We start from the raw sequence: 52,329 nt of genomic DNA on the forward strand, positions 1-52,329 counted from the left end.
AATCGGTGAGCACGCGTGTGTCCTCAGGGGTGGGATGTCACAGGAACTACAGGGGCCGGCCAGCAGCGGTGTCTTCGAGGTTCCACTCCTCAGGAGCAGAGACCGCGTAGTCGATGCCGATTGCGGCAAAGTGCTTGCTGGCAGCTGCGATCTTGGCGTTCTCCTTTGCCCGTCGCTGGCGAGCATCGTGCGTGGACTTTGTTTCGCGCACCATGTAGATGCGGTCTTCACCGTCAACGCGTTTGATGATCGCCCAGTCAGGGTTGTAGTTGCCAAGGGGCGTGGGGATGAGGAACTTGGGGGGAAGCTTCATGAAGAAGCGGATGTCTTCGCGCCCGTCCAGCTCGCGCGCGAAGGATTCTTCGACGCTGGAGTCGTAGACGAGGTAGTCGAAGTCTGTCTTGTCGGAGTTGCGGACGCGGTAGAGCTGGTCAGTGAAGTAGCTCTTTTCTTCACGACCATCCTGCTGCAGTTCACGCAGCTCGTAGATGGAGCCGCCGATTTCCTCGTACTGAATGCCTTCAATGAGCAGGTGGGCGAGCTCAGTGGTGATGGCGTGGCGGATCATGCGCGTGTATTCAGCCGGGTTAGCGAGGAAGTCAGTGAGGCGCCCGGAGCGCCGCATAATGTCGATGATGGTCCGGCGGGTTAGCGAGGTTTCTTGAGAGAGTTCTGTGACGATATCGGGTAGGGGGTAGTTGGCATCAACTTCCGCATGCCGTTCACTGGTTTTCTGAGTGGAGAAGCCTCCTCGCTGCGCTGTGAGTTCTGCGCGGGAGGTGACGATTTCGATCGGGCGGATGCTTGGCGCGGACGTGATGGCGTCGACGGAACGTTGGATGAGGGTTTCGCGGTCGATGCCCACGCGGTAGGTGGTTCGCCGCGAGATTGCTTCCCAGAAGGCCTCGAACTCGGGTGAAAGGTAGAGCTCCTTGTTGAGGGTGCGTGTTTGGCGTTTGCGGATTGGCTTGACGGTGTGGTCAATGCGGCACTTCTTGACGATCTCGATCATCTCAGGCTCTGCCCACTTGTAGGCGCCGTCAATGTAGAGACTAAAGCCTTCTATATCAGGGGTGAATAGTGGCTGGACTGTGCCCTTGTCGTCAAGGAAACCTTTATCGACGAGGCTCTGCCAGAGTCGACGCGAGATGTCTGAGCCGAGGTGTTCCTCAACGCCCGTGTCGGAGGGGATGACAATGCGGGCGAACTCTTCTGGTCGGACCACGCCGAGGGAAACACCGGCTTCGCGGTACTCGCTCTGGAGCGCGTCTGCGAATGCTCGGTAGGACTCGTTGGCGATGACGGTGAGCTGAGCGATGGAGCGATCTTGGAGGCGTTCGCCCTCTTGGTTGACGGGCAGGCGCAGGCCTCGCCCAATGGTTTGGCGGCGCTCGGTCTCTCCGGCCATGTCGCGCAGGGTGCAGATCTGGAAGACGTTGGGGTTGTCCCATCCTTCACGCAGCGCGGAGTGAGAGAAGATGAAGCGCACGGGCTCCTCCAGGGAGAGTAGGCGTGCCTTGTCTTTCATAATGAGGGAGTACGCCTCATCATCACTCTTTGTCTTACCTGAGGAGTCAACGAAGGTAACGGTCTTGTCGGCCTTCTTTCCTGAGCTTTTCTGTGCAAAGTAGGCGCTGCGCAGCATGGCAGATGGGTGGGGGAGTACCTCACTCCATTGGGGGTTCTTGCGGCGTTCTTCGTCGAGGATCTGATCGAACCATTGGACGAAGGGGCCATTGGCGTCGGTGGAGTTGTGCCCGTCGCCCAGGTAGTTGGCGACCTTGTCGATGAAGAACAGGGAGATGACTTTAATGCCGCGGCCGCGCAGTTGGTGTTCTTTACGCAGGTGCTCGCGGATGGTTTCGCGAATCATCTCGCGGTAGATGTCATCCCTTTTGCCGCCGGTTTCTTCACCGATATGGAGAGGCGTGGGGAGGTTGGTGAGTTCAATATAGCTGCGATCGTCGTTGGGCGAGTAGTAGATATCGGTGATCCGCCAGTTGCCGTCATAGGCGGCATTTTTAGTGACTTGCTGGAGGTCTTGGGTGGATTTCACCCACTTTTTCTTCTTCACGAGGGCGCCCGCCGGGGTGCGGACAATGAGTTCAAGCTGGGCTTGGAGGGTGGGCGTGTTTTTAACGGCGCAGAGCCTGATGTAGGGGACAGGGGCTTCGCCTTCTGTCTCTGTGCCTGCGACGACGATCTGTTTGACCAGGCCGAGTTCGTGGGCGTCAATGGGGTCGAGGCGGTAGATGAGGTTGCGGCCCTTGCGGTGTGTCGCCGAATAGCGCAGCGTGCACAGGGGATTGAGTTCGGTGATAGCCCGCTGGGAGAGTTCGCTTTCCATATTCTGCGGCTCGTCCATGATGACGACGGGTTGGGTCGCCTGGAGGAAGTCGATGGGGCGTGCTCCCAGGGTGTCGCGCTCCTGGTGGATAATGCGGCTTTCTTTATCCCCTCGGATGGAATCGATGGTCATCACCATGATTTGAACGCCGGTGGAGGTGGCGAAGGCGCGCACATCCTCAGGAGTTTTGCCCGAGTACACCATGGCGTCGAAGGGTTGACCGGGGTAGAGCTGGCGGAAGTGCTCGCGCATGAGGGCAATGGAGGTATTCACGCCCTCGCGGATGGCCACCGATGGGACGAGGATAATGAACTTCCTGAAGGCATAGCGTTTGGCAAGCTCGAAGGCCGTGCGCAGATAGACGTAGGTCTTACCTGTGCCCGTCTCCATTTCAATATCGAATTGGAGGCCGTCAACGAGGGCGTCGCTGAGGGGTAGGGCATTGCGGTCTTGCACAGTGCGCAGGTTGGTGAGAATGGCGTCCTCGTCAAGAGCCAGGGCATTGCCAACGGCGCCGATCTCAATGTCGAGGGTGTCTGCGCTCGCGGCTAAAGATCCAGGCTGTGACGAAGCAGGGAGCTGCCCGGCATCTTGAGGCTGACCATTGAAGAGGTCAACGACGGACTCAATGGCCTGGAGCTGGTAGGGCTGGTGGGCGTCGAAAGTGAAGCGCATGGTGGGGGTCCTTAGGCGATCACAAGTTCAACGCCGCGCGAGCTGCACAGCTGGGCGAGGTTCGCCTTGAGCTCATCGTTACCGGCGAAGACGTCTTCAAGCATGAAGAGCTGGCCAGGGTGAGTATCGATCACTTCACGGAGCTGTTCAAGGGTGGGCGTGACATGCTCATTGAAGTAGCCCAGGATGAGCCCCTCTTCAATCGAGAACATCTCAAGGCCAGCAATGGTCGTGGTCTTGTAGGACTCAGTCAGCGACAATCCATGCTTGAGGGCGACTTCGCTAAAGAGTTGCTCGGGGGTTGCCGCATCTTCTGCCGAGTCGTAGGCGAGGGTGAGTTGGGCATCAAGTTCTTCGGCGCTGACGTCGGAGTTGAGGGCCCACTTGCGGAAGTGTGTGTCGCTGAGGCGGTAGGCGCGGAAACCGACGTCAAGGGGAGTACTACGGGTTGCCAGTTGCGCGGACTGATCGCTGAGGATCTTGTCGCCAGCACGCCGAATGCGCTCCCGCGTAATCTGCGAGATTGTGTCGAAACCTGCTTCGCGGGCGGGGCTATCTAGTGGCGTGGGCTCAGGGAGCTGTACGGAAATACACCGGCGGTTGCCACCATCTTCGGCATTGAGTTGCATGACGGCATGGGCAGTCGTGCCAGAGCCTGCAAAGAAGTCGAGGATGAGGTCTTTGTCGGAAGTCGCCATCTTGAGTAGCGTGCCGATAACGTTCTCATCCTTGGGGAAATCAAAGACCCCCTTACCCAATAGAGTGGCAAGACGCTTAGTCGATGCTCTGCCGTCCTGATAGAAGACCGAGTAGGGAGTCTCGTATTCTGTCTCAGAAAGATAGCGTTTTACTGTGGGCACAGAGGATTCTGTTGGGCCGAAATGGATGCGTCCTTGTTGGATAAGCTCTGCCATGCGATCTTCCTGGAATCTCCAGCCGCCGCTTGGAATCTTGACAGGCATCCCAGTGACGGGATGGAGGACCTCATATCGAGGGCCGCCACCACCGGGCCATGAAATGTTGTCGGCGAAATACACGCCTCTCCTATCGATGTGGTGATAGTGGCTCTGTCGTTTAGCGGGGTGGGAGTCTGGCAGGTTCTTGTACCACTGTGTCAGAAGCCTTGAAGCGGCTGAAAAATCGCCTTCTGCCTCGCGTAAACATTTCTTTGCTGCAGAGTAGATCTCCTGAAGACCGGCCTTTTTGATTTTCCACGAAATGCCCCTAGCATCGATTAGGGGGCGATTCTTTGAAAAGCAAATGATGTATTCGTGTGATGTCGAGATGTATCTAGAGTCATTCTTTCTGCCAGCTGCCCAAATCATGGTTCCGACGAGGTTGGATTCTCCAAAAATCTCAGTTGCGAGGGATAGAAGTCGAGGAAACTCAGAGTCATCGATGCTGATGAAGATGACACCGTCCTCGCTGAGCAAATTGCGGGCCAGCTTGAGGCGTGGATACATCATATTGAGCCAGTTTGAGTGGAATCGCCCCTCGGTCTCGCTATTGGGGCGAGTCTTTCCTTTTTTCGTCACCTGCTCGGTCCACTCCAGGTAATGACCCACGCTATCGCGGTAATCGTCGCTGTAGACGAAGTCCTTACCCGTGTTGTAGGGCGGGTCAATGTAGATCATTTTGATCTGGCCAAAGTAGTGGCGCTGTAAGACCTTGAGGACTTCCAGGTTGTCGCCCTCAATCACCACATTCTGAGTAGTGTCCCAGTCGCGGGAGCTCTCCCGATCGGGTTCAAGGGTTGCCGTGGTGGGAGTCTGTGCCAAGCGTTGCGCCTCGCGCTTACCTGGCCATACCAGGCCAAAGCGCTCCATCGGGCCAGCAGCATCGTCGTCAAGCAGGGCGCGCAGCTTCTCGCAATCAATTGTGCCGTCGGCTATCACCTCAGGTGCAATCGCAGCAATCTGCGCGGCAAGCGCAGTTCGGAAATTCGGGGAGGCAGGATGAACTCGCACGGTGCCGTCCGCGTCAACGGCGGGAGCCTCGCCAATGAGGGAAGAACGGTCCCCCTGAACGTCAATCAGGTCAAGCGGGGGGGGGGTGCTGTTTTCGCGATTATCCTGCACGGAAGGCTCCTTGCGCTCCGAGATGATGAAGTTCGACGCTCCCTAGCCTACAACTCCCTACGGGGTTTACTTAAAATCGTGCCCCCTTCGCCATGCGGGCGGGGCTTTCGAAGTGCCAGAGAGATCTGAGTGCTGCGAGTCATAAGGACAGAAATCATGGTACTTGTTACCATATTGGTAACCCCAAGAATGGAGGGGAGGGTGAGTGGACGTCCGATACGCGACCAAGAAGCTGGAACAGCAGTGCACGGATGAGCGCGCGATGAAGAAGGCGTTCGACATGCGCGTTGTGAAAGCTCTCAAACTGCGTATTAACGAGCTTCACGCCGTTGAGTCTTTTGCTGACCTGCCCCATGTTACGGGTCGCTGGGAACAACTCAGTGGGAACCTAGCAGGAAAATGGTCTGCTCGACTCACAGCAAATTACCGGCTGATTGTTGAGCCCATCGGAGAAGGAAGTGACCCAACGGCGCTTCGGATTGTTGAAGTGCTCGAGATTCATGACTACCACTAACTCGGTGCTATGCAACTTGGTGACGAGAGGAGGAAAGATGGCTGTTGAACCAGATTACATCGTGACAACTGGTGACTACCTGGCCGAATGGCTCGAAGAAGAAGGTATGAATCAGAGCGAGCTTGCCCGGCGGGCTGGAGTGTCAAAGAAGCACATCAGTGAGCTTGTTGCGGGAAACTCTGCCCTCAGTCAAGCGGTGGCACTGAATCTTGAAATGGCGACGGGTATTCCTGCACGCATATGGATGGCATACGAAACTCGCTACCAGCAGCTCTGTGCTCGAAAGCGTAAAGAGCAGGAACTCGCAGCAGAGATTGACATGCTTGATGCTTACCCGCTCGCCTATATGCGCAAGCATGGCATCGTGACAACCACCAAGCGGCAAGCTAGTGCTCTTGTTGGCCAGGTCGCTGCATTCTTTCGAACGAGCAGCTTGCGCGCGCATCGAAATACTTGGGAAGCGGAGGCTCTTGCCTTCCGGAAGAGCGCCCACGCTGACAAGAAGCCAATGGGCTTGGCTGTCTGGCTTCGAGTTGGCGAGATACAGCATGAGCAGGCAGGTCCTCTCCCTCCCTTCGACCGTGAATGCCTTATGGAAATTCTGCCGCGTATCAGGTCCTACACGCTCGAAGCTCCTGAAGAAGGGATCAAGAAAGCCATCATGGATTGTGAGCGTGTAGGCGTGCGGGTGTGTCTCACCCCGGCAGTCTCCGGTGTTGGCGTTCATGGGGTGACGCGCTGGGTGAATGGGACGCCTCTGGTACAGCTGTCTCTGCTGTGGAAAACCGAAGACCAGATGTGGTTTACCCTCATGCATGAACTGGCTCATGTGCTCCTTCATAAGACCACTACGGTCTACCTCGAAGGCAGCAACGATAAATGTGAAGCGGAGGCCAATCGCTTCGCGGCAGAGTTCTTCGTGCCCAAAGAGATGAGAGGGCACCTGCCCTCAGGCAGGAATACTGCCGCTATTGCTGAACTTGCTGAGCAACTGGAAGTGTCGCCGAGCATCGTGCTGGGGCAGGCGCAGCGTGTCACCAAAGACTACGCATGGGGTAGTGGGCTCAAGCGACAACTTCCAGAGATAGCGCCGATTCCCCCAATTCCAGGGCTTGCCTAGCAGCCAGCTTCACTTTGGTCGCACCTGGTGGTAAACAGGGCCCGAAAAAGCGCCGTTTTTTACCACTAGGTGCGACCAAACTGCTGTGCGGCCGATCCGGGCGGCTACTTGTGGGCGTAGAGGCGGAAACGCTTCTGGGTGATGGTCACTTCTCCGCGCTGGCTAAGCTCCAGCAGTCGCTCTCCGTGGGTGTAGACGTCGAAGTCGGGCACCTCCCAGGGGACGAGCGCCAAGTATGTCACCAGAGCCTCCACGTCGGCGAAGGTCGTGGGCCCTGCCCACTCCTGCGCGCAGGTGACAGTCAAGCCCGCAGCCTCACAGTGGCTGACATAGGAGTCCAGCGTGACATTGGGGTAGGCGAAGTCAACCTCAAACCAGTCGTGTAGCTCTGGGGCGTTGAAACCATCGACCTGCTGAGTGAGCAGCACCCCGTTCTCCGTCAGGATCCTGGCAGTATCCGCAAAGTCAATCGCCTCGTGGGAGGACATGACGCAGTCGACGCTCGCGTCTGTGAAAGGGCTGCGTGGGTCAGACTCGGGATCGTATTCGTCAACCCGAATCCCCCACGGGGCGAGGTTCGCGCGGGCAACGGGAACGTTGGGAGCCCATCCTTCCGTCGCAATAATCTCATTACCCTCAGCTTGCGGGCCAAGGGTAGAGAGCAGTTCAATGAGGCGTTCACCTCCACCTGTCCCCAGATCGACAATTCTTTTCCCCGATCGCATGGCGGCAAGACAGTCGGCCCGGAAATCCCAGGTCGGCTCAGACTCGTGGATACGCCCTCGCAGGACGGAAAAATCCCAGCCCTCCATCTGGGTTGAAGCATGAAGTACGGCAAGTGCCTGAAGGGTGGGTGATTGCTGCATGGTTACTCCTCGTAGTCGGGCGCTCTCGGACGGAGCCTTGCGTGAATATAGCCTACGAAGGGTGCCTCATGCGAGTAGAGCGGCAGATGAAATACGCACCAGACGCTTAAAATCCGCAATAAAACCACCTATTTGAATGGGTAAAAGTGCATCATTAGAAATAGATGAATTTGTTTCATTGATACCCCATGGGTTTAATATGGGAATATCCCCAAATAATACACAGTGTGGCGCCCTCGTGGCGCCAGCGAAAGGAACCGGCATGCGTGCCACAGTCCTCTCCCGCAGAAAGCGCCTCGCAGCATTTAGTGCAACATGCGCGATCGCCCTATCAGGCGCGATCATCACACAAAGCGCACACGCAGACGCAGGAACACCCGACGTCGGAAATATCGACACCAACACCAAGGGCACCTTCACCCTCCACAAACGTGAATCAGGCTCCATGTCCGGCCCCGGACAACTCGGAAACATCGCACAAGCCTCCACGGGAGGCACCCCCGTCCCCGGCGTCACCTTCACCTACTATCCGATCACCGGACTCGACCTCAAAACCTCCGAAGCCTGGCAACACCTCGACAACCTCGCTGACATTCGGACCGGCTGTGCCGCAGCACAAGCAGAGGAGCAAAACCTCCGCCAGGTCGGAGGCCACGCCCTCGGCCCAGGCCACGAAATGACACCAACCGGCCCCGAAGGCGACACCGTCTCACCCCAACTCCCTGTCGGCGCCTACCTCGTGTGCGAAACGGGCACGCCCACCAGCGTCAAGCGCGCCGCTCAGCCCTTCGTCGTGACCATCCCAACCCCACTGCCGAAGAACCAAGGCTGGACCTACAACGTCCACGCCTACCCCAAGAACACCGTCATCCAAACGCCCACCAAAACCGCTGCCCTGGATGTGACGAAGTCGGGCGTGGGTACGAAGCACCAGGTGACCTTCACTATCGCAGCGAAGATCCCCCAGCTCGCCCGGGCAGTCCCCAAGGTCAGTAACGAACAAGAACTCTTCACCTACTTCGTCATCGGTGATTCCCTCATCAAGGAATACAGCGACGGCGTCATTGAAAAGGTCGAGTTCGCCGACGACGCCAATGGCCTCAATGCCACAGCCATTGAAAACCCTGCGAGGAACTACACCATCCAGGATTCGACCAATCAGCCGCAGGAATTCAAGCACTGGCTGAACGTCACCTTCACTTTCCCCGGTAGGGAACTCCTGCTCAAGAAGGCCAATAAGTACGTCATCGTCACGATCAAAGCCACCGCCAACGCCGTGGGCGACACAGGTCACCTGGACAACACCGGGTACCTGATCGTCGACACCGACATGCAAAGCACGGACGGTCCGCCGATGGAGCCCCGCAATCCTGAATACTTCCCGCCACAACACCCTGGCGAAGCTCCAACGCGCAAGAATCAGAACGGTCCTAGCCCCATCACGCCCACCAATAAGGCCGTCACCACGTGGGGACAGGCGAAGCTGAAGAAGCACTCCACTGATCCGTCTGAGACTCCGCTCAAGGACGCCGTCTTCCAGATCCACCTGGCAGAAAAGCAGGATGATCCCACCTGCCCCTCCAACGAGATCTCAACTGCGCACCCGGATGCGATCAGCGTCAACGGCAAGACGGAGTTCACCTCGAATAACGAGGGCGTCGTCACCGTGCCAGGCCTCGCTGTCGGCGCAGGTCAGGGCGTGGGTGACGCTCAGCCAACGGCGGAGCCCGCCTACCGCTGCTACGTCTTCGTAGAAAAGACCCCGCCCCTGGGCTACGTCCTACCTGAGGGGAAGAAACGGCAGGTCGCCGTGTCCGTCACCCCCGGCCAGGTTGCTGCCCCAACCGTTACCATGCCGAATGCGCCGGTGTCAGTACCTGAGCTGCCTATCACCGGTGCTTCAGGGACCGTGCTCGCGACGATTCTGGGCTCCTCGCTGCTGCTCGCAGCTGTAGGATCGGCTCTGCTTCGCCGACGTGAGGCGGCGGTCAATGAGTGAGTGAGCGTGTCCCTTCAGGAAGTTGGCTCACCGAGGTCGCACCTGGTGGTAAAAGAGCGCGAAAAGCCTCGATTTTCCCACCAGGTGCGACCATTTTTCCACCAGCTGTCACAGCACGCGCTGGCCGCGCAATACCGACACCCCAACGGCCTATTTGTCCACATCACGAAACCCGCTCACATCAGGACTGTGACCTGGCCTACGGTAAACAGCATGCATTCGCGGACACTGCTTAGCTGCCGCGGCGAGGCCTGACCAGGCTGACCCCCTCGCCGCGGAGTTCCTGCTGCGCACCTGAACGCAGCACACGTCAAGCCCTCCGCACCGTCCTAAGCGACAATCCACGCAGACACCGCTGGCGCCCCTTCCGCCCAGGTACCACGCTCCGACCGGCCCGCACCGCTCCGACTGGACCCAACCAGCCGCCACACACGGCCCGCAGTGCAGCACCCGAAGCGCAGGACTACAGGTAGAAGGCCCGCACGAGATGAGGATTCCAATGCAGACCACCTCCCACATCCCCACGCCCCCAGCCTCAGGCATGCCCGTCGGCAAATACCGCGCCTTCCTCGACACCAACCCCGTCGACCTGCCCGACCGCACCTGGCCCACCCGCCGCATCACCCGGGCGCCTCGCTGGATGAGCACCGACCTGCGTGACGGCAACCAATCCCTTATCGAACCCATGGACCCGACGCGCAAACGCCGCATGTTCGACCTGCTGGTGAGCATGGGATATAAGGAAATTGAGATCGGCTTCCCCGCCGCCTCCCAAACCGACTACGACTTCGTGCGCTCCCTCGTCGATGACGACGCTGTCCCTGAGGATGTCACCCTCTCTGTCCTCACTCAGTCGCGCCCCGAACTCATCGAACGCACTGTGGACGCTCTCGTTGGCCTGCCGCGCGCCACCGTCCACCTCTACAACGCGACCTCACCCCTCTTCCGCCAACTCGTCTTCCGCAACGACAAGCCCCAAACCGTTGAACTCGCGGTGTCCGGAACCCGCGAGGTCATCGCCCAGGCAGAAAAACGACTGCCCGAAGACACGATCTTCGGCTTCGAATACTCCCCGGAGATTTTCGTCGACACCGAACTTGATTTCGCCCTGGAAGTCTGCGAATCCGTCATGGACATCTGGCAGCCCGAGGACGGCCGCGAAATCATCCTCAACCTGCCAGCCACCATCGAACGCGCCACCCCGAATGTGTACGCCGACCAGATCGAGTACATGAGCCGTAACCTCTCACGGCGCGAACACATTGCCCTGTCCGTCCACCCTCACAACGATCGTGGAACGGGTGTGGCCGCAGCAGAGCTGGCCCTCCTCGCAGGCGCCGACCGTGTTGAGGGCTGCCTGCTGGGCCAAGGCGAACGCACCGGCAATGTCGACCTCGTCACCCTGGGCCTGAATCTCTTCACCCAGGGTGTCGACCCGGGCATCGACTTTTCCAACCTCGACGAGGTGCGCCGCGTCGTCGAATACTGCACCTCTATGCCCACCCCGCCGCGCGCACCCTACGTTGGTGAGCTCGTCTACACCTCCTTCTCCGGCTCCCACCAGGACGCCATCAAGAAGGGATTTAGCGCGCGCAAGGCCAAGGTCGCCGAGGCTGGCAGTGAAGACGCCGTCGTGTGGGAACTGCCCTACCTGCCCATCGACCCTCACGACGTGGGCCGCTCCTACGAGGCCGTCGTGCGCGTCAATTCCCAGTCGGGCAAGGGTGGTATCGCCTACCTCATGTCCTCGTGCCACAACCTCGAATTGCCGCGGCGCCTACAGATCGAATTCTCCCGCGTGGTGCAGCGCCACACCGACACCTACGGTGGGGAAATCGACGCCGACTCCCTGTGGGCGATCTTCGCCGCAGAATACCTGCCCACCGCAGCCCTCAACGCCAGCGGCGACATGGCCCCCTGGGGCCGCTTTGAGCTGGTCAAGGCCAAGATCACCTCGGGTGAGGACGACCGGGTATTCCTCGAAGCAACTCTGCTGGACAACGGCCAAGAATGCGTCATCACCGGCGAGGGCGGCGGCCCCATCGAAGCCTTCGTCAACGGCCTGCGCAGCCTGGATGTTGACCTGCGGATCCTTGACTACTCCGAGCACGCCATGAGCCAAGGCGGCGACGCCCACGCAGCTGCCTACGTCGAGGCCGCCGTGGAAGGCCAGGTCGTGTGGGGTGTGGGCATGTCCTCGTCCATTACGCGCGCCACCTACCGGGCGGTCCTCTCGGCCGTCAATCGTGCTCTGCGCTAGGGACCTGCGCTAGATTAAGGGGCGTGACCCGTTCCTACCGTGACGAAGCGATCGTCCTCCAAACCCACAAGCTGGGGGAGGCCGATCGCATCATCACACTTCTCACCCGAGAACACGGGCAGGTGCGCGCCGTCGCCAAGGGCGTGCGCAAGACAACCTCGCGTTTTGGCGCCCACCTGGAGCCCTTCGGCGTGGTCGACGTCCTGCTGCACAAGGGGCGCAGCCTGGACATTGTCACCCAGGTGAGCACGATCGCCGCCCACGGGCGGGCCTTGGCAGTCGACTACGAGCTTTTCACCAATGCCTCCGTGATGGTGGAAAGCGCCCAGCGTCTCACCGCCGACTCCCAGGACGGCGCCCACGCCCAATACCTGCTGCTCATGGGCGCCCTGCATGCCCTGGCACACCGCCGCCACGACCCGACGTTGACCCTCAACTCCTACCTGCTGCGCGCCCTCGCGATCGCGGGGTGGGCGCCCTCGTGCTTCGATTGCGCCTCCTGCGGCGCGGAGGGCCCCCACAGTGCCTTTTCGATTCCCGAGGGCGGCGCCGTGTGCGATATCTGCCGACCGGCGGGGGCGGCCGCGCCCTCCCCGGATGCGATGAAGCTCCTGGGGGACCTGCTCTCGGGCGACTGGGCGGGCGCCGACGCCGCTGAAGGCTACGCGCGCGGCGAGGTCGCCCAACTCGTCACCGCCTACACCCAATGGCACCTGGAGCGGCGCCTGCGCTCCCTGCAACTCCTGGAGAGGACCCGATTCGCATGACACACCTGACCCCCATGGATCGCGCCCCCCAAGACCGCAGCGCACCCGTTGCAGGGCCGGGGCAGTGGCACGCGCCCTGCCCAAGCTTTAGTGCCGGCGAGGTGCCTGCCCACGTCGCCCTCGTCATGGATGGCAATGGCCGCTGGGCGAACTCCCGTGGCCTGACCCGCACGGAAGGCCACCGGGCGGGGGAGTATGCGCTGATGGACACCATTGCCGGTGCTATTGACGCAGGCGTGCGCTACCTGTCCGTCTACACCTTCTCCACGGAAAACTGGAAGCGCTCGCCGGCTGAAATCAGCTTCATTATGAACTACGCCTCCGACGTCCTGGCCCGCCGCACCGGCCAGCTCAACGAGTGGGGCGTGCGCGTGCGCTGGTCGGGACGTGAGCCGCGACTGTGGAAGAGCGTCATCCGCGCCCTTGGCGAGGCCGGTGAGGTCACGAAGAACAACACCACCTTGGACCTGGTCATGTGCGTGAACTACGGGGGGCGGGCAGAGATTGCCGACGCCGCCCGCAAGATTGCCGCCGAGGCCGCCGCCGGGCGCCTCTCACCCCGAGGCGTGACGGAAAAATCCTTCGCCCGCCACCTGTACCTGCCAGACGTGCCCGACGTGGACCTCATGATCCGCACCTCCGGGGAACAACGGATCTCCAACTACCTGCTGTGGCAGTTGGCCTACGCGGAAATGATGTTCGTTGACACTCCCTGGCCTGCTTTCGACCGTGAGGCCCTGTGGGATTGCCTGCTGGCCTACGCGGGGCGTGACCGCCGCTTTGGCGGGGCGATCGACAAGATCTAAAACGCGCGGAAACGTTGCAGCGAACCTTAGCCGACCAGCACCTCGTCCTCGACAGTGACAGTCTCTCCGTCACGAACGTTCATCGGGCACTTGGACTGCTCGCGGCGGCGACGCAGGTAGTAGGTCAGGCCAGCGACCACGAACAATCCCGCCATGGCCAGCCAGGCAATGGGGTTACCAGCGATGGTGCCAATGGCCGCCAGCCACAGGGCCAGCAGGCCCAGAGCGTACAGGCCAGCCCACACGATGCAACCGGGAATCATCGCCAGGGTGTAGGTGCGCCACTTCATGCGCACCAGGCCAGCACCAGCATTGACAGCGGTCTGCACGCCAACGGTGAGGAAGCACAGGGGAATGATGATGAGACCCCACTTTTCGAGCATGCGGGCGCCTCGGCGGGGGACAGGCCCGTCGAACCAGCGGGCAAGGGCGCCGCGGAGGCCGTCAGCGTTCTCCCCAGCCAGCACGCCAGCGGCGGCAGCACGGCCCAACCAGTAGGTGCCCTGAGCGCGGCAGAAGATGACGAATAGAAGGAAGGCGTACAGCAGGGGGCCTGAGGAGGCCCATTCGGGGATTCCACTCATGCGTTAAAGTCCTGACCGAGTTCTTCAGCCTCACGGGTGCAATCAGCGCACAATCCGAAAAGCTCCATGGAGTGCTCCACGGCGGTGTAACCGTAGGCGGAGGCCACCTCATTGACCCAGGATTCAATATCCGTCTGCGCGATCTCGACAGCCTGCCCGCAGTTGCGGCACACCAGGTGATGATGGTGCCCGTGGTTGTCGCACAGGCGGTAGAGGGCTTCCCCATCGGCTGAACGCAGCACGTCAACTTCGCCCGCATCCGCGAGGGACTGCAGGTTGCGGTAGACGGTTGCCAGGCCGACGCGCTGCCCCTGCGTGTGCAGGTGCTCGAAGATCTGCTGAGCCGAGCGGAAATCATTGACGCGTTCGAGTTCCTCAAACACCGCTTGGCGTTGTTTGGTCATTCTCTGCACGAGATCTCCTTCGGTGTGGGCTGCGGGGGCGGTGCCGCCTGGGTGCTGGGGTTCCTAGTGGGGTGGGTGGCGTGGGCTTAGGGGTTTTGCACCGTGCACGTGGCTCCGGACTGAGCAGAAGCTGCTGCTGCCTGCCGGTGGCGTTGCGCGCGACGCTGGCGGTCTACGAGGGTCCGTCCGGTGAAAGACAGGGCGTAGAGGCCGATGGCCAACATGACGATCATCGCGCCTGGGGACAGGTCAATGAAGTAGGTAATGATAAGGCCACTAAGGCATACCATAGCCCCAATTGATGCTGAGTACACCATGGTGCTCATGAAGGACTTTGCCCACAATTGGGCGATCGCGACGGGGATCACCATAATGGCCGACACGAGGAGCGCTCCCACCACCCTCATGGACACGGCGACCGTCAGGGCCGACATGACGGCGATCAGCATCGACAATGTGCGCACGGGCAGACCCGTAGAGCGGGCGAACTCCTCGTCATTGGAGACCGAGTACAGCGCAGGGGCAAGGCCCGCACCCACGGCGAGGATGCCTACCGCCAGGACGCTGGTGATCGTGATATCAGACCATGTCACCGTTGAGATGGAGCCAAAAAGGTAGGAGGTCAACTGCGCGGATGTGCCCCCGGCTAGGCCGATGAGGAGCACGCCCCCGGCAATACCTCCGTAGAAGAGCATCGCGAGGGCGACGTCGGCGGAGGTGCGTCCCGAGGAGCGGACGACCTCGATGGACACGGCCCCCAGGAGGGAGACAAGGAGGGCGCCGGGGATGGCGTATTGGTCGGCAGAAGCCGCGTTTGCTGCCGTGCCCGCCAGCCACCCCAGGGCAACGCCGGTGAGGGCAATGTGTCCAATGCCATCACCGAGCATCGCGAGGCGACGGTGGACGAGGTAGGTGCCGACAATCGGCGCGCTCAGACCCACCAGGAGGGCGATCAGGAGGGAGCGCTGCATGAGGGAGGAGGAAAAGAGAAGTGTCAACTGCTCACTCATGGCCACCTCCACGCATATCGTCGCCGCCCCGAAGGTCACTGCGCCCAATGATGTCGCTCAGCGTTGCCGCCGAGTAGGAGTGTCCGGGTTCCTTTTCGCCGCGGTGATGGTGGGCGAGGGCGTGAGCGCCCTCTGTGCTTTCGAGGTGGGCGGGCCCGTCGTAGGAAATATGCCCCGAGGCGAGATGCAGTTCTCGATCAAGCAGGGGGCCGAGTTCCCCGAGTTCATGGAGGACGAGGAGGATGGTCGTTCCCTGGGCTTTGGCCTCGCTAACGACCTCGGCTAGGCGCTCACGCGAGTGTGCGTCAATACCGGCCAGGGGCTCATCCATGACGAGCAGGTCCGGGTTGCGCACGAGGGCGCGGGCAATGAGTGCGCGCTGCTGTTGGCCGCCCGAGAGGATCGGCATGGGGTCCTTCGCGCGATGGGTGAGGCCGACACGCTCCAGGGCCTCAAGAGCGCGGGTGCGGTCACCGGGGCGCGCCCACCAGCGGCGCGGTCCAAGCAAGCCTGAGCACACCACTTCCTCCACTGACGAGGCAATCCCGCCTCCCGAGTTGAAGCGTTGCGGGACGTAGCCCACGCGATGCCAGGGCACGGAACGGGGTTGGCTGACGTCAGCGCCAAACAGGTAGGCGGCTCCGCCGGTAATGGGGGCCGTTCCCATGAGGGTACGCATGAGGGTGGATTTTCCTGAGCCATTCGCGCCGGTGACGGCGATTGCTTGACCGGCGGGAATCTGCGTGCTGACTCCGTGGAGGATCAGCTGGGTATCCCATGCGACGTGGAGGTCCTCGCAACGCACGACGGCCGCAGCGGGCGAGATGGTGCCCGCTGCGGCCTGAGTGTGATCAGTGTGTGTGCTGCTCACTTGCAGGTCAAAGCCTTGCGCAGTGCCGCAATGTTCTCGCGCATGACGTCCATGTAGTCCTTCGAGTCATCCGCCTGGCTTTCCAGGGGGTCGAGGACGGCGGTGGTGATGCCCAGATCGGCAGCGAGAGTCTCAGAGACCTTGGGGTCAATGAGGGTTTCGGTGAAGATGGTGGTCAGGCCCTGATCCTTGACGACCTTGGCGACCTCAGCCAGACGCGCGGGGGAGGGGGAGGAGTCAGGATCCAGGCCTGAGATACCCACCTGGGTCAGGCCGGTGCGGTCAGCGAGGTAGCCGAAGGCATCGTGGGCGGTGACGAAGGTGGTGTGTTCGCAGCTCTTGGTGCCCTCGACGAGTTCGGTTGCGAGCTCATTCATCGACTTAGCGACAGTGGCGGCATTCGTCGTGTAGGTCTGGGCGTTCTCCGGGTCTGCCTTGGCGAAGGCCTGGCCGATAGCGGTGGCTGCCTGAGCCATGCGCTGGGGGTCGAGCCAGAAGTGGGGATCTTGGTCGCCGTGGTCGTGGCCGTGGTCATGGTCGGCGTGGTCGTGATCATCGTGGGCACCAGAGGCTGCCTGATCGCTATGATCGCGGCTCTCATGAGCGTGGTCGTGGTCATCGTGGCCGGACTGGCCGTGATCGTGATTGTGCCCATCGTGATTGTGCCCATCGTGGCCGGACTGCCCATGGTCATGGTCGTCGTGACTGTGGTCATGCGCGTGGTCGTGGTCATGTTCGCCTGCGATGAGTTGCACGGCGGGGGCAACGTCGATGATGTGCTCGGGGCCATTGTGGGCGACGGCCTTGTCAACGGCGCTTTGGAAGCCGGAGAGGAAGACGACGGCGTCGGCTTGCTCCAGCTGGGCGACCTTTGCGGGGGAGAGCTCAAGGTCGTGGGGTTCAGCGCCTGGGGGAGTCAGGGATTCAACGCTGACCATGTCGCCGCCGATCTGCTCGGACAGGTACTGCAATGGGTAGAAGGAGGCGTAGACGCTCATTTTGCCTTCGGTAACGGGAGCGTCAGTACCTGAGCTCTGGGCAGTGGTGTCGCTTGCGCACGAGGCCAAGGCCAGGGCGGTTGCGGCGAGAAAAGCGGGGAAAATACGTCGCTGAGTCATGCTTCCATCGTCACGTTAATGAGAACCGTTGTCAATCGGAAGTGGGGTATCTCCCCAAGGGGAGGCGCACTAGCGCGGACAGGCGCCCGTGGAGGCACGCACAATGAGGTCAGGCGTGTAAATAAAAGCACCCCGATGCACCGTTGAATTATGCAGCTGAGCAAAGAGAGCCTGAACAGCGGCATTCGTAATCGCAGCGACGGGCTGACGGACGGTCGTCAACGGCGGATCCAGATGCGCCATCAGCATCGAATCATCGAAGCCGACCACAGAAATGTCTCCCGGCACATCCAAACCGCGATTCTTAATCGTGCGAATCGCGCCGAGTGCCTGTAGGTCTGAGCCGGTGACGATAGCGGTGACGCCTTGGTTGATGAGGTCCTCGGTGGCGGTGGCGGCGGCCTCGTAGGTGTAGAAGGTCTCGACGATGACGGGGTGAACCTCACCAAAGAGTTGCTTCATCACATGCCGGAAGGCCTCTACCTTCCGAGCTGCGGGCACCATGTGGGTCTGACCGGTGAGCAGGGCAATGCGCGTGTGGCCGAGCTCGCGAAGGTGGTGGACGGCGGCCTCGATACCCATGCCATCCCCGGTGGAAAAGTCGGGGGCGGGGACCTCGTCACGGGCGCCGTTAATGGTGACGAAGGGGATGCCCTTGTCGTGGAGGCGCTGGTAGCGGCTCAGGTCACCGCGATAGTCAGCGTGGCGGCCAGAAAGGAAAATAATGCCCGAAACTCCCTGGTCAAGAAGTTTTTCGACATGGTCGCCTTCGGATGTGGCGCCCGGGGTCTGGGAGCAGATGACGGGCAGGGCGTCGGCGCGGGCGACCTCGCTTTGGATGGCGTGCGCGTAGGTGGCGAAGATGGGGTTGATGAGTTCGGGGGTGATGATGCCGATGAGCATGGCGGCCCCGGAGCGTTCGCTGGCGGGTCGTTCGTAGCCGAGCCGATCAATGGCGGTGAGGACGCGGTGGCGAGTGTCGGACGATACCGGACCTGTGCGGTTAATAACGCGTGACACGGTGGCAGTAGAGACGCCCGCGTGTTGGGCAATGTCCATTAGTCGGGTGCGTGGTTTCGCCATTGAAGTGTCCTCATGTCGTGGGAGGGTCGTGGGAACCGTGTCAGCGCCTGCGTGACGTATATCAAATGTAACAAAATAATGACGTTGCAGAAAGTTCTTGCAGAAACAATTGTTCGCGTTTACAGTGTCCTTACAAGGCCGCAAGCACTATCCGCAGGCGGCAACGATATACAGGAGTTGTAACATGCGACGTGGCATTGCAGCGCTGGGCGCTATCGCCCTGACCGCTACCCTTGCAGCTTGCGGCGGTAACACCGCTCCCGCAGCACAGTCCGCTGACGCGGCAGCCTCTGCAGGCGCCGCAGCTGAAACCGAAGCCAAGGTTGGTGCCCTCACCATCTGGGCAGACGACACCCGCTACAGCCAGATCCAGGAACTGTCTGAGAACTTCACCGCAGCAACCCAGGTTGAGGTCAACGTTGTGCAGAAGTCCGTTGACGACATGGTCGACGAGTTCATCGCCCAGGTTCCCACCGGCAAGGGCCCGGACATCATCATCACCGCACACGACAAGCTCGGCCAGATGGTCTCCAACGGTGTCGTCGGCCCCGCTGACATCTCCGGCATCAAGGGCAAGCTCGCCCCCTCCGCAGTCCAGGCTGTCACCTACGAAGGCCAGACCTACGGCGTTCCCTACGCCCTCGAGTCCATCGCCCTCATCCGCAACAACGCCCTGACCACCGCAGAGCCCAAGACCTTCGACGAAATGATCGAAGCTGGCAAGGCTGCCGGTAAGGAATACCCCTTCATCATGCAGGTTGCTGAAGAGGGCGATCCCTACCACATGTACCCCTTCCAGACCTCCTTCGGCGCTCCCGTCTTCAAGCAGGAAGCTGACGGCTCCTACACCTCCGAGCTCGGCTTCGCCGGCGAAGAGGGCACCAAGTTCGCCGAGTGGCTCAAGGCCCAGGGTGAAGCCAAGGTCTTCGACACCGCCATCACCGGTGACATTGCCAAGCAGTCCTTCATCGACGGCAAGGCCGCCTTCACCGTGACCGGCCCCTGGAACGTTGGCCCCTTCCGTGAGGCAGGCATGGATGTCTCCATCCTCCCCGTCCCCTCCGCTGGTGGCCAGCCCGCACAGCCCTTCGTTGGCGTCCAGGCATTCTTCGCTTCCGCCAAGACCCAGAACCAGCTCCTCGTGAACAAGTACTTCGAGTTCCTCGGTTCCGAAGAGGCTCAGACCAAGCTCTACGAGCTCGGCAAGCGTATCCCCGCCATGCCCTCCGTCGCCGCTAAGGTCGACGACGCCGACATCAAGGCCTTCGCTGAGGTTGCAGGCTCTGGCGTCCCCATGCCCGCCATCCCCGCCATGGACGCTGTCTGGGGCTTCTGGGGCGTGACCGAAGCCAACATCATCACCGGCAAGGAAGCTCCCGCTGACGGCTGGATGAAGATGGCTGAAAACATCACCAACGCCATCAAGAAGTGATCGCGTAACCATGTGAATAGGGAGGCCCTGGACACCCTCGGGGTGTCCAGGGCCTCCCCTTCGCATGGACTACCCTATTAAAGACGGCCTCGACAGTCACTCAAAGATGAGACGACCAGTTCAAACACCTGGCGAGACCGCAACCCCCACACCCGCGCAGTTGTCCACAGGAGAGCAGCAATGAGCGCCCCCACAGCAACCCCCGCCCCGGCGGAGGAGATGCCCTCATATCGGCCGTCCCACGCCCGAGATGTGCGTCGCCCCGGCTTCTTCGTCAAGCTTGTCTTGATGATGCTAATCAACGCACTCGGACTCTACGGCATCATTACCGCATTCTTCGTTGACGCCTGGCTGATCGTCGCCATCCTCGCGATCATGCTTATCGCCGTTAACTTCTTCTACTTCTCCAGCAAGATGATCCCCGCCAAGTACCTCGTACCCGGCATGATCTTCCTGCTCATCTACCAGGTCTTCGTCATGGGCTACACCGGCTATGTGTCGCTCACCAACTACGGTCAGGGCCACAACTCCACCAAAGAAGACGCCATCGCCGCGATCCTCATCCAAAATGAGCGCCGCGTCGAAGGAGCCGAGAACGTCCAAACCGCCGTCGTGGAAGACGGCGCCGGCCTCGCCCTCGTCGTTGCTGACCCCACCACCAAGGAACTCATCACCGGCGCACCCGGGGAAGACCCCACCCCCATTAAGGGCACTGTCACCGCCGCAGGCATCACCGAAGTTGAAGGAAAAACCATCCTCTCCTTCGCGGAGCTCGTCCAACGCCAAGACCAGCTCACCGGTCTGCGCCTCCAGGCCACCGACGATCCCAACGACGGGTTCTACGTCACCACCGACGGCACCTCCGGCTACCTGGCCAAGTCCTTCTTCACCTACGACGAGGCCACCGACACCCTGACCAATACCGAAACCGGAACTACCTACACTGACTCAGGTAAAGGCTCCTTCGTGGACGCTCAGGGCAGCGAAATCAGCCCCGGCTGGCGCGTCTTCGTCGGCTTTGAGAACTACCTCAACATCTTCTCCGGACCCGACCTGGGCGGCCCCTTCCTCAAGGCCCTCCTGTGGTCCTTCGTCTTCTCTATTGTCTCGGTTATCTCCACCTTCGCCTTTGGACTGTTCCTGGCGTTGGTATTTGCTGATACCCGCGTGAAGGGACGTCGCGTCTTCCAGTCGCTTCTGATCCTGCCCTACGCATTCCCCGCCTTCCTGGCAACCCTGGTGTGGCGCGGCATGCTCAACCACAAGTTCGGCTTCATCAACCAAGTGTTCTTCGGAGGCGCCGAGATTCCCTGGCTGACTGACGGACTCCTCGCCAAGATTTCTATCCTCGGCGTGAACCTGTGGCTGGGCTTCCCCTACATGTTCCTCGTGGCGCTGGGCGCACTCCAATCCCTGCCCTCAGACGTCATGGAAGCAGCGAAGATGGACGGCGCAGGCCCCCTGCGTACCGTGTTCTCCGTCAAGCTGCCGCTCGTGCTCCAGTCCACCGTGCCCCTGCTGATCGCCTCCTTCGCGTTCAACTTCAACAACTTCGCACTGATCTACATGCTGACCGGCGGCGGCCCCAACTACCCGGGCCTATCCGTCCCCCTGGGTGAGACCGACATCCTCATCTCCATGGTCTACAAGATCGCCTTCGAATCGGGCACCAAGGACTACGGCCTCGCATCGGCCATGTCCATCGTCATCTTCATCGTGGTCGGCGTGATTGCCTGGCTTGGCTTCCGTCAGACGAAGACATTGGAGGAACTGTGATGGCTCAGAAGCAAGAACTCCACACCTCAGTCACCGGCTCACGCTGGTGGGCCGAGGTCGGGTGGCGCTACATCGTTGGCGTCCTCGTCGTCATCTACTGCATCGTGCCCCTGCTCTACATCCTGTCAGTCTCCCTGGTGCCCGGCGCCACCCTGACCGGCTCGAATGAGCTCTTCCGCACGATCTCCTTCCAAAACTACGTTGACCTGTTCAATCATCCCGACTACAAGCACTGGGTGGTCAACTCCCTGATCGTCTCCTCGATCACCGCCATCGGCACCGTCCTCATGGGCGCGGCAGCGGCATACGCCTTCTCCCGCTTCCGCTTCAAGGGCCGCCGCGGCACCCTGACCTTCCTGCTGCTCGTCCAGATGTTCCCCCAGATGCTCGCCTTCGTGGCACTCTTCCTGCTGCTCCTGGGCATCCAAGAAGTCTTCCCCGCACTGGGCCTGAACTCTCACTTCGGTCTGATCGCCGTCTACCTCGGCGGCGCACTGGGTTCGAACACCTTCCTCCTCTACGGCTTCTTCAACTCCGTTCCCCGTGAACTTGACGAAGCGGCAGAGATTGACGGATGCTCCCACGCCCAGACCTTCTGGACTATCATCATGCCGTTGGTGCTTCCGGTGCTGGCAGTCGTATCGTTGCTGTCCTTCATCTCCAGCTTCGGTGACTTCGTCATTGCCAAGGTGGTCCTCCAGACCCCCGACAAGTTCACCCTCGCTGTGGGCATGTACCAGTGGGCAGCCGATGACCGTATCGCCCCCTGGGGCCTCTTCGCCGCCGGCGCAGTGGTCGCAGCCGTACCGGTCATCCTGCTCTTCCAGTACCTCCAGCGCTACATTGTCTCCGGTCTGACGGCCGGTGCAGTGAAGGGCTAATCGGCCATCGCCCGACCCTGCGCAGTGGGGGCGGGTGTTCGTACCAACCGAGTACGGGCACCCGCCCTTGCTGTTTCTTCACCAGCATTCCTCAGCGAATCGCTTTTCCGCCTTCTCCCCGGCTAAACTTGGGTGGTCAACCGCCGTGCCAGCCAGGTGCGGTGCGTACACTCAAAGGAGCACTACAGTGGCTAAGGGACCCTCCCGCCTCGATTCCGTTATCAGCCTGGCTAAGCGCCGCGGCTTCGTCTTCCCCTCCGGTGAAATCTACGGAGGCACCCGCTCAGCATGGGACTACGGGCCCCTGGGCGTTGAACTCAAGGAAAATATCAAGCGCCAGTGGTGGAACCGCGTCGTGCGCTCCCGCGAAGACGTGGTGGGCCTCGACTCCTCGGTCATCCTGCCCCGCCGCGTATGGGAAACCTCCGGTCACGTCCAAGCCTTCACCGACCCCCTCGTCGAATGCTTGAGCTGCCACAAGCGCCTGCGTGAAGACCAACTCATCGAGGCCTACGCTGAAAAGCACGAGGTCGCCGAATCTGAAGTCACCCTCGCAATCGTCGCCTGCCCCAACTGTGGTACCCGCGGCCAATTCACCGAGCCGCGCGCCTTCTCCGGCCTGCTCAAGACCTTCCTTGGTCCCGTTGATGACGAGGCTGGCCTGCACTTCCTGCGCCCCGAAACCGCCCAGGGCATCTTCACCCAGTTCGCCAACGTCATGGCCTCTGCCCGTAAGAAGCCCCCCTTCGGTATTGGCCAGATCGGCAAGTCCTTCCGCAACGAAATTACTCCCGGTAATTTCATCTTCCGCACCCGCGAGTTCGAACAGATGGAACTGGAGTTCTTCGTCGCCCCCGGCACCGACGAAGAATGGCACCAGTACTGGATTGATGAGCGCCTCGCCTGGTACGTCGACCTGGGCATCAAGCGTGAGAACCTGCGCCTGTACGAGCACCCCCAAGAGAAGCTCTCCCACTACTCCAAGCGCACCGTGGACATCGAATACACCTTCGGTTTCCAGGGCAGCGAGTGGGGAGAACTTGAAGGCATCGCTAACCGCACCGACTACGACCTGTCGGTTCATGCTGAAGCTTCGGGTGAGAAGCTTGACTACTTCGACCAGACGACCAACGAGCGTTGGACCCCCTACGTCATTGAGCCTTCGGCTGGCCTGACCCGCTCCCTCATGGCCTTCCTCATTGAGGCCTACACCGAGGATGAGGCCCCCAACGCCAAGGGCGGCGTCGACAAGCGCGTCGTGCTCAAGCTCGATCCTCGTCTGGCGCCCGTCAAGGTCGCTGTCTTGCCCCTGTCGCGCAAGGAAGAACTCACCGGCCCCGCCCGCGAGCTCGCTCAGGAACTGCGCGCCCTGTGGAATGTCGAGTACGACGACGCTGGCGCCGTTGGCCGCCGCTACCGCCGTCAAGATGAGATTGGTACGCCCTTCTGCATCACCTACGACTTCGATTCCTTGGAAGATGGCTGCGTGACCATCCGTGAACGCGACACGATGACGCAGGAACGCATCCCCTTGGCTGAGGTCAAGCAGTACCTGGCTTCCCGCCTGGTGGGTTGCTGAGTGAGCTCCTCAATGTCGAGCACTCGCAGCGGCCCGGCCCCCATCGTGGAGGTCGGGCCGCTGCGTCTGTGGTCCCCGGTGATCCTGGCCCCAATGGCCGGTGTCACTGACGCGCCCTTCCGTCGCCTGTGCCGCCTGTACGGTGAGGAAGGCCTGCCTGCTGACCTCACTCCCGGGGTGGCGCGCGAGGCCCTTCGCGGTGTGGATGCGCCCGCTGGCCTGTATGTGACGGAAATGGTGACCTCCCGGGCGCTGGTGGAGGGGCGTGAACGCACCCGTGATATGGTGCGCCCCGACCCGACCGAGCGGGTGCGCTCCATCCAGCTCTACGGCGTGGACCCGGCGATTATGGGTGCTGCGGCCCGGGTGCTGGTCGAGGAGGATCTGGCCGACCATATTGACATTAACTTTGGCTGCCCAGTTCCCAAGGTCACGCGCAAGGGTGGGGGAGCGGCCCTGCCGTGGAAGCGTGATCTTTTCTCCGACATTGTTGCCTCTGTGGTTTCGTGCGCGGAGGAATCAGGGCGCAGGGTTGGGCGCGACGTGCCCGTCACGGTCAAGATGCGCGTCGGCATTGACGATGATCACGTGACCTTTGAGGACGCCGCGCGGATCGCCCAAAGTAAGGGTGTGGCTGCGGTGGCCCTGCATGCGCGCACGCAAACCCAGCATTATTCGGGACACGCCGACTGGACCCAGATCGCGCGCCTGAAGGACATGCTGACCATCCCCGTTTTCGGTAATGGCGACATTTTCGAGGGCGAGGACGCGGTGCGCATGATGGAGCAGGCCGGCTGTGATGCGGTGGTCATTGGGCGTGGCTGCCAGGGGCGGCCCTGGCTCTTTCGTGACATTGTCGCTGCCGTTCACGGCCAGGAGATTCCACCCCAGCCTGACCTGCGCGAGATTGCCGATATTATCCTGCGCCACGCCCAGTGGGTGGTGGAGGATCAGGGTGATGAGCTGCGTGCCTTGCGTGAGATGCGCAAGCATGTGGGCTGGTATATGCGTGGTTTTTCCGTGGGCGGCCCGGCGCGTGCGGCCCTTAACCTCGTGTCCTCCCTTGATGAGCTGCGTGAGCGCCTGGCGGAGCTGGATTTGGATCAGCCCTTCCCGCAGGCTGCGCAGGGCCCGCGAGGCCGTGCGGGCGGGGAAAAGACCCCGCATTTGCCTGATGGCTGGTTGGACTCGCCGTATTTGACGGAGAGCGAACGAGCTCAGCTGCATATGGCTGAGGATGGAGTGTCTGGTGGCTGAGATGACACAGGAAGCGCGGCGCCGGGTTGTGATTGGACGAGGTCCACGCGGTCGGCGCGTCATGGGGGAGAGGGCCCTTATTATTGTGCCCGTCACCGGCCAACCCACGCAGTGTTCCACTGGGATTGTCGGCGATATGCCCGCTGGCGCCTGCCACGATCCTGTGGAGGATTTGGCTTTGGAGTGTGAGCGTGTTGCGAATTCTCCGGCGGATCTTATCGAGTGGCGCGTTGACATGTTTGCCCCCTTCCAGCAGGCGCGTACACTCAGCGCTCGGCTTTCCGCATTGGAGCAGGGGTGGACGGTGGTGGAGTCTGCGCCGGTGCCTGTGCTTGCGACGATTCGTACCTGCGACGAGGGCGGCGCCGTTTGTCTGTCGGCCCAGGAGTACCACGCATGCGTGCGCGCTCTTGCCCAGTGGGCGGATGCTGTAGATGTTCAGGTGGGTGCCGAGGGAGCTATTGACTTGATGGAGGAGCTTAAGCTCTCCCGGGCTGTGCTGGTGGCCTCGAATCATGACTTTGCAGCCACTCCGCCGGAGGATGACGTGTTTGATACCTTGCGTCAGATGCAGTTCCTTGGCGCTGACATTGCCAAGGTTGCCTACGCTGCGGCTGGACCTGCGGATCTGCTGGCGGTCATGAATGCGCAGATGCGGGCGCGTGATGGCTTGGAAGTTCCGGTGATTGCTATTGCCATGGGAATTCCAGGGGCAATGAGTCGGATTGCGGGAATGGCTGTGGGGAGTGCAGCGACCTTCGCTACGGTGGGGGCTGCGAGTGCTCCGGGGCAGTTCAGCGCCCTCCAGGTGCGTGAAGCTCTTGACCTGATGGAGGCCGTTTAAGCGGGGGTTTCCTCTGCGGATGCCGCTCCTCACCTATGTGAGGAGCGGCATGTTGTCTATCCTCGATTTCGCGGTGAACTAAGGGCATCTCATGCCTTTTGATCTGCGTAAAAATAATTCTGAGAGTTCTCTCATTTTCCTTTCATCCCCCTCTGGGGTGCGGCGGGCAGTGTTATGCCATGCAGCAAAGGCCCTACGGACTGAAAGGAAGCGGACATGAGTGAGGACCCCATCAAGGTTGTGCTCTACAGTCATGACTCCCAAGGCCTGGGGCACGTGCGCCGCAACCTCGCCATCGCCCACCACCTGGCCAACACCCTGCCCGTACTGAGCGGTCGGCCAGTGAGTGGACTCCTTGTCTCCGGCATCGCGCCCACCATGCGTTTCCCCCTCCCTGAGGGCTTCGACTGGGTGACCATCCCGGGTATTGCCAAAGGAAAGCACGGCTACCAGGCGCGAAGCCTTGCCACGAAGACCGGTAGTCTCATCCACCTGCGCTCCCAGCTCATCGAAGCCACCCTCTTGAGCTTCGCCCCTGACATCGTCGTCGTTGACCGTCACATTTACGGCGTGTGGAACGAACTTCGAGGCCCCCTCGAGAAACTACGCGCTACCCACCCGCACAGCCGCGTGGTCCTCGGCCTGCGTGAAATCCTTGACGAACCGCACATCGCCGCAGCCGAATGGGAAGCCCTGGGCGATCCGGACCTCATGCGTGGCCTTGTGGATGAGGTGTGGGCCTACGGTGACCCCAAGGTCCACAGCCTCATCGCCAGCGGTGAAGCCCCTGCAGCCCTCCAGGATCGCATCCGATTCACCGGATACCTCGCTCATGGACGCCGAGTCACCGACTCCGTCCAAGCCCACCTGGAAGGCCCCTACATTCTCACTACCGCAGGGGGTGGCTCCGATGGCCTGGCACTGCTCACCGCAGCCGTGCAAGCCAAGGTCCCCGCACCTTACCGGCACCTGGTGGTCACCGGCCCGCAAATGAGCGACGAGGACTACGAGAAGATCCGTGAGCTCGCCTCGCCCCACACCGAAATCCTGCGCTCCCTGCCTGGCCTTGGCCTGCACATCAGCCACGCGTCGGCGGTCATTGCCATGGGCGGCTACAACACGGCCTGCGAAATCCTGGCCACCGACACCCCAGCCCTCATTGTGCCCCGCGAAGAACCCCGCAAAGAGCAGCTCATTCGCGCCCAAGCCCTCCACGCCGTCGGAGGTGTCGACTACCTGCGCACCGTGCAGCTCAGCCCTGCAGCTCTCGCGGACTGGATGAGTCAGGTCGCTGGGCACAGCATTGACCGCTCCTCCATCAACCGCGATGGACTCAGTAACGTCCCCCGCCTGGCCTGCGCGCTTATCGCCCAAGCCCACGAAGAAGACACTGCCCCCTGCGGGCACACCACCCTAACCCCCGCCCTGGCAACCATTGGAGGTGCCCTGTGACCCGCATCGGCTACGTTCTTAAGGTCTACCCGCGTTTTTCTGAGACCTTCATCGTCACCGAAATCCTCGCCCGCGAAGCCCACGGCGACGACCTGACGATCTTCGCCCTTCGACCCACCACCGACGCACGCTTTCACCCCGAGATCGCGCGCGTCCAAGCCCCCGTCAAGTGGGTGCCCCGCCCCCTCAAGCCCTCCGAACTGTGGGCGCAGCTGACCTCCACTCTCCTCGAAGGAGACCTGGCCGAGGCTTTCGCAGCACTCCTGCCCGAAATCGCCGACCTGCCCGGAGACGAGGTCGCCCAAGGTATTGCGCTGGCAAAAATGGCGCGCGACGAAGGTATCACCCACCTGCACGCCCATTTCGCTTCCTTGGCGGGACGCACCGCGTGGATGGCCTCGCGACTAACCGGCATTCCCTACACCGTCACCACCCACGCCAAGGACATCTACCACAAGTCCGTTGACCGCGATTGGCTCCGCAAGGTCTGCGGGGAGGCCGCGCGCGTCATCGCCATCAGCCGCTTCAACTACTCCTTCCTGGAAGAAGCACTTGCCGGAACGGGCGCCAATATCTCCCTGCAGTACAACGCCCTTGAACTGGAGCGCTTCCCCATGCGCAACAACGACACCCTCACCCCAGACACCAGCGCCGCCGCCCACGGCCGCGCACTCAAGGTCCTGGCCGTGGGACGCCTCGTCCCCAAGAAGGGCTTCCACGATCTCATCACCGCCGCCGACCTGGCACGCAAGTCCGGCGTCAACCTTGAGGTCACGATCGCCGGGGATGGCGAATTGCGCGACGCCCTCGAGGCACAGATCCGCGACCTCAACCTGTCTGACACGGTGCGCCTCATCGGCCCGCAAACCCAGGCGGAAATCCGCAAACTCCTGGGCGAGGCCGACCTGTCCGTGACCCCCTGCATCCCCGCCGACGACGGCAATATTGACGGCCTGCCCACCGTCATCCTCGAAGCGATGGCCTGCGGTACCCCCGTCATTGCCACCGCCATCTCAGGCCTGCCCGAAGTCGTCATCCACGACCACACGGGGATCCTCCTCCAACCCGGCCAACCCCACTCCCTGGCAAGCGCCCTGAGCGCCGTCGCCCGCGGCGAGGTCGACACCGCCGAATTGGCCACCCACGCTCGTGAACTCATCAACGACTCCTTTGACTCTCGCCGGCAGGCAGCAACGCTGTCAGCATGGCAGAGCGCTCCTGCCACGGAAAGGACCGCATAATGCGTATCGCCTACGTCTGCGTGGACCCAGGCATCCCCGTTTTTGGCACCAAGGGAGCCTCCGTCCACATTCAAGAAGTGATCCGTCAGATGCGCGCTCGCGGCCACGAGGTGACCGTCCACGCCGTGCGGCGCGGTAACGAGGTACCCGCCGATCTCGCTGACCTGCAGGTCATCGACTACCCCATTCACGTCAAGGAGCCCGCCGAGCGCGAACTGGCCCAGCAGGAAGCCTCCCGAGCCATCGCCGACACTCTCATCCTTGACGCCCCGGACGTGGTCTACGAACGCTACTCGCTGTTCTCCACCGTCATTGCCGACCTGCGCGCTGCCGCCACCCAACGCGCCGGAGAACACTCTTGGGAGCCCGTTTCGATCCTCGAAGTGAATGCGCCCCTCATTGAAGAGCAGGCCGCCCACCGCATCCTCGTTCACGAGGAGGACGCTTGGGCTGCTCTGCGCGCACAGGTGCAGGCCGCTAACGCCACCATCTGCGTCTCTGACCCCGTCAGCGGATGGGTGCGTGCCCACACTGGCTCTGAGCGCGTCCACACGGTCGCTAATGGTGTGAACGTCGAACGCATTCACCCTCAGCCGGAGGATCCTTCGGCAGTGGTTGTCACCTTCGTTGGCACCCTCAAACCCTGGCACGGTGTGCCCGACCTGCTTGAGGCGGCCTCCCTGGCCGAGCGACCCTGGCAGCTGCGCATTCTCGGTGATGGACCCGAGCGCGCCGTCCTCGAAGAACGCGCCCGCGACCTGGGAGTAGACGCCGACTTCCGCGGGGCAATCCCCCCGGCTGACATGCCCGCGCACCTGGCCGGATCAGCCATTGCTGTCGCCCCCTACCCGGCGCCCGATAGCGAGGACGCCCACTATTTCTCGCCCTTGAAGGTCTACGAGTACATGGCTGCTGGCCTGCCTGTTGTTGCGACCTCCATCGGCCAGATTCCTGAGGTCTTGCAGGGCGCTGGAGTGCTCGTCACCCCCTCAGCTCCGGCCGAGCTCTCTGCCGCCATTGACGCCCTGGCTGCTGACCCGGCCCTCCGGGCTGACCTGGGCGCGAAGGGCCGCGATTTGGCGCAGACTCAGCACTCCTGGGCAGGAGTGGTTGCCCGCATTTTCCGCCTCGCTGGACTCACTGACATGGATGTGGAGGAGTCGTGAAAACTCACAGGAAACCTCAGGCGACCCGGCGCACTCTGGCGCTGGTACGCCCCGAGATTAAGCCCCAATGGCCAATGATCTCTGTGGGCGTGCTTGCCCTCATGCTTGAGGTTGCCTTTCGCGTTCTCGAACCCTGGCCGCTCAAGATCGTTATCGACGATGCCCTCACCCCCACCCCCGGCGAGGGCGCTGCCGCTGTCCTCGACCCGCTGATGCTGCTCTTTGTCTGCGGTGGCCTACTTGTCAGCACGGTCGCCCTTCGCGCCGCAGCGAACTACCTGGCTACCGTCTGCTTCGCTATCGTCGGCTCGCGCGTGGCGGCCTCCCTGCGCGCCCGCGTCTTCCGCCACGTGCAAAGCCTCGACCAGCAGTTCCACGCTCAAAACCGCAGTGCTGACACCGTCCAACGTATCGTCTCGGACGTAGCCCGCCTTCAAGAGGTAGCGATCACCGCTGGCCTTCCCTTGCTCGCCAATATTGCGACCCTGCTGGTCATGCTCGTCGTCATGTTCGTCCTTGACCCTCTGCTTGCAGGCGTCGTGGTGATTGCCATCATCGTGTTTTTTCTGGGCTCTCGCGGCACGTCTTCACGGATTACCGTTGCCTCTCGTAAGAGCCGCAAGGGTGAAGGCCAGCTGGCGAATACCGCACAAGAATCCCTGGCTTCCATCAAGGTCGTGCAGACCTACGGCCTGGAATCCCTCATTGAGAAGCGCTTCATTGGCGCGAACCAGGCTTCCCTCATTGAAGGCATCAAGACCCTGCGACTCTCCGCCCGCCTGGAGCGCAGCACTGACGTCATCGTTGGCCTGGCTACGGCAGCGGTCCTCATCGGCGGCGGATGGCGAGTCCTCAGCGGAGGGATGACCGTCGGTTCCCTCGTTCTTTTTACCACCTACCTGCGCACCACCATGAAGCCCCTGCGTGACATGGCCAAGTACACGGGACGAATCGCTAAGGCCTCAGCCTCGGGCGAACGCGTTGCGGACCTGATGGCTATTCAACCTGAGATCGTCACCCCCGCAGATCCTGTCCGTCCCGAAGCCTTCCGCGGCTGGCTCCACTTTGAAGACGTCTACACCCAATACGAGGGACGTACCATCCTCAAGGGCGTTGACCTGCGCGTCCGCCCCGGCGAGTACGTCGCCATCATTGGCCCGTCGGGTGCAGGCAAGTCCACGCTGGTATCTCTGCTTACCCGCGCTCAGGACCCGACCTCGGGGCAGGTCATGCTCGATGAGTACCCGCTGCCAGACCTGGATCTAACCCAGTTGCGCGCCAATATCTCCACCCTCCACCAGGAGGCCGTCCTCTTTGCCGGCACCATCCGCGAAAATATCCGCATGGGCCGGATGGACGCCACCGACGCTGAGGTTGAAGCCGCCGCCCGGGCAGCCAACGCCGAACCCTTCATCCTCGCCCAGCCTCAGGGCTACGAAACAGTGGTTGGCGAACGCGGCGGCACCCTTTCAGGCGGCCAACGCCAACGTATCGCCATCGCTCGCGCACTCCTGCGTGACGCTCCTGTGGTTATCCTTGATGAAGCGACCACCGGCCTTGATCCCGAAGCAGCCTCCCAGGTACTTGACGCCATCGACAGCCTGGTCAAGGGCCGCACCACCTTGGCAGTGACCCACGACGTTGAGGTAGTCCTGCGCGCCAGCCGCGTGCTGTGGCTCCAAGACGGACAGGTCCTCCTTGATGCCCCACCCGCAAAGCTCCTTGAAGAGTCCGAAACCTTCCGGCAATGGGTGTCCACCTCTGGACGCTCCGCAGACGACATCCGAGTGGAGAACGCATGAACACCCTTGAAGCTCTTAATCTTCTTCTCGACGGCCCTCGCCTGAGCGAACTCTACGGTCGTGACGTGAGGGTTAACCGCCTGCGCATCAAGCCCGAGGTCTCCATCATCGCCTCGGTCAAAGACGCTCACACTGACGCAGAGCTCGGCTGGATGCGCCTCCTGTGGCCCGTCAGTCACTCTAAGGCTCGTAAAGCCAGTCAGCAGGCCGAAGCCAACGGCTACTCCACGGTCATTCGTGAAATGTCCGACGGCCTCATTTGCGATAGTGGCCCCATCGCCACCGACCCCGCCCTGCTGCCCTACTTCGCAGAACTGGGCACCATCTACCCCTCGCTTCCCTTCCACCCCCTGGGCAGTGAGAACGCCCAAATCCTGCGTTACAACCCTCTACGCCGCCTGGTGGTGCGCAATGAATTGGGCGTGGTCCGGGTGCAGGCCAACCCCTCGGTCCTCACCCACGAGCTTTACACCTTCCTTGAAAGCATCGTGCCCCTGCCTGAGCGTATGGACACCCGAACACACAGCATCCACCACGCCAACCCGCACATGCCCAGTGCCTATGACTACGCCGGAGTGGTGCCAATGCCTGCCGAAAGTGCAGGAAAATACGGGGTGAACACCGGCCAGCATGCCAGTGTCTTGGCTTACTGTGGCAACTCTGACCTCAGTGCTTGCGACAATATCCTTGACCGCGACACCGTCTGCCTGGCCTACCACTACGACGCCGGTCGCCTCTTCGCTGGCCTGCACCTGGGTATTGCCGTCATGCCGCCGCGCCTGGCATCAGCTGTGACGGGACGGGCCTCGAACCCCAGGCGCCAGGCGATGGCTCACGCGGGGATCCTTGAGTATCTCAGTGCGTCAACGGCGCGGCGCATGCGTGACATTGCCAGCAGCATCTCCCTGCCCTCGGGCAGTCCTCTCATGCTCAGTCACGGTGATGCCTCTCCCGATCAGGTCCTTATTGAAGGCTCGACCGGGCGCCTGTGGCTGACGGACTTTGACCGGGTCTGCCTGGCGCCGGCCACGAAGGATGTTGGCTCCTACATCGCTGAATGCGATGAGGAGCAGGCCGAGGCTTTCCTCAGTGGCTACGCCGCAGGCGGGGCCTACGTGCCCGCTCTTGCTGATATTCGCATGGCGCAGGCGGCTTCGCTCATGGAGCGCGCCGTTGAACCGCTGCGCACCGGCGACCCCCTGTGGCACCACAGTATTAACACCCGCCTGGACCGCATTGAGGAGCTGATTCGATGAGCATCTCCACCGCTGGAACAGTCTCCTCTGAAGGGGTTGAGCACCGTAGCCCCGCATTGGCGCGTCTTTACAGCCTCCATGCCGACCAGGACATTGTCAAAGACCACGATGGCGGTGGGGAAGTGGACCTCGCCCATCCGTTGCTCACCTCCATTCGCCGCGCCTGGCCAGCACCAGACGGTGGCCTCATCTGTGAAGGATACGACGCTGCGGGTCTGCTGCGAGCGGGCAGTATTGACGCCCAGGGCAATGCGTGGGTCGCCCCCTACGCCACCGATAAGAAACTGCCGACCCTTTGTCCTCCCTACGAGGCGACCCTCGCCGTTCATCGTCTGGGTAAGCGTGCGGTGGTCATCGGCCGCGACGAGGTCACCAAGTACCTGCGCCGTGGGAAAGCCCAGGGCATTGCCGATGCCACCAGCGTTGTCAGCCGCCTGTGCGAACGTGCGGGTCTGGGCAGTGCCACAGTGACTGGCGTAGGGGAAGCTCACCTGTCTTTTAGCCTTCTGCCCGGCAGGACCCTTCACTCCCTGGCTGAGGAAGGCCTAGAAGGTTGGAAGACTCTTGAAGAACACTGGCCGGCACTGGCCGAGCAGCACGCTGACCTGCCTCTACACGCGCCTGAGAAGGAGGCGCATGTGCTGCGCACCTGGTACAAGCATGCCCTCCGTCACGATTCGGTGGAGTCCTTGGGATTGCTGGGGATGGCCGTTGACGAGGTCTGCGCCGAACTCAGTGACGCTGAGCGCCAGAGCCCGCAGGACCAGTGGGTGAGCGCCCACAGGGATCTGCATGACAAGCAACTCCTGTGGGATGGGTTCAGGTTGAGCGTCCTCGACCTGGATACAGCCGCCCGCGCGGAAGCCGCCCTTGACCTGGGGAATCTTCGCGCGCACATGGAACTTCGCATGTTGCAGGGACGCTTCCCCGCCACCATGCGTTCCTCCCTCATGGACACCATCGAGGTCATTGCCAACACCCTTGAGGTGCCCCAGCAGCGTCTAGCGACCTACGAGAAGGCCAGTCGCCTACGCCTCGCCTTCGTCTATTCCTTCCGCCCCTCCGCGCAACAGTGGCTTGCGGATTGGGTGGAGGCCACCCTTTCAGCCCGCTGGGATTGCTGAGGCGGCTGAAGCGCCTGAGCCTGCGGCCAGCAGGCGTGGCGCTCGCCCTCAGATCCTCGACCTCAGATGCTCGTCCTCAGATCCTTTGCGGGGGCCTTCCTGGGTCCTCATCCGACTTTTCCCGGGGCAATGAGCCCCTACCAGCACACCAGACCTCCAATCCCGGCCCGCTCCCTGGGCCCCCACCCTTCAGCGAAAGAAGAGAACAATGCGTATTTCAGTTATCGGTTGCGGTTACCTTGGAGCCGTCCACGCTGCCTGCATGGCCCAGCTTGGTCACGAGGTCGTCGGCCTCGACGTTGATCCCGCCAAGGTCGAACGCCTCTCCCGCGGCGAGGCTCCCTTCTACGAGCCCGGATTTGAAGAGGTCCTTGTCCCCGCACTGGAAAGCGGCCGTCTACGTTTCACCGCTGACCCCGCCCAAGCTGGACTTGACGAGGTCGACGTCCACTTCATCGCTGTTGGCACCCCTCAGTCCGCTGAAGGGAAGGCTGCAGACATGCGTTTTGTGTGGTCAGCCGTGGAAACCATCATGGCTCATGTCCCCGCCAACGCCCCTCACCGCCCCATCGTCGTCGGTAAATCCACCGTGCCCGTCGGCACCGCACAACTCATTGCCGACCGCCTAGCAGAATCGGGTATCCCTCTGCTGTGGAATCCTGAGTTCCTCCGTGAAGGCTTCGCCGTCCAAGACACTCTCCACCCCGACCGCATCGTCTACGGCCTGGAAAAGGACGCCGCCACCCACAGCTACACCGCTAACGGTGAATATGCTAAGGAACAGCTTGATAGGGTCTACGCTGCGCTACTCGAAGAAGGCATTGAACGCCTCATTGCCGACTATCCCACAGCCGAGCTGGTAAAGGTGGCCGCCAATTCCTTCCTCGCCACCAAGATCAGCTTCATTAACGCCATGGCTGAACTCTGTGAAGCCACCGGAGGTGACGTCACTGTTCTGGCTGACGCTATCGGCCGAGACCCGCGCATTGGGCGCCGTTTCCTTGGCGCCGGTATTGGCTTTGGAGGCGGCTGCCTGCCCAAGGATATTCGCGCTTTCATGGCACGCGCAGAGGAACTAGGCGTTGAGGATGCCGTATCCTTCCTTCGCGATATTGACGCCATCAACCAACGCCGTCGTCAACGCGTTATTGACTTCGCTGTTGGCCGACTGGGTGGCGACCTCGAGGGAGCAAAGATCACCGTCCTTGGGGCAGCATTCAAACCCAATAGCGACGACATCCGTGATTCGCCTGCCCTCGATGTGGCGCTCCGACTGCATGAGCTCGGCGCTCAGGTCGTCGTCACTGACCCCAAGGCACTGCCTCTCGTCCACGCCGCCGCACCTGAGCTCCGTACCGAAGAACGCACCGAGGACGCCCTTGCTGATGCCCGCATGGTCATCCTGGCAACAGAATGGGCCAACTTCACGGGCTTGGATCCGCAGCGTTGCGCTGAACTAGTGGACACCCCCATCATGATGGATGCGCGTAACGCTCTTGACCCCGTGCAATGGCGCGAAGCGGGCTGGGAATACCATGGCCTTGGCCGCTAAGCCGCCTCCACTATGACTGTGGAGGCGTGAATGATACTGCTGCGTGAAGGTGATAGCACCCTGGATAATAGGGACATGCGCGTCCTTCCGGCTCTGAGAACCACCTCGATCCACACCCGCCTCATGTGGGCGATGGTACTGATCGCAGGTATTGCCGTCGCAATCTCAGGCACCCTGTTATCGACGCTTCAAGAGCGCAGCATTCACGCCTCCACACAGGCCCACCTTGAGCGCGTCCGAGACGAACTCATCGACCTTGCCTACAAAGGTGTTGACCGTAAAACTCAACGCCCCTTCGCAACCCCTCAGGATCTGCTCTACCAGCATCTTCAAACGCAGGTTCTTGGGCACACCGAAGGGGCAGTTGGCTTTGTGAATGGCAGTCCCAAGTTCGTGCCGCCCTCGACGGATATCCATCCCGAAAAGGACGATGAACTTATGGCCTATGTGGGGCCACTGGTCACCGGAGAAAACATTATCATCGAGACAGCGACCACCTCGACAACCACCTACAAGCTCCTCATCGCTCCGATCCGTAAAGCCGACCAGCAGGGAGCACTACTGTATGTGGTGGACTTTGGGCAAGCCACCCGCGACCTTCGTCGAGCAATGTTGCTCTACGCCGCTGCTGCGGCAATCACCCTTGCGCTTGTGGTCGCTGCCGCATGGCCTCTGGTACGCCGCCTGCTTCACCCAATTGAGGAATTGCGTGAAGCAGCAGAAAGTATTGACGAGCGAGATCTCACTAGCCGCGTGCCTGTCCGAAGTGCTGACGACTTGGGGGCACTGGCCGCAGCCTTCAATAAGATGCTGGATCGAGTCGAAAGTTCCGTGCGCGCCCAACGCGATCTCCTGAACGACGTAGGGCATGAACTTCGTACCCCCATCACCGTGGTCCGTGGTCACCTTGAACTGCTTGACATTTATGACAGCAGCGACGTTGAGGAAGTCCGAGAACTATCAATTGATGAGCTTGACCGAATGGCGGGACTCGTCAACGACATTTTGATGCTCGCAAAGTCTGGGCAGAGCGATTTTGTCTCGCCGGTACTGAGCGACGTTGCCGGTTTAACAGAGCAGGTGTTTTCCAAGGCACGCGCACTGGGGGAGCGGCAATGGTTCCTCGAAAGTATCGCAGAAGGTGAGCAGGTCCTTGACGCTGCACGGATCACCCAGGCCTGGCTACAACTAGCAAACAATGCGGTGAAATACTCCCGCGAAGGCTCGATCATAGTCCTTGGTTCAGCGCTGAGCGAGGGCATCCTCAAAATGTGGGTCACCGACGAAGGCGTAGGGATTTCCCCTGGTGACATCGACAAAGTTCGACGGCGTTTCTCCCGCGGAACCAACGCCCACCATCACGCGCAGGGCTCAGGCATTGGTTTGAACATCGTCGAGAGCATTCTGAGTGCTCATGGGGGAGAATTAGAGATCGAATCAGTTCTGGGCGAAGGATCAACTTTCACCATGTGTATCCCCGTGAAGAACAGCGTTGAGGAGAGGACCCAAGCATGAGCACTATCTTGGTGATTGAGGATGAACACAGGATCGCCGCCTTCATTGCAAAAGGCCTCAAAGCTGCGGGTTTCACCCCCCGCACCACAGGATCGGGAGAAGAAGGTATTTTTATGGCTGTCGAGGAAGGAGCTGACCTCATCGTCCTCGACGTCGGACTTCCAGACATTGACGGCTTTGAAGTATTGGAACGTTTACGAGGGCAGGGTGTAAACACCCCAGTCATCATGCTCACAGCTCGAACCTCGGTAGCTGACCGCGTCGCCAGCCTAGAAGGAGGAGCCGACGACTACATGCCAAAACCTTTCTCCTTTGAAGAACTCCTCGTACGTATTCGTCTGCGTCTACGGTCAGAAACTCCTGCCGGTGCAGCGACCCAGCTCAGCCATAATGGCCTGACCTTAAATCTGCGAACACGACGAGCTGAAGTTGATGGACGCTGGGTGGACTTATCCGCCCGCGAGTTCACTTTGGCTGAAACTTTCTTGCGTAACCCCGGGCAGGTGCTGAGTCGCGAACAGTTGCTCAATACGGTGTGGGGCTTTGATTTTGACCCAGGTTCCAATGTGGTGGATGTGTACGTCTCTTACTTGCGCAACAAGCTGGGTAAGAAACGTTTTGAGACGGTGCGAGGAATGGGATACCGCCTCGCTTGAGTTTATCGGAACCCCTAACTAACGAGGAACGCCCTCTGGTCTGCGAGCGTATGTTCAGAGGGCGTTTCTACGAGTAGGCGTTGAGGTTCTTTCAGTCGTCGTCATCATCGTCATCGTCGTCATTATCATCATCGTCAAGGTCAACGGGGGGAGCCGGCTGGACAACAACAGGTGTAGGAGCGGTCACCACAGGTGGCGGTGCAACGTCCTCCTGAACAGGAGCTACGGGTGCAGGTGCGGGTTCCTGGGGAGCAGGTGCGGCGGGAGCTGCCGGAGTGGCAGGTTTCTTCGCTGCAGTGCCCGGTGCAGGAGCGGACTGCTGGGCGTCCGGACCTGACTGAGATGCGTCAAGGACGATGCCAGATTGTTCCGAGCGGGCCTGGGGTGTGGTGGCCAGTGCGTGGAAACCCGCAAAGAGGGCAATCGCGCACAGGGCAATCACAATCAGTAGCGATATAAGTCGGAAACCTTCAGTTCGAGTAGTCATGTTTCCTCACCTCCTGACATTAAGTAAAGCGAGGCCGGATGAGATGGCGGTCAGGGGTTGATGAGAGAGTTCTTATCTTTCACGGTGGGCCCCGTCCATCGTAGTTTTTCTACTTCGTAAGCTCTGAGGACTCTTGTCACATAATTGCGACTGCTGACGGTAGATGTGTCCCGCGTTGTGCTTCGTTGTTGAGAACTGGGCGGATTGGAGAGGTTTATAACAGGTGTGAAGACACAGGGGAGGAAGTCTTGAAATGACGGTGAATATGTCGTTTTTGTTGAGGGAAGTGCTGCGCTATGTGGTCTTGTTGACGCCTCTTATGTTTGAATCCTAGGAAAATGTGGGAGTAGTCTGTAGGGGTTCCTGTTTTATGAATCCCAACGTAAGGACGAACAAATGGAGCGTCGTTCCGCTCGAACCTCTGCAACTGCATTGTCCCTCTTCGTAGCTGCTTCTCTCACTATGCCCACCGCCCATGCGGCCCCGAGTCTGCCCAGCTCAAACGTTGCGGCCACCTCGGTAAAGGTAATGTGCATTGTCCCAGGAACCGAAGAGCGTCTTGCAAAGGCAGTCGAGGAAGCGCGCGCACGAGTTACTCTCAGCAGCAAAGAACTATCCCATGCGCAGGAGTCATTTGAAGAGCAACGTGAGGCATCTGAAACCTTGATGAACAAGGCTGCTCAGGCTCGCGCCGCAGTTAAGGAGGCGTTGGATGCCCTTCAGGATGTTGAGCGTCAGGCTGTGCAGAATGCGCGGGAAGCGCTTGAAGCCGCTCGGCGCACCCAGACTGCGCTACAGGAAGAGATTGCGTCCAACAAGGACCTCCTGGCTCAGATTGATTCGGAGTTGGTGCAAAAGCGTGCTCTGGCGGCACAGTATGAGCAGGGTTCTTCCGCATTGCAGCAGGAAATTGTCCGTATAACTACTGAGCGCGACATCCTGAAGGAAACTCAAAAAGACCTTAATGCTCAACTTGATGAAGTGCGGAAGCAGCAACGGGAGCTTGATGCTGCTAAGGCTGAAGCTGAGAATGCGCTACAGCTCCTCCGAGCATCTCTCAGCAAGCTCGAAGGGGACGTGCGTGATCTTCAATCGCGTCTTGACCGAGAACAGCTTGTTTTGAACTTTGCCGCCGAACAGAATAACGCTCTTACCCAGGCAGGTGGCGAGAAGGGGATGCGAGAAAGGATCGTTGAGAACACCCGTAAGATCACCGAGGCTGAGCAGATGCGTGAGCAGAAGCAGAACGCCATCGCTGCCGCCGTAGATGAGTTGGAACAGCTTGAAGCTGACATTGCGTCAGCAACTCAAGAAGTCAACACGTCGAGAGAGAAGATCACGGCTGTCCAAAAGCGATTGAGTGACAGTCAAGCTGAACTCGACAACGAGAAGAAGCGAACTGGCGAACTGAAACAGCTCGTTGAAGACGCGATCGCCCTCGTAAATGAGCGTGACACCCAGCTCAACCAGGAAGAACAAAATCTTCACCAGGCAAATGGTCTTCTGAGGGAAAACGAGGAGGTAACGCGTCATATTTCCCAGCAGATTGATGAGCTAGAAGCACAGAGTCAGAGTGATGATGCTCAGGCAGACAGTAGGCAACGCCTTGAGGCTCTCAAACAGCAAAAAGCCGAGCTGGAATCAGCAGCTGCTGATTTGCGTGAGGGAGTTGTGACTGCCACTCAAGCCCGTGATGCAGCACAGACTCAGCTTGAGCAGTCGCGTCAGGCGCGAGACGCTGCAAACGAAGAGGTCACCCGCAACGCGCAAGCTATCGGGAGGCTGAGGGATGCCCTTTCTGAAATTCAGGCAGAGCTTGACCGTACCACGGCCGCCGAACAGCCGAAGATCACCGAAGGAGAGGAAAAGGTAGAGCGCCTCAACGCTGACAAGCAGCGCATTCAGAGTCAGAAGGCTGAAGCTGAAGCTGCGATTGCTACCATCAATGCTCAGATCAGCGCACACAGGGCCAGCATTGATCGAGATGAAGCAGTGCTCCAGCACTACGGCAATGTCAACGTTGATCAGAATGCCCGGAGGGCGCTCGATACTGCGCAGCGTAACTTCGACACTGCACGCCAGGCGCTCACAGCTAAACAAGAAGAACGAGATCAAGCTGCGGCCGAAATGCGTGAACAGGAGAAGAAGGCTACGAGTGCTAGCGCCGCTGCACAAGCGGCCAATGACAAGAATGGTGAGCTCCAAGACGCACAGCAGAAAGCTGGGGAGCGACTACAGGAAGTCGAAGGAACTCTTCGAGAAAAGAATGTTGAACTTCAAGCAGCGCATGATGCCGTTAAGAGAAGCCTCAGCTCCCTTGAAGGCCAGCGTGAGCCCGTCGCCGAGAATATTGAGAACCTGAGGAAGCTCCTTGCAGACAGGGTGCTACCTAGTGTGCAGGTAGCAGAAGATAAACTTCGTCAAGTGCTGGAACGCCACGACCGTGCCCTGGCGCTGACGCTTGAAAGTATCGTTGCTCAGCCTCTCGCTGACCCTCATCTGGCTGGACTTGAAGCCGTCGTTGCTCCTCGACGTGCGCTCATTGCACAAGCCCTCGCCGCTGAGACGGAGAAGCAGACCCGCGCCGCACTACGTGATCGTCTGGCCCTCGAACATGCCAAGGCTCGTGAAGTGCTCGTTGCCGCCGAAAAAGCACTAAGCGACTCCCGCGCCCTACCTTACTGCGACGACGACCAGGCTGGTAATGGTGGCTCTATTCCTGCCCCTCAAGAGCCGGAGATGAAACCTGTTCCTGAGGTGAAGGAGGCTCCGCACGCGAAGGCGGAGCCTCAGGGGAAGGGACAGATAACAGGTGAGCAGTCTTCCCAGACCAAAAATGCTCAGTTAGATGCAATAGGACGGGGATCGTCCTCTCAGTCGCCACAAAACGGTGGTCTCGCCTCCACTGGCGCGGAGGGCGTTTCCGGCGTGGCTACTCTTATTGCGATGCTTGGTGCCGGTGCTGTTGTCACTGCTCGCGTACGCAAACGGGACTGAATGTATCAGAGAGCAGCTACTTTCCTGCGGTAGGTAACAAAACTCAATGGCTGTGGAAGAACAAGAATGTTCTTCCACAGCCATTGCACTGTTATCGCAGAGTGTGATTTGCGACTTATCGCCGAATGAATATGGTGCGCAAGCGCACATGTAGTACTTGCCAGTGCAGAAGAATCTGTCTCATAGATCTGCGCCAAACCGGTGCTTCGTCGCAAGAAACATTCCCCTCTATAGGTTCTAATGGGAAAGTCGGTGGCCTTGAGGAGGGGGCGGATACGAAGGGAGCTCTGGTCGAGGACTTTGCCAACGGCTTTTCCAATCGTTAATCATTGAAGGAAACCGGGCGGCGTTGAATCTTGGCCGTTTCAAACCATGCGCAACTATTCCCGGGCAGTGTTGTAGGCCGCCTCTCAGCGGCCGCAACAGGTGTCGAGCAGACTAACAAGCGATGCTCAGCGGGGACTTCAACCACCTGATCCGAAGTGTTGAGGACGACAAGCACCCCTGCTGACAGATGGACGTTTACCCCCTCATGTGCCCACGCCAGTCCATCCACCCACGCCAGGGATCCTGTGCCCATGGCGCGTTCTTCTCGGACACGGAGGACTTCACGGAGGGTTCGGGCTTCTGCGGCGGAGTCTTTGTCGCCTTCCCAGACGCGGCGGAACATGTTGGAGGATGCGACGAGGCGTCCGCCCATGAAGGCGAAGGGGATGTAGGCGGCTCCGGGGAGGGAGAGTGCGTAGAGGTTCATGGCGGTGCGTCGGGCGGGGTCGGAGGCGTGTTCCCAGGAGGTGGTGGGGATGTCTTGCATGGTGAAGACGTCTCCGGGGGCTTCGACGTGTCGGGTGCGTGACCAGTGCCAGGCGGCGACGTGTCCGAGGTAGTCGCGTTGGGCGAGGGCTCGTTCGACGTTGGCGCGCAGGGTGGGGCGTGCCAGGGGCGTCGGGGGGCCGTCGCGGAGGTGGTGGAGCCATTCCTCTTCAAGGTGGTAGGTGAGGGTGGCTTCGTCGTTGGTGAGGGCTTCGGCGGAGAGGGTGGCCGAGGGGGTACTGTCGGCGATTTCGCTGTGGATGCGTCGGATGAGGGCGGCGAGGTGTTCGCGTTGTTCGGCGGGGAGGGGGGCATCGGTGGTCTCGAGGAGGGCGAGGTCGATGCCGTCGGCCCCAGCGGCAAGGGCGTTTTGTGTCCATGCGCATACGGCGGTGGCCTCGTCGTCGTTGACGGCGCCGGGGGGTGGGGGTTGGTGGCGTGCGTGAGTGCTTCCGGGAGGGGGATGCGCAGGAGGACTTTGATGCCTGCCCGGTGGGCGATGGCGCAGGTCGGTGAGCTCGGGGGAGGGGGCGGTGAGGAATTCTGGGGCTGGCCGGAGGGCGATGGCGCGGAATCCTACGCGGGCGAGGTCGATGATGAGGCTCTTGATGTTGTCCAGTTCGTTTCTGTGGGCGGCTCCGACGAAGTCGCAGATCACCGCCTGGTGCCACCATTGGAGGGGCGCGTGGGCGCAGCGGTGAATGAGGGTGGTTGTCACCGGGCGTTCAAGCTGAGCTGGAGTCACCCTCCCATTCTTGCAAATCCGGTGGGTTTTGGGAGGATCAGTTCCAGAAAAAGCTAGGCTTAGTGGTGTGAGTTTGGGTTTTAGTGGATTGACTGACGAGGGCGCGATGTTTGAGTTGCCGCGCCGTTCGAGTGCGCCTGTGACGACATCGCCCTATAGCGAGGTCGACGCCCAGCGTTTTGTTGGCGAGCCGCCAAAGAGTTCGGATCGTACGGATTTTGAGCGCGATCGGGCGCGAATCCTGCATTCTTCGGCACTTCGTCGTCTGGGGGCGAAGACTCAGGTTCTTGGCCCTGTGTCGGATGATTTTGTGCGCACGCGCCTGACTCATTCTCTTGAGGTTGCGCAGGTGGGGCGCGATATCGGCAAGCAGTTGGGTGCTGACCCGGATGTGGTGGACGCCGCCTGCCTCTCTCATGATCTTGGCCACCCACCTTTTGGGCACAATGGTGAGCGCATCCTCAACGATCTGGCTCAAGAGGCGGGTGGGGTTGAGGGGAACGCTCAGAGTCTGCGTATTGTCGCCCGTTTGGAGCCGAAGGTCCTCGGCGCTGATGGGCGTGAGGTGGGTTTGAATCTCACGCGCGCCACCCTTGATGCGATCTCGAAGTATCCGTGGAAGCGGGGGGAGGGGCCTGACCGCGAAAAGTCGTTGCGGAAGTTTTCTGTTTACGAGGACGACGCTGACATCTTCCAGTGGATGCGTCAGGGAGCTCCCGCTGGGCGGCGCTGCCTCGAAGCGCAGATCATGGACCTTTCCGATGACATTGGCTACTCGGTGCATGACGTGGAGGATGCTATTGCCACAGGGAAGCTTCGCCCCGAATACCTGCTGGATTCCACCCAGGTTGAGCGCATTATCGAATCGACGACCAGCTGGTATGGTGCGCATATCACCCCTGATGAGCTGGGGGATGCTCTGGAGCGCCTGCGCCACATGCCTGAGTGGCTGACCAGCTTTGAGGGGCGCTACAGGGATCTGGCTGCCCTCAAGGATCTGACAAGTGGCCTGATTGGGCGTTTTATTCATGCCAGCGCGAATGCTACCCGTGCTGAGTATGGGGAGGGCCGCCTGGGGCGCTACCGTGCTGATCTTGTGGTGACGCGTGAGACTCGCGCGGAGATTCAGCTCCTGAAGGGGATGGCCGTCCACTACGTGATGAGCCCGCGCGAGAGGGAGCCTGTCTACTACCAGCAGCGCACCCTCTTGGCTGACCTCGTTGAAGCCTTGTGGGATGCTGGGGCGGCAGAACTTGAGCCCGCCTACGCCCTCGCCTGGCGCAATGCGGATACCGAGGCTCAACGTCTGCGGGCCGTCATTGACCAGGTGGCGTCGTTGACGGATATTTCCGCGTCGCGCTGGCATGCGCGACTGTGCGGGATGCTCTCTACACAGCTGTGACACTTGGGCGCGATAGACTAGCCCCTATGGCAGGGATGATCCGACGCGAGGACATCGCCGCGGTGCGTGAATCCTCACGGATTGAAGACATCGTCGGCGAGCATGTCACCCTGCGCACCGCCGGGATGGACTCCCTCAAGGGACTGTGCCCCTTCCACGACGAACGGACCCCTTCTTTCCACGTGCGCCCTTCTGTGGGCATGTGGCATTGCTTTGGTTGCGGTGAGGGCGGGGACATTATCAGCTTCGTTCAGCGCATCAATCACATGTCCTTCACTGAAGCGGTAGAGATGCTCGCCCAAAAGGTCGGCATCACCCTGCACTATGAGGAGGGTGGTAAACATACGCGCACGGAGGAGCCCGGTAAGCGCCAGCGCCTCTTGGACGCGCACCGCGTCGCTGAGGAGTTCTACCAGGCGCAGCTGGCCTCCCCCGAGGCTCATGCTGGCCGTACTTTCTTGGCTCAGCGTGGGTTCACTCAGGAGATGTGCCAGCACTTCGGCGTGGGCTACTCACCTCAGTCGTGGGATGCGCTGACTAAGCATCTGCGTTCGCGGGGCTTTACCGACGCCGAGATTCAGGCAGCTGGCCTGGCTTCCCAGGGTAATCGTGGCCTGTATGACCGTTTCCGCGGGAGGCTGATGTGGCCGATCCGTGATATTACGGGTGCGACCGTGGGTTTTGGCGCGCGGCGCCTGGATGATTCGGATAAGGATTCTCCCAAGTACCTCAACACGCCAGAGACCGCGATCTACAAGAAGTCGCAGGTGCTCTACGGCTTGGATTTGGCGAAGAAGGCGATCGCGGCTGACCGTAAGGTTGTCATCGTGGAGGGCTATACGGATGTCATGGCTGCGCACGTCGCTGGTGTGCCCTACGCGGTGGCGACCTGCGGCACGGCTTTTGGTTCTGAGCATGTGAAGATCGTGCGGCGTCTGCTGGGTGATGTGGCTGACCCGGCTGCCGGGGTGGTGCTGTCTTCTGGGCGGGCTCGTGGCGGTGAGGTGATTTTTACTTTTGATGGTGATGCTGCCGGGCAAAAGGCTGCGCTGCGCGCTTTCCATGAGGATCAGAATTTTGCCTCGCAGACTTTCGTGGCCGTGGAGAAGTCGGGGATGGACCCTTGCGATCTGCGCCTTGCGCGTGGGGATCAGGCGGTGAAGGCTCTGGTGGAGTCTAGGATTCCGCTGTTTGAGTTCGTGATTCGTTCGGTCATTGATCACGTTGATCTGCGCACGATGGAGGGGCGCGTGAGTGCGCTGCGTCAGTGCGCTCCGGTGGTGGCGGGCATTAAGGATCAGGCGCTGCGTCGGGAGTACACGCGTGAGCTTGCGGGGTGGTTGGGTATGGTGCCCAGCGGGTTGCTCTCAGGTGCGCTATGCCCTGCAGGCCAGCGGCAGTGGATCGGCGGGGTGGGAGTTTCGCCTCGCGAGGCAGGGCGCTGCCGGGGCTGGGAGTGGGTGCTGCTGGCGCTGATATGGCCCACGCTGGGCGCCCTGGGCCGACGCCTCGCCCGTCTGCCGGGCCGCGTCAGGCCGAGGGATCTGGTGACGCGCGTGGAGCGTCAGGCTTAAATGTTGTTCAGCGCAGGACCGATGGTTCGGGTTTTGAGGACCTGGATGGGAATGCTTTTAGCGTGCCGACCCACCGTGCGGTCCATGATGCAGTGCGGGCTGTGGGTGGCCTGGATGCTTTCTCTCAGATGCTCACCCAGGCGGAGGCCGCCATGGGCGTGGGTGAGGGCGCTGTTGTGGCTGCTACCCGCCATTTTGACGAGGCCGTACGCGACATGGCGGGTGACGTTGTTGGTGCGGTCATTACTGAGCTAGCTGTTGCGCCCCTGCCTCAACATGCGGGTGGGGATGTTCGAGCCTATAGCAGGGGCATGATGGCTGCGATGGTGCGCATGGATTTGACGCGCCGCACTGCTGACCTGCGGGCGCAGTTGCAGCGCCTTTCGCCTGAGGATGAGGGCTATGACGGGGTATTCCGTCAGCTCATGGTTATTGAGCAGCGCCGCCAGCGGTATTCGGGCTACGAGCGGGGCTGAGCTAGGGTCTCAGAATTCTGCATGAGTTGAGTCTTGGAACTTCCCCGTTGAAGACGCCCAATGGGACTAGGTCACGTTCATTAGATTATACAACTGAGTGAGATTTCAGGAATCCGTGACGTGCGTTGTGTCTGAAGATTACATACAATGCCTACCTACTTCGCATAGTATAACGACTAGCCGTCAAGATTCTTGAAGAATCGCGCAACTGGCCAACGCACAAAACCTTGAGACTCATAAGTAGCTCGCGCTGGGGCGTGGCCGCTATCGTCTCCAGTTTCGACCATGAGCATCTTCATACCAGCACTTCTTGCTCTGCTCACGGCACAGTTGATCAACTGCTGCCCAATTCCTCGTCGCTGATGAGTGGGGGCCACCGCAAGAACATAGATTTCGGCCATAGAATCTTCCGGGTGAATCCTTGTGCAAATCCAACCCACGGGGGTGTTGTCATCGAGAGCAACATCAACATTTTCTGGCTCCTGATCTAGCAAGGTGGAAAGATCAGCATGTAGCCTCTCTCTCCAGCCATTGGGATAGAAGGATCTGAATACAAACTCTGGAACTTCGTTAGCGGTAAGAGGAAAGACCGACTCCCAGGAGCTTATTGAAAGAGCAAGTATTGCTGTCCGGTACTCTGTGCGATACGGAATAATCTGAGGCATTTTATTTCCCTTTGAACCGTCCTGGGTTTTGTTCCTAGGCGGTGACTCGTAAATTGGGTGTGTTGGCACTGTGGGTGCGCCAGTAGTGGTTGTCGGTTTCTTGTGGAGTGCGGTACCCCAACTCAGAATGCAGCCGGGTGGTGTTCCACCAGTGGACCCAGCATAAGGTTTCCCATTCGACTTCGGCTAATCCTTCCCAGGTGTGGGAGTAGATCAGTTCACTTTTGTACAGGCCATTGACACTCTCGGCAAGGGCATTGTCATAGGAGTCTCCCACGCTGCCGGTGGACTCATCAATCCCCGCATCACGCAAACGCTCGTGGTAGGCAATGGCGACGCATTGGGAGCCGTGATCTGAATGATGGATCAAGCTCTCTAGGCTGCCTTTTGCGGTAGCGATCGCATGATTCAAAGCCTCCAAGGGCAGGGCTTCGGTGGTGAGGCGACTCTTGGTCGCCCAACCAACAATCTTCCTGCTGTAGACATCGGTAACAAACGCGGTGTACACGAAGCCAGTACGTGTTCTGACGTAGGTAATATCAGCCACCCACAACCGATTAGGCGCACTAGCCCGGAAATTGCGTTGAACCAGGTCGGGGCGAACATCAGGAGTCCTAGCAGGTTTGGTAGTGAGGGGTTTACGCCCGCGGATCACACCACGCACACCAGCCATTTTCATGAGGCGAGCTACCTGATCGCGACCAATAGTGTATCCGGCGCGTTTCATAGCGTGCCACATCCTACGCACACCATACACGCCATAATTCTCCCGGTGAATATCAATCATGATAGGGATGAGTTCGCAATCACGTAAAGACCGCTGAGAGGGCAAGCGCCTCTTAGCAGCGCGGTAACCACGCGCGCTCATAAACCCACCCATGCGGTGGTGAACCAACATTTGGCAGATGAACTCTACCCCGAAACGATCACGATGGATGTCGATAAAAGTGATCATTTCCTGGGTCGGGGGCCGAGTTCGGAGGCGAAAAAAGCCGAGGCAGCCTTGAGCAGTTCATTGACCTGACGCAGCTCAGCGTTCTCCCGTCGCAGACGCTTCACCTCGGCTGCTAGTGGTCCATTCCCATGGTCTTGATTCACCCCAGGATCGTGATACCACCGCCGCACAGTCTCATACCCCACCCCAAGCTTCTTGGCAATCACACCGATCGCTTTGGTTAATGACATCGTCTCATCAGCAGCCAACCGATCATTCACTAAACGAACAGCGCGCTGCTTAAACTCCACATCAAATTGCTTCGGCATAAGAACCATCCTTTCAGGCTTCACCCCGGAACAAAACCCAGGACAGTTCACGCAATCACGTTGACCGTGATCGCCTGCGCCCAGGTGACATCATTAGCTTCCGTCACAAGGGCACTAACCACTATCACCACATTGGCATCTACGCGGGCATCGATAGTTCCGGCCAGCGCCTCATGCTGCACGCCCCCACCTTCGGAGATGTTGTCTCAATCGTCCCCCTCGACACCAGATACTGGCAGAGCATGGACTGGGCAACGTTTAGGATCTAACCGATCTATCGAAGAATGGATTGACAAACATTTCCCACACAGACTATAGCGCCAAGGTGACACACCAGGGCATTTAGTAGTAACATATTGTGTGTGGAAATGAGATTCACGCCAAGCGCCTACCGGCACGGCATCAGTGAAGAAGACGCCAAGCACGCGGTGCTCCATTCGGTGGGGCGGGTTGAGCTTGCGGCACGTTACCCCTCAATCAAATCTTTCATGATGGTCGGCAAGCCCCATCCTCAAGCTCGGCACTATCTTGAGGTCGGAGTGGGGATGAGCGCCCAAGGCGAGTTCTACATCTTCCACGCAATGGAGGTCACCGACCTCTACCGCCATCTCATTCCCAGGGAGGACTCATGACACTATCCCCTCAAGAAGAGCAGATGTGGGCTGAATACGAAGACGCTGTAGCAAAAGGCGAAGTCGAAGTGATCGGAGAACCTGTTTTCCGAAACGGAGATACCGCTCTAACTGAAGATGAGCTACGCGAGATATTTGGTGTCGGGCGACCAAGTCTTGGTGCAAGTCATGCACGTGGAGAAGGCCGCTCACCCGTCATCCAGTTTTCTCTGACCCGAGAGGATAAAAAGCGACTAGAAGACTACGCGGCAAGCCACGGCATGAAGACATCACAGGCCGCACGTCACGCGGTACAGCTCATGTTGGCGAACGCGTGATCTAGCAGCAGCTGATAGGCAAGTGCCACCAATAGGCCATCCGAATTTTCCTCTGTGCCCACGCTTCCAATCTTGGAAGCGTGGGCACACCAATTTGTGGGGCGACACCACTGGGGTGTCGCCCCACAACGCTGTCGCCTCTGGGTTGAGATTTTTCCCTGTCTCGTGGACTTCCCATTATGGGCCTGGTGGCCCCCTTCGGGCCGTGGCGTCAAGACGTTCTCGAAGGCGCCACCGACCTTGGTCACATTTCCCTGACGTGAAATGCGAGGCACCAAAGGCGCTGACCAACGTCACTGGCCCCTTCTGCGCTGCGAACATTGACACCACTGCCACTAGGCCCTCCACGGGAGCCCTGTCCCCAAGACAGGGGACGCAGGCCAACGCGGCCTACTCACTCGCTCCCAAGGAGGTTAATCATGAAAACCGTCAAGCCTTACGTCGTTCTTACTGTCGCCTGTGACCGCATCCTGGGCTTCTATGAGACCTGGCAAGAGGCCGAAAGTGAAGCTCAACGTTTCGGTGCCTGCTCCTTCCCCTGCCAGCTCAGCGAAGGGGAACGCGTTAACATCGCCCGCATCAGAGTCCAAAAGTAAGGCAGTGTGAGGGGAGGGGGCGCCGCGCAAGGCGTTCCCTCCCCGGCTGTCATCTCACCCCACCAAGCATTTGTACTACAATTGCTGGGGAAGGGAGAATGACAGATGAGTAACACCGCATCTAAGGGTGGACGGCAACGGCTTGCTGGGACAGGCTCAGGGGCTTCCCCTAAACGTCAGGTCCGCCTCAGTGAAGACCTTAACTTTGAGCTTGACCGCGCGGCACGCGCAGAAGGATTGAGCGCAAGCGAACTCATTCGCCAAGCGATTACCGAACGACTGCGCCAGCATCGCCACCTTATGCAGGGCAGTTCTGCTGACTTCACTGATGATCCAGTTGTGCTCTATGACGTCATGTGTGAATCGCTCTATGCTCTCAAAGGTCACATGCTGACTCTCGCTGACAACGCGCCAAACGAAACCGTTGAGCAGTACTGGGTTGATCGCGTGGCCAGTATCCAGAAGGAGAAGGATGGTATCGATCCCGATGACATCGCCGCGATGCGTGAGCATACTGACCGGTGGGTGCAATTACGCGCCGATCTGGAGAACTCGTTTATTCTGCAAAGCTGACGCTCGTGACTGAAGGGTATTCTGAGGCGTTTGATCGCCTCAAGCGCGCAGAACTCGCCCGCCTTGCATCTGATACTCGGCCTGTCATGGTCAGCATTGGTGGTCAGCCGGGCGCAGCTGGGCTCACCCGAGGCTCATGCTGGCCGTACTTTCTTGGCTCAGCGTGGGTTCACTCAGGAGATGTGCCAGCACTTCGGCGTGGGGTATTCGCCTCAGTCGTGGGATGCGCTGACTAAGCATCTGCGTTCGCGGGGCTTTACCGACGCCGAGATTCAGGCAGCTGGCCTGGCTTCCCAGGGTAATCGTGGCCTGTATGACCGTTTCCGCGGGAGGCTGATGTGGCCGATTCGTGATATTACGGGTGCGACCGTGGGTTTTGGCGCGCGGCGCCTGGATGATTCGGATAAGGATTCTCCCAAGTACCTCAACACGCCAGAGACCGCGATTTACAAGAAGTCGCAGGTGCTCTACGGCTTGGATTTGGCGAAGAAGGCGATCGCGGCTGACCGTAAGGTTGTCATCGTGGAGGGCTATACGGATGTCATGGCTGCGCACGTCGCTGGTGTGCCCTACGCGGTGGCGACCTGCGGCACGGCTTTTGGTTCTGAGCATGTGAAGATCGTGCGGCGTCTGCTGGGTGATGTGGCTGACCCGGCTGCCGGGGTGGTGCTGTCTTCTGGGCGGGCTCGTGGCGGTGAGGTGATTTTTACTTTTGATGGTGATGCTGCCGGGCAAAAGGCTGCGCTGCGCGCTTTCCATGAGGATCAGAATTTTGCCTCGCAGACTTTCGTGGCCGTGGAGAAGTCGGGGATGGACCCTTGCGATCTGCGCTTGGCGCGTGGGGATCAGGCGGTGAAGGCTCTGGTGGAGTCTAGGATTCCGCTGTTTGAGTTCGTGATTCGTTCGGTCATTGATCACGTTGATCTGCGCACGGTGGAGGGGCGCGTGAGTGCGCTGCGTCAGTGCGCTCCGGTGGTGGCGGGCATTAAGGATCAGGCGCTGCGTCGGGAGTACACGCGTGAGCTTGCGGGGTGGTTGGGTATGGTGCCCAGCGGGTTGCTCTCAGGTGCGCTATGCCCTGCAGGCCAGCGGCAGTGGATCGGCGGGGTGGGAGTTTCGCCTCGCGAGGCAGGGCGCTGCCGGGGCTGGGAGTGGGTGCTGCTGGCGCTGATATGGCCCACGCTGGGCGCCCTGGGCCGACGCCTCGCCCGTCTGCCGGGCCGCGTCAGGCCGAGGGATCTGGTGACGCGCGTGGAGCGTCAGGCTTAAATGTTGTTCAGCGCAGGACCGATGGTTCGGGTTTTGAGGACCTGGATGGGAATGCTTTTAGCGTGCCGACCCACCGTGCGGTCCATGATGCAGTGCGGGCTGTGGGTGGCCTGGATGCTTTCTCTCAGATGCTCACCCAGGCGGAGGCCGCCATGGGCGTGGGTGAGGGCGCTGTTGTGGCTGCTACTCGCCATTTTGACGAGGCCGTGCGCGACATGGCGGGTGACGTTGTTGGTGCGGTCATTACTGAGTTGGCTGTTGCGCCCCTGCCTCAGCATGCTGGCGGGGGTTTGCGAGCCTATAGCAGGGGCATGATGGCTGCGATGGTGCGCATGGATTTGACGCGCCGCACTGCTGACCTGCGGGCGCAGTTGCAGCGCCTTTCGCCTGAGGATGAGGGCTATGACGGGGGATTCCGTCAGCTCATGGTTATTGAGCAGCGCCGCCAGCGGTATTCGGGCTACGAGCGGGGCTGAGCGGGGAAG

General features: G+C 60.5%; 45 protein-coding genes and 2 pseudogenes (1 of these 47 running past the window's edge). 32 read left to right on the top strand and 15 right to left on the bottom strand.

The window, feature by feature from the left end; genetic code table 11:
* The 3 genes in view from HWX48_RS00715 to HWX48_RS00725 are tightly spaced (at most 33 nt apart) and all read right to left on the bottom strand, a layout consistent with a single transcriptional unit that may run on beyond the window.
* A protein-coding gene (locus HWX48_RS00715) for an SNF2-related protein (RefSeq protein ID WP_217701566.1) crosses the window boundary here: on the bottom strand, positions 1-13 show its beginning. The gene continues 2,894 nt to the left of window position 1, outside the view; 13 of the gene's 2,907 nt are visible here — the first part of the coding sequence; it begins with the start codon at positions 11-13; its stop codon lies beyond the left edge, outside the window.
* Positions 14-46: 33 nt separating this feature from the next.
* Positions 47-3,022: a DEAD/DEAH box helicase family protein gene (locus HWX48_RS00720; protein ID WP_175953655.1), complete on the bottom strand. Its 2,976-nt coding sequence runs from the start codon at positions 3,020-3,022 to the stop codon at positions 47-49.
* A gap of 11 nt (positions 3,023-3,033) precedes the next feature.
* Positions 3,034-5,100 carry a site-specific DNA-methyltransferase gene (locus HWX48_RS00725; protein ID WP_175953657.1) on the bottom strand — a complete coding sequence of 689 codons (2,067 nt, stop codon included), beginning with the start codon at positions 5,098-5,100 and terminating at the stop codon, positions 3,034-3,036.
* A 205-nt stretch (positions 5,101-5,305) separates the two neighbouring features.
* Between HWX48_RS00725 and HWX48_RS00730 the strand changes: the two genes are divergently transcribed.
* Both HWX48_RS00730 and HWX48_RS00735 read left to right on the top strand, forming a co-directional pair.
* Positions 5,306-5,614: a type II toxin-antitoxin system RelE/ParE family toxin gene (locus tag HWX48_RS00730; RefSeq protein ID WP_175953660.1), complete on the top strand. Its 309-nt coding sequence runs from the start codon at positions 5,306-5,308 to the stop codon at positions 5,612-5,614.
* Between the two features lie 37 nt (positions 5,615-5,651).
* Positions 5,652-6,734 (top strand): ImmA/IrrE family metallo-endopeptidase, encoded by a 1,083-nt coding sequence (locus HWX48_RS00735; protein ID WP_175953662.1) that lies wholly within the window; start codon positions 5,652-5,654, stop codon positions 6,732-6,734.
* Between the two features lie 104 nt (positions 6,735-6,838).
* Here the strand turns inward: HWX48_RS00735 and HWX48_RS00740 are convergent, their stop codons facing one another.
* A complete protein-coding gene (locus HWX48_RS00740; protein ID WP_175953664.1) occupies positions 6,839-7,600 on the bottom strand; it encodes a class I SAM-dependent methyltransferase in 762 nt (253 codons plus the stop codon).
* 66 nt (positions 7,601-7,666) lie between these two features.
* Positions 7,667-7,873, bottom strand: a complete 207-nt coding sequence (locus HWX48_RS00745) for a hypothetical protein (RefSeq protein WP_175953666.1) — start codon at positions 7,871-7,873, stop codon at positions 7,667-7,669.
* Here HWX48_RS00745 and HWX48_RS00750 point away from each other — a divergent pair.
* From HWX48_RS00750 to HWX48_RS00765, 4 genes are all read left to right on the top strand, one after another.
* Complete coding sequence (locus HWX48_RS00750; RefSeq protein WP_175953668.1) at positions 7,863-9,599, top strand: SpaH/EbpB family LPXTG-anchored major pilin; 1,737 nt, start codon at positions 7,863-7,865, stop codon at positions 9,597-9,599. The two genes, HWX48_RS00745 and HWX48_RS00750, sit on opposite strands and share 11 nt — an antisense overlap.
* 499 nt (positions 9,600-10,098) lie before the next feature.
* A complete protein-coding gene (gene leuA / locus HWX48_RS00755) occupies positions 10,099-11,859 on the top strand; it encodes a 2-isopropylmalate synthase (protein ID WP_175953670.1) in 1,761 nt (586 codons plus the stop codon).
* A gap of 23 nt (positions 11,860-11,882) precedes the next feature.
* Positions 11,883-12,626 carry a DNA repair protein RecO gene (gene recO, locus HWX48_RS00760; protein ID WP_175953672.1) on the top strand — a complete coding sequence of 248 codons (744 nt, stop codon included), beginning with the start codon at positions 11,883-11,885 and terminating at the stop codon, positions 12,624-12,626.
* Positions 12,623-13,432: an isoprenyl transferase gene (locus tag HWX48_RS00765; RefSeq protein WP_175953674.1), complete on the top strand. Its 810-nt coding sequence runs from the start codon at positions 12,623-12,625 to the stop codon at positions 13,430-13,432. The genes recO and HWX48_RS00765 overlap by 4 nt, the downstream gene beginning before the upstream one ends.
* Before the next feature lie 26 nt (positions 13,433-13,458).
* On the opposite strand, the gene HWX48_RS00770 is transcribed toward HWX48_RS00765, so the two are convergent.
* The 6 genes from HWX48_RS00770 to HWX48_RS00795 all read right to left on the bottom strand — a co-directional run bounded on the left by HWX48_RS00770 (position 13,459) and on the right by HWX48_RS00795 (position 18,502).
* Positions 13,459-14,016, bottom strand: coding sequence for a VTT domain-containing protein (locus tag HWX48_RS00770; RefSeq protein ID WP_175953676.1), 558 nt, complete (start codon positions 14,014-14,016; stop codon positions 13,459-13,461).
* Positions 14,013-14,429, bottom strand: coding sequence for a Fur family transcriptional regulator (locus HWX48_RS00775; protein WP_175953678.1), 417 nt, complete (start codon positions 14,427-14,429; stop codon positions 14,013-14,015). Before HWX48_RS00775 ends, HWX48_RS00770 begins: the two co-directional genes overlap by 4 nt.
* Positions 14,430-14,506: 77 nt before the next feature.
* Entirely contained in the window at positions 14,507-15,430 is a 924-nt protein-coding gene (locus HWX48_RS00780; protein ID WP_175953680.1) for a metal ABC transporter permease, read from the bottom strand.
* Positions 15,423-16,235: a metal ABC transporter ATP-binding protein gene (locus HWX48_RS00785; RefSeq protein WP_175953768.1), complete on the bottom strand. Its 813-nt coding sequence runs from the start codon at positions 16,233-16,235 to the stop codon at positions 15,423-15,425. Before HWX48_RS00785 ends, HWX48_RS00780 begins: the two co-directional genes overlap by 8 nt.
* A gap of 62 nt (positions 16,236-16,297) precedes the next feature.
* The gene (locus HWX48_RS00790) at positions 16,298-17,419 is read right to left on the bottom strand and encodes a metal ABC transporter solute-binding protein, Zn/Mn family (protein ID WP_175953682.1); all 1,122 of its coding nucleotides are present in this window, start codon (positions 17,417-17,419) and stop codon (positions 16,298-16,300) included.
* Positions 17,420-17,488: 69 nt separating this feature from the next.
* A complete protein-coding gene (locus HWX48_RS00795) occupies positions 17,489-18,502 on the bottom strand; it encodes a LacI family DNA-binding transcriptional regulator (protein ID WP_175953684.1) in 1,014 nt (337 codons plus the stop codon).
* 184 nt (positions 18,503-18,686) lie between these two features.
* Here HWX48_RS00795 and HWX48_RS00800 point away from each other — a divergent pair, with 184 nt between their 5' ends.
* The 15 genes from HWX48_RS00800 to HWX48_RS00870 all read left to right on the top strand — a co-directional run bounded on the left by HWX48_RS00800 (position 18,687) and on the right by HWX48_RS00870 (position 38,035).
* The gene (locus HWX48_RS00800; RefSeq protein ID WP_175953686.1) at positions 18,687-19,934 is read left to right on the top strand and encodes a maltose ABC transporter substrate-binding protein; all 1,248 of its coding nucleotides are present in this window, start codon (positions 18,687-18,689) and stop codon (positions 19,932-19,934) included.
* A gap of 180 nt (positions 19,935-20,114) precedes the next feature.
* Complete coding sequence (locus HWX48_RS00805) at positions 20,115-21,710, top strand: ABC transporter permease subunit (protein ID WP_175953688.1); 1,596 nt, start codon at positions 20,115-20,117, stop codon at positions 21,708-21,710.
* The gene (locus HWX48_RS00810; protein WP_175953690.1) at positions 21,710-22,591 is read left to right on the top strand and encodes a sugar ABC transporter permease; all 882 of its coding nucleotides are present in this window, start codon (positions 21,710-21,712) and stop codon (positions 22,589-22,591) included. The genes HWX48_RS00805 and HWX48_RS00810 overlap by 1 nt, the downstream gene beginning before the upstream one ends.
* A gap of 187 nt (positions 22,592-22,778) precedes the next feature.
* A complete protein-coding gene (locus HWX48_RS00815; protein ID WP_175953692.1) occupies positions 22,779-24,170 on the top strand; it encodes a glycine--tRNA ligase in 1,392 nt (463 codons plus the stop codon).
* A 12-nt stretch (positions 24,171-24,182) separates the two neighbouring features.
* A complete protein-coding gene (dusB, locus tag HWX48_RS00820) occupies positions 24,183-25,427 on the top strand; it encodes a tRNA dihydrouridine synthase DusB (protein WP_175953694.1) in 1,245 nt (414 codons plus the stop codon).
* Position 25,428: 1 nt separating this feature from the next.
* Positions 25,429-26,271: a type I 3-dehydroquinate dehydratase gene (gene aroD, locus HWX48_RS00825; protein ID WP_254872895.1), complete on the top strand. Its 843-nt coding sequence runs from the start codon at positions 25,429-25,431 to the stop codon at positions 26,269-26,271.
* A 216-nt stretch (positions 26,272-26,487) separates the two neighbouring features.
* Positions 26,488-27,723, top strand: a complete 1,236-nt coding sequence (locus HWX48_RS00830) for a glycosyltransferase family protein (RefSeq protein WP_175953698.1) — start codon at positions 26,488-26,490, stop codon at positions 27,721-27,723.
* Positions 27,720-28,964: a glycosyltransferase gene (locus tag HWX48_RS00835; protein WP_175953700.1), complete on the top strand. Its 1,245-nt coding sequence runs from the start codon at positions 27,720-27,722 to the stop codon at positions 28,962-28,964. Before HWX48_RS00830 ends, HWX48_RS00835 begins: the two co-directional genes overlap by 4 nt.
* Complete coding sequence (locus HWX48_RS00840; protein ID WP_175953702.1) at positions 28,964-30,130, top strand: glycosyltransferase family 4 protein; 1,167 nt, start codon at positions 28,964-28,966, stop codon at positions 30,128-30,130. Before HWX48_RS00835 ends, HWX48_RS00840 begins: the two co-directional genes overlap by 1 nt.
* 74 nt (positions 30,131-30,204) lie before the next feature.
* Positions 30,205-31,932 (top strand): ABC transporter ATP-binding protein, encoded by a 1,728-nt coding sequence (locus HWX48_RS00845; protein WP_175953770.1) that lies wholly within the window; start codon positions 30,205-30,207, stop codon positions 31,930-31,932.
* Positions 31,929-33,188, top strand: coding sequence for a phosphotransferase (locus tag HWX48_RS00850; protein ID WP_175953704.1), 1,260 nt, complete (start codon positions 31,929-31,931; stop codon positions 33,186-33,188). Before HWX48_RS00845 ends, HWX48_RS00850 begins: the two co-directional genes overlap by 4 nt.
* Complete coding sequence (locus HWX48_RS00855) at positions 33,185-34,312, top strand: serine kinase (RefSeq protein WP_175953706.1); 1,128 nt, start codon at positions 33,185-33,187, stop codon at positions 34,310-34,312. The genes HWX48_RS00850 and HWX48_RS00855 overlap by 4 nt, the downstream gene beginning before the upstream one ends.
* 208 nt (positions 34,313-34,520) lie before the next feature.
* On the top strand, positions 34,521-35,864 hold the full coding sequence (locus tag HWX48_RS00860; protein ID WP_175953708.1) for a UDP-glucose/GDP-mannose dehydrogenase family protein: 1,344 nt from the start codon (positions 34,521-34,523) through the stop codon (positions 35,862-35,864).
* A 30-nt stretch (positions 35,865-35,894) separates the two neighbouring features.
* Entirely contained in the window at positions 35,895-37,379 is a 1,485-nt protein-coding gene (locus HWX48_RS00865; RefSeq protein WP_254872890.1) for a cell wall metabolism sensor histidine kinase WalK, read from the top strand.
* Entirely contained in the window at positions 37,376-38,035 is a 660-nt protein-coding gene (locus tag HWX48_RS00870) for a response regulator transcription factor (RefSeq protein WP_175953710.1), read from the top strand. The genes HWX48_RS00865 and HWX48_RS00870 overlap by 4 nt, the downstream gene beginning before the upstream one ends.
* 91 nt (positions 38,036-38,126) lie before the next feature.
* Here HWX48_RS00870 and HWX48_RS00875 read toward each other — a convergent pair whose 3' ends face one another.
* The gene (locus tag HWX48_RS00875) at positions 38,127-38,522 is read right to left on the bottom strand and encodes a hypothetical protein (RefSeq protein WP_175953712.1); all 396 of its coding nucleotides are present in this window, start codon (positions 38,520-38,522) and stop codon (positions 38,127-38,129) included.
* Between the two features lie 396 nt (positions 38,523-38,918).
* Here HWX48_RS00875 and HWX48_RS00880 point away from each other — a divergent pair, with 396 nt between their 5' ends.
* A complete protein-coding gene (locus tag HWX48_RS00880) occupies positions 38,919-41,519 on the top strand; it encodes a hypothetical protein (RefSeq protein ID WP_175953714.1) in 2,601 nt (866 codons plus the stop codon).
* A gap of 322 nt (positions 41,520-41,841) precedes the next feature.
* On the opposite strand, the gene HWX48_RS00885 is transcribed toward HWX48_RS00880, so the two are convergent.
* Positions 41,842-43,077 (bottom strand): hypothetical protein, encoded by a 1,236-nt coding sequence (locus HWX48_RS00885; protein ID WP_175953716.1) that lies wholly within the window; start codon positions 43,075-43,077, stop codon positions 41,842-41,844.
* Between the two features lie 106 nt (positions 43,078-43,183).
* On the opposite strand from HWX48_RS00885, the gene HWX48_RS00890 reads away from it, so the two are divergent.
* From HWX48_RS00890 to HWX48_RS00900, 3 genes and pseudogenes are all read left to right on the top strand, one after another.
* Positions 43,184-44,479 carry a deoxyguanosinetriphosphate triphosphohydrolase gene (locus HWX48_RS00890; RefSeq protein WP_175953773.1) on the top strand — a complete coding sequence of 432 codons (1,296 nt, stop codon included), beginning with the start codon at positions 43,184-43,186 and terminating at the stop codon, positions 44,477-44,479.
* 26 nt (positions 44,480-44,505) lie between these two features.
* Positions 44,506-45,828: pseudogene (dnaG, locus tag HWX48_RS00895) on the top strand (DNA primase); the annotation flags it as partial.
* A 287-nt stretch (positions 45,829-46,115) separates the two neighbouring features.
* Positions 46,116-46,529, top strand: a complete 414-nt coding sequence (locus HWX48_RS00900) for a hypothetical protein (protein ID WP_175953720.1) — start codon at positions 46,116-46,118, stop codon at positions 46,527-46,529.
* Positions 46,530-46,705: 176 nt separating this feature from the next.
* On the opposite strand, the gene HWX48_RS00905 is transcribed toward HWX48_RS00900, so the two are convergent.
* Together HWX48_RS00905 and HWX48_RS00910 are read right to left on the bottom strand one after the other, a co-directional pair.
* On the bottom strand, positions 46,706-47,194 hold the full coding sequence (locus tag HWX48_RS00905) for a GNAT family N-acetyltransferase (protein WP_175953722.1): 489 nt from the start codon (positions 47,192-47,194) through the stop codon (positions 46,706-46,708).
* Positions 47,195-47,228: 34 nt separating this feature from the next.
* Positions 47,229-48,457, bottom strand: a protein-coding gene (locus HWX48_RS00910) for an IS3 family transposase (protein WP_175953775.1) whose coding sequence is annotated in 2 segments (ribosomal slippage) — positions 47,229-48,172 and positions 48,172-48,457 — 1,230 coding nt in all. Because the reading frame shifts where the segments join, the coding sequence is not laid out codon by codon here.
* A gap of 89 nt (positions 48,458-48,546) precedes the next feature.
* On the opposite strand from HWX48_RS00910, the gene HWX48_RS11375 reads away from it, so the two are divergent.
* From HWX48_RS11375 to HWX48_RS00945, 7 genes and pseudogenes are all read left to right on the top strand, one after another.
* Positions 48,547-48,726: an NlpC/P60 family protein gene (locus tag HWX48_RS11375; protein WP_368483973.1), complete on the top strand. Its 180-nt coding sequence runs from the start codon at positions 48,547-48,549 to the stop codon at positions 48,724-48,726.
* Positions 48,727-48,825: 99 nt separating this feature from the next.
* Complete coding sequence (locus tag HWX48_RS00920; protein ID WP_175953429.1) at positions 48,826-49,089, top strand: hypothetical protein; 264 nt, start codon at positions 48,826-48,828, stop codon at positions 49,087-49,089.
* Positions 49,086-49,406, top strand: a complete 321-nt coding sequence (locus HWX48_RS00925) for a CopG family transcriptional regulator (protein ID WP_175953724.1) — start codon at positions 49,086-49,088, stop codon at positions 49,404-49,406. Before HWX48_RS00920 ends, HWX48_RS00925 begins: the two co-directional genes overlap by 4 nt.
* A 419-nt stretch (positions 49,407-49,825) precedes the next feature.
* On the top strand, positions 49,826-50,002 hold the full coding sequence (locus tag HWX48_RS00930) for a hypothetical protein (protein WP_175953726.1): 177 nt from the start codon (positions 49,826-49,828) through the stop codon (positions 50,000-50,002).
* Positions 50,003-50,107: 105 nt separating this feature from the next.
* Entirely contained in the window at positions 50,108-50,575 is a 468-nt protein-coding gene (locus HWX48_RS00935) for a CopG family transcriptional regulator (protein ID WP_175953728.1), read from the top strand.
* Positions 50,576-50,689: 114 nt separating this feature from the next.
* Positions 50,690-51,619, top strand: a pseudogene (locus HWX48_RS00940) (DNA primase); the annotation flags it as partial.
* A gap of 287 nt (positions 51,620-51,906) precedes the next feature.
* Positions 51,907-52,320, top strand: coding sequence for a hypothetical protein (locus tag HWX48_RS00945; protein ID WP_175953730.1), 414 nt, complete (start codon positions 51,907-51,909; stop codon positions 52,318-52,320).
* Positions 52,321-52,329: the final 9 nt, after the last annotated feature.

The sequence above is a fragment of the Schaalia sp. Marseille-Q2122 genome (assembly GCF_903645355.1).
Classification (GTDB): Bacteria; Actinomycetota; Actinomycetes; order Actinomycetales; family Actinomycetaceae; genus Pauljensenia.

Coding starts and splice junctions, on each gene's coding strand:
- HWX48_RS00720 (WP_175953655.1), bottom strand. CDS start 3,022: ATGCGCTTCACTTTCGACGCCCACCAGCCCTACCAGCTCCAGGCCATT.
- HWX48_RS00735 (WP_175953662.1), top strand. CDS start 5,652: ATGGCTGTTGAACCAGATTACATCGTGACAACTGGTGACTACCTGGCC.
- HWX48_RS00740 (WP_175953664.1), bottom strand. CDS start 7,600: ATGCAGCAATCACCCACCCTTCAGGCACTTGCCGTACTTCATGCTTCA.
- HWX48_RS00750 (WP_175953668.1), top strand. CDS start 7,863: ATGCGTGCCACAGTCCTCTCCCGCAGAAAGCGCCTCGCAGCATTTAGT.
- leuA (WP_175953670.1), top strand. CDS start 10,099: ATGCAGACCACCTCCCACATCCCCACGCCCCCAGCCTCAGGCATGCCC.
- HWX48_RS00765 (WP_175953674.1), top strand. CDS start 12,623: ATGACACACCTGACCCCCATGGATCGCGCCCCCCAAGACCGCAGCGCA.
- HWX48_RS00770 (WP_175953676.1), bottom strand. CDS start 14,016: ATGAGTGGAATCCCCGAATGGGCCTCCTCAGGCCCCCTGCTGTACGCC.
- HWX48_RS00780 (WP_175953680.1), bottom strand. CDS start 15,430: ATGAGTGAGCAGTTGACACTTCTCTTTTCCTCCTCCCTCATGCAGCGC.
- HWX48_RS00790 (WP_175953682.1), bottom strand. CDS start 17,419: ATGACTCAGCGACGTATTTTCCCCGCTTTTCTCGCCGCAACCGCCCTG.
- HWX48_RS00795 (WP_175953684.1), bottom strand. CDS start 18,502: ATGGCGAAACCACGCACCCGACTAATGGACATTGCCCAACACGCGGGC.
- HWX48_RS00800 (WP_175953686.1), top strand. CDS start 18,687: ATGCGACGTGGCATTGCAGCGCTGGGCGCTATCGCCCTGACCGCTACC.
- HWX48_RS00805 (WP_175953688.1), top strand. CDS start 20,115: ATGAGCGCCCCCACAGCAACCCCCGCCCCGGCGGAGGAGATGCCCTCA.
- HWX48_RS00810 (WP_175953690.1), top strand. CDS start 21,710: ATGGCTCAGAAGCAAGAACTCCACACCTCAGTCACCGGCTCACGCTGG.
- dusB (WP_175953694.1), top strand. CDS start 24,183: ATGTCGAGCACTCGCAGCGGCCCGGCCCCCATCGTGGAGGTCGGGCCG.
- aroD (WP_254872895.1), top strand. CDS start 25,429: ATGACACAGGAAGCGCGGCGCCGGGTTGTGATTGGACGAGGTCCACGC.
- HWX48_RS00830 (WP_175953698.1), top strand. CDS start 26,488: ATGAGTGAGGACCCCATCAAGGTTGTGCTCTACAGTCATGACTCCCAA.
- HWX48_RS00840 (WP_175953702.1), top strand. CDS start 28,964: ATGCGTATCGCCTACGTCTGCGTGGACCCAGGCATCCCCGTTTTTGGC.
- HWX48_RS00845 (WP_175953770.1), top strand. CDS start 30,205: ATGATCTCTGTGGGCGTGCTTGCCCTCATGCTTGAGGTTGCCTTTCGC.
- HWX48_RS00850 (WP_175953704.1), top strand. CDS start 31,929: ATGAACACCCTTGAAGCTCTTAATCTTCTTCTCGACGGCCCTCGCCTG.
- HWX48_RS00855 (WP_175953706.1), top strand. CDS start 33,185: ATGAGCATCTCCACCGCTGGAACAGTCTCCTCTGAAGGGGTTGAGCAC.
- HWX48_RS00860 (WP_175953708.1), top strand. CDS start 34,521: ATGCGTATTTCAGTTATCGGTTGCGGTTACCTTGGAGCCGTCCACGCT.
- HWX48_RS00865 (WP_254872890.1), top strand. CDS start 35,895: ATGATACTGCTGCGTGAAGGTGATAGCACCCTGGATAATAGGGACATG.
- HWX48_RS00870 (WP_175953710.1), top strand. CDS start 37,376: ATGAGCACTATCTTGGTGATTGAGGATGAACACAGGATCGCCGCCTTC.
- HWX48_RS00875 (WP_175953712.1), bottom strand. CDS start 38,522: ATGACTACTCGAACTGAAGGTTTCCGACTTATATCGCTACTGATTGTG.
- HWX48_RS00880 (WP_175953714.1), top strand. CDS start 38,919: ATGGAGCGTCGTTCCGCTCGAACCTCTGCAACTGCATTGTCCCTCTTC.
- HWX48_RS00890 (WP_175953773.1), top strand. CDS start 43,184: ATGTTTGAGTTGCCGCGCCGTTCGAGTGCGCCTGTGACGACATCGCCC.
- HWX48_RS00905 (WP_175953722.1), bottom strand. CDS start 47,194: ATGCCTCAGATTATTCCGTATCGCACAGAGTACCGGACAGCAATACTT.
- HWX48_RS00920 (WP_175953429.1), top strand. CDS start 48,826: ATGAGATTCACGCCAAGCGCCTACCGGCACGGCATCAGTGAAGAAGAC.
- HWX48_RS00925 (WP_175953724.1), top strand. CDS start 49,086: ATGACACTATCCCCTCAAGAAGAGCAGATGTGGGCTGAATACGAAGAC.
- HWX48_RS00930 (WP_175953726.1), top strand. CDS start 49,826: ATGAAAACCGTCAAGCCTTACGTCGTTCTTACTGTCGCCTGTGACCGC.
- HWX48_RS00935 (WP_175953728.1), top strand. CDS start 50,108: ATGAGTAACACCGCATCTAAGGGTGGACGGCAACGGCTTGCTGGGACA.